General features: G+C 43.3%; 57 protein-coding genes and 3 pseudogenes. 44 read left to right on the forward strand and 16 right to left on the reverse strand.

Features of this window, described 5'->3' with window-relative positions:
- Positions 1 to 209 precede the first annotated feature (209 nt).
- From AC3WRW_RS16485 to AC3WRW_RS16515, 7 genes are all read left to right on the forward strand, one after another.
- Positions 210 to 338, forward strand: a complete 129-nt coding sequence (locus AC3WRW_RS16485) for a hypothetical protein (protein WP_492547393.1) — start codon at positions 210 to 212, stop codon at positions 336 to 338.
- A gap of 1,261 nt (positions 339 to 1,599) precedes the next feature.
- Positions 1,600 to 2,571, forward strand: coding sequence for a toll/interleukin-1 receptor domain-containing protein (locus AC3WRW_RS16490; protein ID WP_492547394.1), 972 nt, complete (start codon positions 1,600 to 1,602; stop codon positions 2,569 to 2,571).
- Positions 2,572 to 2,589: 18 nt separating this feature from the next.
- The gene (locus AC3WRW_RS16495; RefSeq protein WP_492547395.1) at positions 2,590 to 3,123 is read left to right on the forward strand and encodes a hypothetical protein; all 534 of its coding nucleotides are present in this window, start codon (positions 2,590 to 2,592) and stop codon (positions 3,121 to 3,123) included.
- Between the two features lie 745 nt (positions 3,124 to 3,868).
- Positions 3,869 to 4,177, forward strand: coding sequence for a hypothetical protein (locus tag AC3WRW_RS16500; RefSeq protein ID WP_492547396.1), 309 nt, complete (start codon positions 3,869 to 3,871; stop codon positions 4,175 to 4,177).
- Positions 4,178 to 4,481: 304 nt separating this feature from the next.
- Entirely contained in the window at positions 4,482 to 5,975 is a 1,494-nt protein-coding gene (locus AC3WRW_RS16505) for a TIR domain-containing protein (protein WP_492547397.1), read from the forward strand.
- Between the two features lie 358 nt (positions 5,976 to 6,333).
- Entirely contained in the window at positions 6,334 to 6,927 is a 594-nt protein-coding gene (locus AC3WRW_RS16510; RefSeq protein ID WP_492547398.1) for a TIR domain-containing protein, read from the forward strand.
- 2 nt (positions 6,928 to 6,929) lie between these two features.
- Positions 6,930 to 7,340: a hypothetical protein gene (locus tag AC3WRW_RS16515; protein ID WP_492547399.1), complete on the forward strand. Its 411-nt coding sequence runs from the start codon at positions 6,930 to 6,932 to the stop codon at positions 7,338 to 7,340.
- Positions 7,341 to 7,358: 18 nt separating this feature from the next.
- Here the strand turns inward: AC3WRW_RS16515 and AC3WRW_RS16520 are convergent, their stop codons facing one another.
- Positions 7,359 to 7,787, reverse strand: a complete 429-nt coding sequence (locus AC3WRW_RS16520; protein WP_492547474.1) for an IS3 family transposase — start codon at positions 7,785 to 7,787, stop codon at positions 7,359 to 7,361.
- A 270-nt stretch (positions 7,788 to 8,057) separates the two neighbouring features.
- Positions 8,058 to 8,315, reverse strand: a complete 258-nt coding sequence (locus AC3WRW_RS16525; RefSeq protein WP_492547400.1) for a helix-turn-helix domain-containing protein — start codon at positions 8,313 to 8,315, stop codon at positions 8,058 to 8,060.
- 331 nt (positions 8,316 to 8,646) lie between these two features.
- On the opposite strand from AC3WRW_RS16525, the gene AC3WRW_RS16530 reads away from it, so the two are divergent.
- Positions 8,647 to 8,907, forward strand: coding sequence for a hypothetical protein (locus AC3WRW_RS16530; RefSeq protein ID WP_492547401.1), 261 nt, complete (start codon positions 8,647 to 8,649; stop codon positions 8,905 to 8,907).
- A gap of 158 nt (positions 8,908 to 9,065) precedes the next feature.
- Here AC3WRW_RS16530 and AC3WRW_RS16535 read toward each other — a convergent pair whose 3' ends face one another.
- Positions 9,066 to 9,728 (reverse strand): TetR/AcrR family transcriptional regulator, encoded by a 663-nt coding sequence (locus AC3WRW_RS16535; RefSeq protein ID WP_492547402.1) that lies wholly within the window; start codon positions 9,726 to 9,728, stop codon positions 9,066 to 9,068.
- A 286-nt stretch (positions 9,729 to 10,014) separates the two neighbouring features.
- On the opposite strand from AC3WRW_RS16535, the gene AC3WRW_RS16540 reads away from it, so the two are divergent.
- The 8 genes from AC3WRW_RS16540 (at position 10,015) to AC3WRW_RS16575 (ending at position 19,292) form a co-directional block, all read left to right on the forward strand.
- Complete coding sequence (locus AC3WRW_RS16540) at positions 10,015 to 11,496, forward strand: MDR family MFS transporter (RefSeq protein ID WP_492547403.1); 1,482 nt, start codon at positions 10,015 to 10,017, stop codon at positions 11,494 to 11,496.
- Positions 11,497 to 12,143: 647 nt separating this feature from the next.
- Positions 12,144 to 12,821 (forward strand): N-acetylmuramoyl-L-alanine amidase family protein, encoded by a 678-nt coding sequence (locus tag AC3WRW_RS16545; protein WP_492547404.1) that lies wholly within the window; start codon positions 12,144 to 12,146, stop codon positions 12,819 to 12,821.
- A 102-nt stretch (positions 12,822 to 12,923) separates the two neighbouring features.
- Positions 12,924 to 13,598, forward strand: coding sequence for a response regulator transcription factor (locus AC3WRW_RS16550; RefSeq protein WP_492547405.1), 675 nt, complete (start codon positions 12,924 to 12,926; stop codon positions 13,596 to 13,598).
- Positions 13,595 to 15,415: a sensor histidine kinase gene (locus AC3WRW_RS16555; protein ID WP_492547406.1), complete on the forward strand. Its 1,821-nt coding sequence runs from the start codon at positions 13,595 to 13,597 to the stop codon at positions 15,413 to 15,415. The genes AC3WRW_RS16550 and AC3WRW_RS16555 overlap by 4 nt, the downstream gene beginning before the upstream one ends.
- A gap of 111 nt (positions 15,416 to 15,526) precedes the next feature.
- Positions 15,527 to 16,210 (forward strand): GDSL-type esterase/lipase family protein, encoded by a 684-nt coding sequence (locus tag AC3WRW_RS16560; RefSeq protein WP_492547407.1) that lies wholly within the window; start codon positions 15,527 to 15,529, stop codon positions 16,208 to 16,210.
- 37 nt (positions 16,211 to 16,247) lie between these two features.
- Complete coding sequence (locus AC3WRW_RS16565; protein ID WP_492547408.1) at positions 16,248 to 17,654, forward strand: MBOAT family O-acyltransferase; 1,407 nt, start codon at positions 16,248 to 16,250, stop codon at positions 17,652 to 17,654.
- Positions 17,655 to 17,670: 16 nt separating this feature from the next.
- Positions 17,671 to 18,810, forward strand: a complete 1,140-nt coding sequence (locus AC3WRW_RS16570) for a DHHW family protein (protein WP_492547409.1) — start codon at positions 17,671 to 17,673, stop codon at positions 18,808 to 18,810.
- A gap of 5 nt (positions 18,811 to 18,815) precedes the next feature.
- Complete coding sequence (locus AC3WRW_RS16575) at positions 18,816 to 19,292, forward strand: DUF4358 domain-containing protein (protein ID WP_492547410.1); 477 nt, start codon at positions 18,816 to 18,818, stop codon at positions 19,290 to 19,292.
- 398 nt (positions 19,293 to 19,690) lie between these two features.
- Here AC3WRW_RS16575 and AC3WRW_RS16580 read toward each other — a convergent pair whose 3' ends face one another.
- Positions 19,691 to 19,864, reverse strand: a complete 174-nt coding sequence (locus tag AC3WRW_RS16580; protein WP_492547411.1) for an Arc family DNA-binding protein — start codon at positions 19,862 to 19,864, stop codon at positions 19,691 to 19,693.
- Between the two features lie 195 nt (positions 19,865 to 20,059).
- Between AC3WRW_RS16580 and AC3WRW_RS16585 the strand changes: the two genes are divergently transcribed.
- Positions 20,060 to 20,320 carry a hypothetical protein gene (locus AC3WRW_RS16585; protein ID WP_492547412.1) on the forward strand — a complete coding sequence of 87 codons (261 nt, stop codon included), beginning with the start codon at positions 20,060 to 20,062 and terminating at the stop codon, positions 20,318 to 20,320.
- Between the two features lie 174 nt (positions 20,321 to 20,494).
- Here AC3WRW_RS16585 and AC3WRW_RS16590 read toward each other — a convergent pair whose 3' ends face one another.
- The 3 genes from AC3WRW_RS16590 to AC3WRW_RS16600 form a co-directional block, all read right to left on the reverse strand.
- Positions 20,495 to 23,587, reverse strand: coding sequence for a peptidase domain-containing ABC transporter (locus tag AC3WRW_RS16590; protein WP_492547413.1), 3,093 nt, complete (start codon positions 23,585 to 23,587; stop codon positions 20,495 to 20,497).
- A complete protein-coding gene (locus AC3WRW_RS16595; RefSeq protein ID WP_492547414.1) occupies positions 23,584 to 24,309 on the reverse strand; it encodes a peptidylprolyl isomerase in 726 nt (241 codons plus the stop codon). The genes AC3WRW_RS16590 and AC3WRW_RS16595 overlap by 4 nt, the downstream gene beginning before the upstream one ends.
- Positions 24,310 to 24,493: 184 nt before the next feature.
- Positions 24,494 to 24,817: a hypothetical protein gene (locus AC3WRW_RS16600; protein ID WP_492547415.1), complete on the reverse strand. Its 324-nt coding sequence runs from the start codon at positions 24,815 to 24,817 to the stop codon at positions 24,494 to 24,496.
- A gap of 299 nt (positions 24,818 to 25,116) precedes the next feature.
- Here AC3WRW_RS16600 and AC3WRW_RS16605 point away from each other — a divergent pair, with 299 nt between their 5' ends.
- Together AC3WRW_RS16605 and AC3WRW_RS16610 are read left to right on the forward strand one after the other, a co-directional pair.
- A complete protein-coding gene (locus AC3WRW_RS16605) occupies positions 25,117 to 25,704 on the forward strand; it encodes a sensor domain-containing protein (protein WP_492547475.1) in 588 nt (195 codons plus the stop codon).
- A 110-nt stretch (positions 25,705 to 25,814) separates the two neighbouring features.
- Positions 25,815 to 27,613, forward strand: a pseudogene (locus AC3WRW_RS16610) (response regulator).
- Positions 27,614 to 27,697: 84 nt separating this feature from the next.
- Here AC3WRW_RS16610 and AC3WRW_RS16615 read toward each other — a convergent pair.
- The gene (locus AC3WRW_RS16615) at positions 27,698 to 29,710 is read right to left on the reverse strand and encodes a serine hydrolase domain-containing protein (RefSeq protein WP_492547416.1); all 2,013 of its coding nucleotides are present in this window, start codon (positions 29,708 to 29,710) and stop codon (positions 27,698 to 27,700) included.
- A 236-nt stretch (positions 29,711 to 29,946) separates the two neighbouring features.
- Here AC3WRW_RS16615 and AC3WRW_RS16620 point away from each other — a divergent pair, with 236 nt between their 5' ends.
- The 4 genes and pseudogenes from AC3WRW_RS16620 to AC3WRW_RS16635 all read left to right on the forward strand — a co-directional run bounded on the left by AC3WRW_RS16620 (position 29,947) and on the right by AC3WRW_RS16635 (position 33,078).
- Entirely contained in the window at positions 29,947 to 30,477 is a 531-nt protein-coding gene (locus AC3WRW_RS16620) for a DedA family protein (protein WP_492547476.1), read from the forward strand.
- A 235-nt stretch (positions 30,478 to 30,712) separates the two neighbouring features.
- Positions 30,713 to 32,452, forward strand: a complete 1,740-nt coding sequence (locus AC3WRW_RS16625; protein WP_492547417.1) for an ABC-F family ATP-binding cassette domain-containing protein — start codon at positions 30,713 to 30,715, stop codon at positions 32,450 to 32,452.
- A 152-nt stretch (positions 32,453 to 32,604) separates the two neighbouring features.
- Positions 32,605 to 32,724: pseudogene (locus AC3WRW_RS16630) on the forward strand (DUF8821 family protein); the annotation flags it as partial.
- 129 nt (positions 32,725 to 32,853) lie between these two features.
- Complete coding sequence (locus AC3WRW_RS16635; RefSeq protein ID WP_492547418.1) at positions 32,854 to 33,078, forward strand: hypothetical protein; 225 nt, start codon at positions 32,854 to 32,856, stop codon at positions 33,076 to 33,078.
- A gap of 61 nt (positions 33,079 to 33,139) precedes the next feature.
- On the opposite strand, the gene AC3WRW_RS16640 is transcribed toward AC3WRW_RS16635, so the two are convergent.
- Entirely contained in the window at positions 33,140 to 34,150 is a 1,011-nt protein-coding gene (locus tag AC3WRW_RS16640; protein WP_492547419.1) for a ParB/RepB/Spo0J family partition protein, read from the reverse strand.
- Between the two features lie 12 nt (positions 34,151 to 34,162).
- On the reverse strand, positions 34,163 to 34,540 hold the full coding sequence (locus AC3WRW_RS16645) for a hypothetical protein (RefSeq protein ID WP_492547420.1): 378 nt from the start codon (positions 34,538 to 34,540) through the stop codon (positions 34,163 to 34,165).
- A 309-nt stretch (positions 34,541 to 34,849) separates the two neighbouring features.
- On the opposite strand from AC3WRW_RS16645, the gene AC3WRW_RS16650 reads away from it, so the two are divergent.
- The 4 genes and pseudogenes from AC3WRW_RS16650 (at position 34,850) to AC3WRW_RS16665 (ending at position 37,380) form a co-directional block, all read left to right on the forward strand.
- Positions 34,850 to 35,320 (forward strand): hypothetical protein, encoded by a 471-nt coding sequence (locus AC3WRW_RS16650; RefSeq protein ID WP_492547421.1) that lies wholly within the window; start codon positions 34,850 to 34,852, stop codon positions 35,318 to 35,320.
- A gap of 129 nt (positions 35,321 to 35,449) precedes the next feature.
- Positions 35,450 to 35,578: pseudogene (locus AC3WRW_RS16655) on the forward strand (GNAT family N-acetyltransferase); the annotation flags it as partial.
- Positions 35,579 to 36,135: 557 nt separating this feature from the next.
- Positions 36,136 to 36,705: a hypothetical protein gene (locus tag AC3WRW_RS16660; RefSeq protein WP_492547422.1), complete on the forward strand. Its 570-nt coding sequence runs from the start codon at positions 36,136 to 36,138 to the stop codon at positions 36,703 to 36,705.
- A 168-nt stretch (positions 36,706 to 36,873) separates the two neighbouring features.
- On the forward strand, positions 36,874 to 37,380 hold the full coding sequence (locus tag AC3WRW_RS16665) for a hypothetical protein (protein WP_492547423.1): 507 nt from the start codon (positions 36,874 to 36,876) through the stop codon (positions 37,378 to 37,380).
- Positions 37,381 to 37,727: 347 nt separating this feature from the next.
- On the opposite strand, the gene AC3WRW_RS16670 is transcribed toward AC3WRW_RS16665, so the two are convergent.
- Positions 37,728 to 37,901 carry an Arc family DNA-binding protein gene (locus AC3WRW_RS16670; RefSeq protein ID WP_492547424.1) on the reverse strand — a complete coding sequence of 58 codons (174 nt, stop codon included), beginning with the start codon at positions 37,899 to 37,901 and terminating at the stop codon, positions 37,728 to 37,730.
- A 194-nt stretch (positions 37,902 to 38,095) separates the two neighbouring features.
- Here AC3WRW_RS16670 and AC3WRW_RS16675 point away from each other — a divergent pair, with 194 nt between their 5' ends.
- From AC3WRW_RS16675 to AC3WRW_RS16710, 8 genes are all read left to right on the forward strand, one after another.
- The gene (locus AC3WRW_RS16675) at positions 38,096 to 38,356 is read left to right on the forward strand and encodes a hypothetical protein (RefSeq protein WP_492547425.1); all 261 of its coding nucleotides are present in this window, start codon (positions 38,096 to 38,098) and stop codon (positions 38,354 to 38,356) included.
- Between the two features lie 183 nt (positions 38,357 to 38,539).
- The gene (locus tag AC3WRW_RS16680; RefSeq protein ID WP_492547426.1) at positions 38,540 to 39,478 is read left to right on the forward strand and encodes a phosphatidylinositol-specific phospholipase C/glycerophosphodiester phosphodiesterase family protein; all 939 of its coding nucleotides are present in this window, start codon (positions 38,540 to 38,542) and stop codon (positions 39,476 to 39,478) included.
- Positions 39,479 to 39,492: 14 nt separating this feature from the next.
- The gene (locus tag AC3WRW_RS16685; protein WP_492547477.1) at positions 39,493 to 40,191 is read left to right on the forward strand and encodes a response regulator transcription factor; all 699 of its coding nucleotides are present in this window, start codon (positions 39,493 to 39,495) and stop codon (positions 40,189 to 40,191) included.
- The gene (locus AC3WRW_RS16690; RefSeq protein WP_492547427.1) at positions 40,166 to 41,458 is read left to right on the forward strand and encodes a HAMP domain-containing sensor histidine kinase; all 1,293 of its coding nucleotides are present in this window, start codon (positions 40,166 to 40,168) and stop codon (positions 41,456 to 41,458) included. Before AC3WRW_RS16685 ends, AC3WRW_RS16690 begins: the two co-directional genes overlap by 26 nt.
- A 59-nt stretch (positions 41,459 to 41,517) precedes the next feature.
- Entirely contained in the window at positions 41,518 to 42,954 is a 1,437-nt protein-coding gene (locus tag AC3WRW_RS16695; RefSeq protein ID WP_492547428.1) for an AcpB/EbpR/MafR family transcriptional regulator, read from the forward strand.
- A gap of 152 nt (positions 42,955 to 43,106) precedes the next feature.
- Positions 43,107 to 43,814 carry a purine-nucleoside phosphorylase gene (deoD, locus tag AC3WRW_RS16700; RefSeq protein WP_492547478.1) on the forward strand — a complete coding sequence of 236 codons (708 nt, stop codon included), beginning with the start codon at positions 43,107 to 43,109 and terminating at the stop codon, positions 43,812 to 43,814.
- Positions 43,815 to 43,835: 21 nt separating this feature from the next.
- Positions 43,836 to 45,017: a NupC/NupG family nucleoside CNT transporter gene (locus AC3WRW_RS16705; protein ID WP_492547429.1), complete on the forward strand. Its 1,182-nt coding sequence runs from the start codon at positions 43,836 to 43,838 to the stop codon at positions 45,015 to 45,017.
- A gap of 112 nt (positions 45,018 to 45,129) precedes the next feature.
- Positions 45,130 to 45,585: a VOC family protein gene (locus tag AC3WRW_RS16710; RefSeq protein ID WP_492547430.1), complete on the forward strand. Its 456-nt coding sequence runs from the start codon at positions 45,130 to 45,132 to the stop codon at positions 45,583 to 45,585.
- A gap of 144 nt (positions 45,586 to 45,729) precedes the next feature.
- On the opposite strand, the gene AC3WRW_RS16715 is transcribed toward AC3WRW_RS16710, so the two are convergent.
- A complete protein-coding gene (locus AC3WRW_RS16715; RefSeq protein ID WP_492547431.1) occupies positions 45,730 to 46,485 on the reverse strand; it encodes an SDR family NAD(P)-dependent oxidoreductase in 756 nt (251 codons plus the stop codon).
- Between the two features lie 151 nt (positions 46,486 to 46,636).
- Here AC3WRW_RS16715 and AC3WRW_RS16720 point away from each other — a divergent pair, with 151 nt between their 5' ends.
- Complete coding sequence (locus AC3WRW_RS16720) at positions 46,637 to 47,893, forward strand: helix-turn-helix domain-containing protein (protein WP_492547432.1); 1,257 nt, start codon at positions 46,637 to 46,639, stop codon at positions 47,891 to 47,893.
- Positions 47,894 to 48,002: 109 nt separating this feature from the next.
- A complete protein-coding gene (trpB, locus tag AC3WRW_RS16725) occupies positions 48,003 to 49,169 on the forward strand; it encodes a tryptophan synthase subunit beta (protein WP_492547433.1) in 1,167 nt (388 codons plus the stop codon).
- A gap of 67 nt (positions 49,170 to 49,236) precedes the next feature.
- Here trpB and AC3WRW_RS16730 read toward each other — a convergent pair whose 3' ends face one another.
- Positions 49,237 to 50,052: a glycoside hydrolase family 16 protein gene (locus AC3WRW_RS16730; protein WP_492547434.1), complete on the reverse strand. Its 816-nt coding sequence runs from the start codon at positions 50,050 to 50,052 to the stop codon at positions 49,237 to 49,239.
- 162 nt (positions 50,053 to 50,214) lie between these two features.
- Between AC3WRW_RS16730 and AC3WRW_RS16735 the strand changes: the two genes are divergently transcribed.
- The 7 genes from AC3WRW_RS16735 to AC3WRW_RS16765 all read left to right on the forward strand — a co-directional run bounded on the left by AC3WRW_RS16735 (position 50,215) and on the right by AC3WRW_RS16765 (position 55,491).
- Positions 50,215 to 50,589 (forward strand): helix-turn-helix domain-containing protein, encoded by a 375-nt coding sequence (locus AC3WRW_RS16735; protein ID WP_492547435.1) that lies wholly within the window; start codon positions 50,215 to 50,217, stop codon positions 50,587 to 50,589.
- A complete protein-coding gene (locus tag AC3WRW_RS16740; RefSeq protein WP_492547436.1) occupies positions 50,582 to 51,406 on the forward strand; it encodes an ImmA/IrrE family metallo-endopeptidase in 825 nt (274 codons plus the stop codon). The genes AC3WRW_RS16735 and AC3WRW_RS16740 overlap by 8 nt, the downstream gene beginning before the upstream one ends.
- Entirely contained in the window at positions 51,399 to 51,998 is a 600-nt protein-coding gene (locus AC3WRW_RS16745) for a hypothetical protein (protein ID WP_492547437.1), read from the forward strand. Before AC3WRW_RS16740 ends, AC3WRW_RS16745 begins: the two co-directional genes overlap by 8 nt.
- A gap of 143 nt (positions 51,999 to 52,141) precedes the next feature.
- Positions 52,142 to 52,603, forward strand: a complete 462-nt coding sequence (locus tag AC3WRW_RS16750) for a DUF8821 family protein (protein ID WP_492547438.1) — start codon at positions 52,142 to 52,144, stop codon at positions 52,601 to 52,603.
- A 100-nt stretch (positions 52,604 to 52,703) separates the two neighbouring features.
- A complete protein-coding gene (locus AC3WRW_RS16755; RefSeq protein ID WP_492547439.1) occupies positions 52,704 to 53,705 on the forward strand; it encodes a DUF1835 domain-containing protein in 1,002 nt (333 codons plus the stop codon).
- 202 nt (positions 53,706 to 53,907) lie between these two features.
- On the forward strand, positions 53,908 to 54,831 hold the full coding sequence (locus AC3WRW_RS16760; protein WP_492547440.1) for an esterase/lipase family protein: 924 nt from the start codon (positions 53,908 to 53,910) through the stop codon (positions 54,829 to 54,831).
- A 75-nt stretch (positions 54,832 to 54,906) separates the two neighbouring features.
- The gene (locus AC3WRW_RS16765; RefSeq protein WP_492547441.1) at positions 54,907 to 55,491 is read left to right on the forward strand and encodes a Crp/Fnr family transcriptional regulator; all 585 of its coding nucleotides are present in this window, start codon (positions 54,907 to 54,909) and stop codon (positions 55,489 to 55,491) included.
- A gap of 5 nt (positions 55,492 to 55,496) precedes the next feature.
- Here AC3WRW_RS16765 and AC3WRW_RS16770 read toward each other — a convergent pair whose 3' ends face one another.
- The 3 genes from AC3WRW_RS16770 to AC3WRW_RS16780 all read right to left on the reverse strand — a co-directional run bounded on the left by AC3WRW_RS16770 (position 55,497) and on the right by AC3WRW_RS16780 (position 57,587).
- Positions 55,497 to 56,219, reverse strand: a complete 723-nt coding sequence (locus AC3WRW_RS16770; protein WP_492547442.1) for a DUF4386 domain-containing protein — start codon at positions 56,217 to 56,219, stop codon at positions 55,497 to 55,499.
- A gap of 86 nt (positions 56,220 to 56,305) precedes the next feature.
- A complete protein-coding gene (locus AC3WRW_RS16775) occupies positions 56,306 to 56,902 on the reverse strand; it encodes a YdeI/OmpD-associated family protein (protein ID WP_492547479.1) in 597 nt (198 codons plus the stop codon).
- A gap of 43 nt (positions 56,903 to 56,945) precedes the next feature.
- Positions 56,946 to 57,587 carry a TetR/AcrR family transcriptional regulator gene (locus AC3WRW_RS16780; RefSeq protein ID WP_492547443.1) on the reverse strand — a complete coding sequence of 214 codons (642 nt, stop codon included), beginning with the start codon at positions 57,585 to 57,587 and terminating at the stop codon, positions 56,946 to 56,948.
- Between the last annotated feature and the right edge of the window lie 84 nt (positions 57,588 to 57,671).

The raw sequence follows: 57,671 nt of genomic DNA on the forward strand, positions 1-57,671 counted from the left end.
TCAATCAGTATATAAAGAGACCATTGAGGTCATTCAATCAGTATATAAAGAGACCGTTGAGGTCATTCAATTAGTATATAAAGAGACCCATTGAGGTCATTCAATTAGTATATAAAGAGACCGTTGAGGTCATTATTAAGTATTGAGAATCTTAGCCTGAGATATAAACCTTACCCTCTGCCATACCGACACTATGAGGAGGGTAAGATATGAAAAAACAGCTCGGTTTGTTTGTAGTAAGATGTGCCCGAAGATCTTTACGCATTATCGGTACAAAAGGATTTTGGGTTGCAGTGTTCGCAACTGTAATATTTAAAGTAATTGAAAGAATCATATAATAAATGCTGGACATTTGGAGCAAGGGAATCCCTTGCTCCTTTTCGTTGCCGAAGCAAATTCCTCTAGAGATGGATTCTAAGGGGATTTTTTTCTAGAGCAAAAACGACAATGTTTCCCAAATTAATGGTATGATTATGCTACATACGAATTCGAAATACTTACGAATATGGATTACCCTGAAAATTCACTCCCATTTTCATTTATCTGACGGTGGCCCCCCGAGCCATCTTTTACGGAATCCACAAATAAGAAGATAGCCAAAATGACTGAAGACTCCGATTCTCGAATACAAGAATATTGTGAAAAATGGAGAAAACATGCAAAAAATTAAATGGGAGGGGAAATTTAGTGTCATCTTCGTCTGATTTAGCAACATAGGTTGGATCAGTTGGTACTGTTATTGGATGCTTTGGCACAGTAGGAACGTTAGTAGTTGCATTAAAACAACTTTCTAATGAAAGGGCATATAAAAGAAATAAAGAGGAAAAGTTACAGGCAGAGAAAATTTCTGCATGGATTAAGCAAGAGACCACTCGGAAGACCAAACCATCTATTCTATATTAAATAGATCGGATGAGCCTGTATACCAAGTTGTAATTACTTTAGTGAGCATACAAGGTGCAGGTTTTCCAATTGATGGAGTTGAAGTGCATAAGAATTGTATATCTTATTACAGGTGTCTAAGCATATTGCCTCCGGGGAAATTTATAACATATACAGGGCACTTGATTATGCAATATCTATAAGATTCGGAATAGAAATAGCATTTACTGATGCAGGAGGACGTCATTGGGTCAGAAAATCTAATGGTGAACTTGCTAAAATTAATATATCACCGATAGAATACTATAACATTGATAGGCCTATTGATTGGAGCTTTCCAACTGTTGCAAGTTAATTTGTCTACATCATTCCGAAAAAGATTAGATTTCGAAATTATTCGTATTATGAATTCACGATTGTTATATAGTTACTCTACGAAGTTGCCACTTCACATAACAATATATTAACGCTTCTGAGCATTCGCTCCTTTGTCCAGTTGGAGTCCGATGAGGGTTCGAAGAGGAATTTTTAGTAGCAGGGAAGAAAATTCAGCCGGATACACCCGCACCCCTAACTGCTTCTCGGCCGCTCAGAGCCAGCTTCTCCTCGGGTTTTTTAATACTTTCAGGGGGTGGGGCGCCGGGAATGCAATAACGTTAGGCGCAACTAGGGCAATTAACAAAATATAAAAAAATTTGAAAGGATCGAAAACATTACATGACTGATTTAGCTATTACTAAGCAGGAGAATTTCAAGTATGATATTTGCCTTTCTTTTGCAGGGGAAGATAGAAAAATTGTAGACAGCATAGCAACCGATTTAAGAGAGCTAGGGATACGTGTTTTCTATGACTTATACGAAGAAGCTGACCTCTGGGGGAAAGATTTATATACTCATTTAGATTATGTTTACCAAAGAGCCGCGAAATACTGCATTCTTTTTATTTCAGAGCATTATGCCAGTAAGATGTGGACTAATCATGAAAGACGCAGTGCACAGGCACGAGCAATTCAAGCACATAAAGAATATATACTACCTGTCCGACTTGATGATACAGAAATACCAGGCATTCCTGTTACTATTGGTTTTATTGATTTACGACAAAAGAGCCCAGACCATTTAGTACAAATAATTAAACAGAAAATAGAAATTAAGGAAAGACAAAATTTTTTTCCTCCGGATCCTGATAAATTAATACACTATCTTACTAACCCGGATGGTGCGAACTTTGAAGCAGTTTTATATCAAGCAAGGCACTTTTGGGATGTATTACAACGCATGGAACCACATGAACGAACAGTTATTTACCAAATATTTCTCAATGGTTGCCCTGCCGAGCTTCCTGAAAATGTTCATATCAGCCTTGATTACTTAAGGCGAATTACAAAACATCCAGAAGCTGAACTAAAGGAGGTTTTAGGGGCACTTAAATCCCTTGGCTTCTTTTGTAGCTTGAGAGAAGACGATGAAAACCCAGAATTTTTTGGTAAGAGTAACATGTTAGTTCTAGAGTGGCATTGCTTTTTAATAAATGCTCCAGATAATGCAACAGACGTGGCAAATGCAATTATACAAGGGGCAATCGATGGGTATTGTGGGTTTCATGCTATGAAAGCACTTGAGAATTTGAATTTTGGGCAATTGTCTACCGTGACTACTGTTGAAGATGAAGATCTTGATGAAGAATAAATAGATTTAAGATTATTCTTGTATCTTGATCGTTCACATTCCCACATACTCCACCAAGCCAATACAAAGGGGAACGTCCATCACAGGCGTTCTCCCTTTACTGCTATTGATGTAAAAGAGCGAAGAACTTACGGAAAAGAGGAAATTATGCATAACAGTGGTGACAAGAGCAATGATACAAGAACCACTTATTTTATTGTAAATACGAATCGCGGGGGACGTGGAGAATCCCCGAATTTGACTTATGAACGAGCTATGCTGGCACAAAAGAAAGCGTCTGCGTATGGTGATAAGAAGACTGAAATTGAGCGTATAGAAATGGGAGCGAAAGTGTATTTATATGCAAGCGGCGTTGGTATAATTGCCCAAGGTATAGCAGGTGAGCAAGGCAAGGCTTCACGAAACGGCGTGAAAGATAATGAGTTTTACATAAAATTAGAAAAAATGATTAATTACGCTGATACACCAATAACATACGCTGAAACTAGTGGGGAACTTGAAAAGCACATGCCAGTGCTCAAAACCGTTAATAATTTGAAGGAAAAAAACTAGCTGAATGGTTATGGGAGGAAGGTGAGAAGAGAGGGAAGAACTGATTCACTTAGGTGGAGCCTTCCGCTGCTCTAAACGTCTGATCACATTGAATCACCAAACAAGTTGCCTTCCGTATTCACCACTGCCCAGCGATCATACAGCTTTACCAACTCAGTTTGATAATTATAATCGTCAATCGACTGCTCGCCTACACCAGCATTAGATGCTTGAGCGACATAGAGCCTATCGAAGCGGCTCCGCAATTCATCTCATTCCATTAGTCCATCCCCCCATATTGTACAAGTCCCGATTCGAGTAAAGCATAGAGGAGAAGCGGGATAGTATCAAACTTGAATTCGGTGAACAATCAAGAAGGGTTTATGGAGAACTTGCTCTGTTGCTTCCGATCTCGTGGTTTCCGGCAGTAGTTCGGTAAGCTCTGCGTTGCAGAGCTTACAAACTGCAAAAACGCAAGTCGCTTTGAAGCTCGGAAGGTCGGCGCGCGGCGGGAAGGCTTTTGTACGAACGGGCAGGATAGCGTAGGAAGGGATGGTTAGTACTCTCCGTGTGTCGGTAATGATGACAGTTGCTTCCTGCATCGAATTACTACTTCGGGGGCTACGGTACTGAGATTTCCACGTTCACCATCTAGCTGTGTGTGGACGACACAATAACGTAAATGTAGGCCGACTAGCTCCAGTTGTTCCGCCTATTACGTTTGATTTATAATGAATCCACATAGTAGTAAATTGGAGGGTAAAATATGTTTAAAGCGACCATTCTTTTAACGACGGATTCAACCGCCGTCATCAAAGTAATGGACTATAAGCCAGGCAAAGTTGTCCAGAAAGATGTGACGACTAAAAAGGGCGTTGTCAAAAAGGACATTAAGATAGAAGGAACCATACTTTTTATCACAAACATGGACATATCGTTCAAACGGAGCAAATACGATATCCAGATCGGCGGCGATAAAGTAATCACCGCTAAATTTATATCTAACACAATGAAATGGGACAATAATCCTGGACCAAGGCAGGTTATTTTCGCGTCTACTACTCCAGAGCGCTGATTCAGTAGTCCGAGCCGCCTTAACAGTTTTTATTATGATTAATTACAACCATCGTTAAGCTATCGGGAACTATAGTTGAATCATCAATAATAAGGCCGCCGATTACTTCGGCGGCTTTCTGTGTAGATTTATGAAAGCAAAATCGGATATTGAAAGGTTCGTAACTATGCGCCGCGATAGCTACTTTCGCATTTTTCGCCGATAGACTCGTTAAGCTGAGCCGTATCACAAATAATGGGATATTTTTGCTCCATTTATCTCTATGATATAATTATTTTAAACTAACATAGGAGGATGTGATTTGATGAGAGTAGAGGATGTATTTGTGACGGAAGGGGTGCCGGGTATCACTTTTATCCAACCACCTGGTTTTGCTAACATCGTTGTTGATTTGCGATCTCCAACAAGAGGGGTTGTGTTTGAAGGTGCGTCTGGTACAGGCAAAACAACTGCTATTTTAAAAGGCTTAGCTGCAGCCAATATTTCAGCTAGTCAGCTATTAATATTATCAGGAAGAATACAGACAGATATAGAAATAATAAGAGGAATGGTCCAGGAGGGAAAATTACCTGCTCCAATTGTTGTCGTTGATGATTATCACCGGCTTGATGAAAACCTGAGAAAAGGTGTTTCAGATATATTAAAAATTGGTGCAGATAACCCCTATATAATTAGTGGAAAGTTGATAATTGCCGGTATTAATGAGGCAGGAAGACAACTGATTCAGGCATCAGAAGATCTGATTAAGAGAATATCAATCAATAGGATAAGACCTGCTGCATTTGAGACTGCAATAGATGCATTAAAAGCAGGGGCAGAAGAGCTGAACGTTTATCTCAAAGATTTAGAAGAAATATATGATGAAGCAAATGGTGACTACTGGACAATGCAAAAGCTATGTCAACAGGCTTGTATTGATGCTGGAATTTATGATACCCAAGAAGAAGAGACCGAGATCAATATTAATATTCATACGCTAAGAGGAAGCATACTTACTCTTCTAGAAACTGCTTATAAGCCAATCCTAAGGGACTTTGCAAGAGGGAAAAGATTCAGACGAACAAATAAGCCATATATTACTTTGTTGGAGTGTTTTGCAAGAGTGGGTAAACCAACGGTTCTAATTAATGATTTGGGATTATTATTTCCGGAACATAAGCCACGACTGGATTCAATAAAGAAATCTAGGCTACCAATATTAATTGATTCGAAAGCATTAAATGCAAAGTTTTATTATGATCCCTTAACAACAATGTTCTCTGTCGAAGATCCCGCCTTAGCATATTACATTAAGAAAGCTGACTGGTCCAATTTGACCCAGGAATTTGGATTTATCTCAGACGATCAGTTTGCCTTCGACATTGCTGTTTCATTCAGTGGGACCGATAGAGAATTAGTTGAAAGGTTTGTTGAACGGATTAAAGAAGAGGATATTAGTGTATTTTATGATAAAGACTTCGATCCACAGCTTCTGGGAAGTGATCTGGAAGAAGAATTTCCAAAAATTTATGGAGTTCTTTCAAGATCAGTAGTAGTTTTTATTAGTGGGTCATATAAAGAAGGAGAATGGCCTTCTTTCGAAAGGAATGTATGGGGTAAAAGAGTTCAAACAAAAAGCGTTGTTCCAGTATTTATAGATTTTACTATAATAAAAGAAATTAAAGATTCGTTGGGGCGCATTGATTTCTATCAATGGTCTGCCTATAAGAAGGGGGAGATGCCAGAAGAGGTATTTGTAGAACATTTGGGGAACCTATGTTCCCGAATTGTTGCTTATTTAGAGGTGTTAGAGAATTAAAAAACTGGAATCTAATGATACTCAAACTGTCGACAAAGCCCATGTTTTCAGAGCCTTGTCAGAGATATTTAATTATCACGGGACTAACGGAAATAAAATTAAATAAGATCCCCCTACCCGGCTAATTTAGCCAGGTGGTTGGCGATCTTTTTGACGTTCTTGCAGATGGATGCTATCCATGCTTGTTCCAGAAACTTTTTTTCTTGTCACGAAACCGACGATAGCGAAGTCCAAAAAGCTTTTTGGCATTTGCGAAGTTTGCCACAGTAATTTCCATAGAAGTTGAGTTGATATATAATAGAGTAAAGGCTTTAACGAATTAAACTTCATATTTATAAAATTGTCAAGGGGGGATTGTATGGCTAGGTTATTTAACGAACAACAATTACGAGAAATTGCAAAAGCAAAGAAAACTTTGGTTTTTGATTCAAGCACGCAAATTCTTGAGTCCGCCTCTGCTAATTTCAACAAGTATAAGACGTATGACATTTTTCTTTCACATAGTTATCATGATGCCGAAGTTATCCATGGATTGAAAATTTTCTTGGAAGAAAAATTAAATCTATCTGTATATGTTGATTGGATCGAGGACCGCCAATTGGATCGTACGCAGGTGAATAGAGACACAGCCGATACGATTCGTCAAAGAATGAAAAATTGTAAAAGTCTTATCTTAGCCTCATCTGAAAATACTCCAGATTCTAAGTGGGTACCATGGGAAGTCGGTTACTTTGATGGTATAAAAAATAGGATCGCTATTCTCCCAATTTCAAAAACTTTAACCTATAATGAGGATTACAAAGGACAAGAATATTTAGGATTATATTCCTATGCAGTTTATGAAAGCAACAAAAATTTAGGAGAAACTATTTGGGTCCAAGATAACCCTAAAAAATACGTTTTGTTAACAGATTGGGTTAATGGAGCGGAACCAACAGAAAGGACAGCGTAATCATGGAGCAGAAATTAAAATATCTTGAATTTATACAACAAACCATTACTCGAATGGCTTCTAACTCCTTTATGCTTAAGGGATGGGGGGTTACTATCGTTTCAGCACTATTAGTTTTTTTACTTGGTAATGAAAAAATTGAAGCTAATCCACATTTCTTCTATATTACGTTGGTACCATTAATTGCTTTCTGGTATCTAGACAGCTATTTCCTTCGACAGGAAAAATTATTTAGACAACTTTTTGAAAAAGTTAGAGTAATAAATGGCAACAATGTTGATTTTTCTATGAAAACGACTGATTTTACTAAAGATGTAAGAAGTATAGTCATCACTATGTTTTCCAGAACTTTACTGGCATTTTATGGCACTGTTATTATAACAGTTGTTGTAATTATTCAATTCATTTTATAAATTCAAAGTCTCTCTTTCTTACCCTATGCGGCGGCCTCCGAAACGTCTCTTTTTCTTGTCCAGTTGCGTAATGGTACCCAGTACGAGCTGGAAATCGTTACATTCAGATAACTGCCAAGCAACAAACTCGTTGTTGAAAAGATCTTGAATAACGGACAAGTAATGAAAAATCGTTCCATTGGAAATATAGGTAATGTCCGTGACCATTTTTTGCTGCGGTACCGTAGCATGGAATTGTCGTTTTAAGCGATTTGGATAAACAACTGAAGGTGTGTAATTGGACTGTTTTCGTTTCCTCCATATGACCGATTGAATCGTTAAATCTTTCATAGTCCGACATACTTTCTTGTGATTTACATTGTAGCCTGCCTCCCACAAGGCGGTCGTCATACGAGGGTATTTGAAGTAGGGATGTGCAAAATGAATGGCTATCATGTGTTCCTTGATCTCATGATCCTTCTCTTGCCTTGCATTTCATTGAGGCTGTGTGGCTCACCATTTGTAATAACTGGCTGCGGTATTCCCGCAATAGCTGACAGGTCTGTAATGCTATGCAGGTGGCGTAACTCCTCCAGTATAAAATTGCTTAGAATGGATGATTACACCGGACTCAAAGACGTCATGCAAATGGCATGAATTTTTTATTGTTATTGAGCGTTAACAATAAGAGCGGGACGCAGGCTAACGCAGCCACATGTCCCGCTCTTATTGGCCTCATCAGCCCTGCTTTTGTTCTTCCTCGTACGCACTCTCTACCAGTTTGAAAAAGTCGGATGGTTTAACTTTCAGACCTCTGCAGAGGTCGAATATTTTCGTAACGGAAGGCTCATTTCTCCCAACCTCGATCATCGAAATATAGGATCGATCCACATTGCATTCATGTGCCAGATCCTCTTGGCTTAAACCTTGCTTGAGGCGTATAGCTTTCATGGTTTTCCCGATAATTTGTTTTATAATAATAGGCTGTTCGCTCAAGGAAAATTACTCCTTTTAAGTCTATTATCAATCTGCTATACTATTCACAACAGATAAAGTATTCAACAAATAGTAATAAATTTACAATTATTGCGGGCGTTCTATGATTTCAAGTTTTCTCATTGCAACAGGACTGCGGGGCTTTTTGTTGCTAGAAGTGTACTAAATTTTCTAGTTAACCTGTTAACCGCGTCAAATGTCTTTCACTGCATTCCGTTAATGTTTTGCAGTACTGAGGTTGAATAAGAACTCACTTTGATGTCACTTTTTTTGAGGGGAAGTGTTGAATTTGATAAAGAGTCTTAGAACTTATTTGTGTGATTTTATTGCTATGAGAACAGACGAAATTGGGAATAACGTTCTGAAGCAAGATGAGGGATATCAAGAATTATCTAAAGAACTTCAATCCTTATTAAAAGAGATTTTTAAGTATGTTCCAATAGACCGACACCCAACAATTTTTTCTTATGAAGAGAAAGAACAAGCTCAATTGGCACTAGCCATTGAAATTATGTACAGGCAAGGATTGATAGATGGAGTATTCTTAAATCGAAGACTGTCAGTAGTAATGGAAAATGAGGGTGAATTCTAAGCGTACATAAGAGAAGCTTGGAATCTATAAAAACCAAGCCGCGGTAGGGTCTTATCGCATTTTGGCCGATAGACCCGTTAAGCCGAACCTTATCACAACTCATACAGTAAAGAAGGTACTGACCCCTCAACAAGCCTGGGGTACAGTACCTTCTTTGTTTAAAGTCCGTCCTCTTCGTTTTGCATGTCTTGCAGAACTTCCTGCGGCCACAAATAACAGTGCAGCATATCAATTGTTTCTCCAATCAAGCGCTCCCGACTGACGTCCGTACTGGCAAATGCTATGGCCTCGACGACGCTATGTGCACCAAGAACTAAGATTGTTGCGGCCGCATCCAGATCCTTGATGCGGATCTCCGACTGCCAGGAGCGGAGAAGCTGAGCGACAAACGCATAAACAAGCTGCATTTGCTTGTCCGACATGTCTTTAATTTCTAGATAAGACAGCGCCATAATGTTCATTTCTCGATGGAAATCGACATCCACCTGGTGGGCCTTTATCATGGTCTCGATCATTTCACGAATGAAAGACAGTTTATTTTTTCTGGTGTCTAGTTGAAGGGCGCTGTGGCTCCGAAGGACCTCTATGAAGCGTTCATTGTAGAATAACAGTGCGTCCTTGAAAATCTCCATTTTATCCGTGTAATAGGAATAGACGCTGCCTATGGCCACCTTCGCTTCTTTTGCAATGTCCTTCGTATTCGTGTTGTGATAGCCATTCTTCGCGAACAATTTCGTGGCTGCTGCAACGATTTTTTGCTTGGTCTCCACACTTCGCTGCTGCTGAGGCATTCGCGTCTTATCCTGATCTTTCTCTGCCATCTTCATCACCTAACTCCCATTTTATTTTCTCTTCCCACTCCAAGTCAATAAATGATGTGAATTAAAGTTCGAATTTTCCCATTGACAAAAGTGAACTTTAGTTCATATAATTTAGTATATGAACTAAAGTTCATGTTAATGGTGTGCATCGATGTGGTTCAAGACTGAAGCTTTTTGGCAAAGGAGGCGTTAAACGTTCAACGTTCTAGGGTCTGGGAAACGATTGCGTCCCCTTTCCCAACTGACTCAAAAAAGTTTTAAAAATACGATACGAGGAGTTAGGGCTATGTCCACTAATTTTTCAAAACCCATCCCCACTTCGGCTACATCCATACGTGTGCTCATTGCACCGCTTATTGCGATTATTATTGGGATATTCATGGTTATTCTAGATACTACAGCAATGAATGTCGCTGTCCCTGCTATCGCAGATGATTTCAATAGCACGTTGAGCGTGATCCAATGGACGATTACCGGATATGCACTCGCACAAGCAGCAGTCATTCCATTGGCAGGATGGATGTCAGATCGGTTTGGCGCCAAGCGAATCTTCATTATCTCAATCATTGCATTTACGATTGGTTCGATATTGTGTGCATGTGCCATTACAGCTGAACAGCTCATCTTCTTTAGAATAATACAAGGCCTAGGCGGCGGCATGGTTATGCCAATCGCCTTTGCTATGACCTACCGTATCAGTCCTCCTGAGAAAGTAGGCGCGATTATGGGGATGATGGGTATTCCGGTTTTACTCGCGCCAGCATTGGGGCCGATTATAGCTGGTTATCTGGTTGACTATGCAAGTTGGGAATGGATTTTCTTTATTAATATTCCAATCGGGATCGCTGGTGTAGTCATGTGTATCAGGGCGCTTCCAAATCTTCCGAAAAAAGCATCAGCCTCACTAGATTCCTGGGGCATCCTGCTAGCACCACTCGCTTTTGGCAGCCTTTCTTACGGGTTAGGCGAAGGAAGTAGCAGTTGGTCCTCTACGAAAACAATCGTCGGTTTATCAGTTGGTGCGGTCGCTCTGATTTTGTTTATCATTGTTGAGCTCAAACGTAAAATAGAGCCCTTATTGGAACTAAGAGTTTTCCGTTCTCCTCTATTTACTCGAGGTATTCTGGTTCAGTGGGCGTTACAAATCACTATGTATAGCACTGCCTTCGCCATACCGTATTTCATGCAACTATTGATGGGTATGAGTGCTTTCAAAGCAGGCTTATGGTCGCTTCCTCATGCACTTTCCGCTGCAATTGCGATACCCATTGGGGGGCGTTTATACGACCGAATTGGTGCAAGACCTTTAGCAGTCGTTGGTTTAATATCCGTAGCCATAGGTACTTATCTCATTTCCTTCATCGATCCGGGCGATAGTCCTTGGAACTTTCTGATTCCTCGTGTGTTGATAGGCATGGGAATGGGCATTGCTTATCTTTCGTTAAATACTCATTTGTTGCAATCAGCGCCACGGGATCTAGTTGGTCGAGTGACCTCCCTAACGAACGCTACGCAGCAGGTGATTACTTCTTTCGCAGTAGCTGGATTTACAACCTTTCTCGTTAACCGTACAACTCATTATGTAAGCAAGGGTGAGATTGCGATCCCCAATGCAACGACGCACGCCTTTCATAATGCTTACCTTATTATATCAATACTTGTAGCAGCAGGGGTGCTACTAGCGGTTACACTCAAACGGCCCGTTGCCGCGGATGACGATGCTCCAATTCAGCCTGGCATTGTCGAAGAAGGCTCCATGATGGCATAGATTGCACCACGGCTGTCCTGCCAGGACGCAATGCGACGGTTAGCTAGAACGGACCAGATTTCGCGTTCCAAACCCAATACGATCAGCCGATTCTCATTCGTGCTTTCGCAGGGAACGGAAGTTTGTATGTTTCCGTCTATTCATCCGAGTTTATCAACTTTCATCCAATAAAACTATTCAAAGAAACAAAACCGTTCCGCCCAAAAAACGCTCCACCACGTATTGCCGTACCACCTTGATTGCGGCAAGAACGGCCTCCAGCGAAAGCGATAGCGTGTACCGTATGCACGCACAAAACCCAGCCAATCTAATCTTCGTTGGCAATCGGTCAATGTTCTTGTCACCCGACAGTATAAGGGTGATCGTTTTTATAGAACGATTGCATGAAATTGCAGAAAAGCTAAAATAGACTTAGACCTAAGGGGCCTAACAGGGCCCCTTAAATTTCGCTCTATAGATGTTACGCCGAACCGTACCATAAGTGACGGCGAAAAATCATTGGATGCTAATGTACTCACCTCTTTCGTGGGCTAGCCGTCCTTGCTTTAGTTCCAAATCTATGTCTGACGGTTTATCATGAAATGATCTTTATATGATCTTTATTCCGTCTCCATTTCATCTGTATCTATCTTTAATACGATGTGCCTATGAAAAATACGATAAGAATACTAATCCTAGCCATCTCCGGAGTCATATTCATTTCTTTTTTATTTTATATCCATTCCGAAGTCGCTTCGAAAACGAAAAAAGGAGACTTTGAGCAGAAGATTAACGAAAGAGAGTTGCCGTTGAAAGGAAAAACGATTGTGCTCGACCCTGGTCATGGCGGTAAAGACGTCGGTTCCATTGGAAATCAAGGAACATATGAGAAGGATGTAACGCTGCCCATGGCACTGAAAGTCGGCCAGAAGTTAGCCGAGCAAGGAGCAACCATCATCATGACACGGCAATCTGATACGACCGTTTCATGGGATGCGCGAACAAAAATGGCGGAAAGTAATGACGCCGATCTGTTCATAAGTATTCACTTCGATTCTTTCAAAAGTAGTAATGTTTCCGGAATGACGACTTACTATTACAAGACTCAAGATCAGTTGTTCGCACAAATTATTCATGATCAATTGGTTAAGGCAGACAATCAATCGATAGACAGGGGCGTAATGTTTGGCGATTATCACGTACTCCGTGAAAACGCCAAGCCTGCCGTTCTTCTCGAACTTGGGTTTATTTCGAACAAGAATGAAGAGACGCGCATGAAAACCGACGCATTTCAAGATGATGTAGCCACATCGATCACTAGAGGCGTTGTTAATTGCTTTAAATAAGGGGAGAAACATAGAACATGCTCGAGTAAACAGGCCCTTGTTTGAGGTACTTCTATGGATATGGTAAAATCTTACGAATAGGTTGGAATCGTGGAGGGCAACATGAAGAAAACGATCTTGATCGTGGAAGATCAGCAAGTGCTTCGGGAAATTATATCCGAATATTTGTCGGATGAAGGCTACCGTGTTCTTGAAGCAACCGATGGGAACGAGGCGCTGGCGTTGTTTCAAGAGCATGAAGTTGATTTAATCATTCTTGATATTATGCTTCCGAAATTGGACGGTTGGTCCGTCTGTCGACGGGTCCGAAAGACGTCGAACGTTCCGATTCTGATGCTGACGTCCCGGTCGGATGAGGACGACACGCTAATGGGCTTCGAATTGGGTGCTGACGATTATGTCGTCAAGCCGTGCAGCCCTCCTATCTTGCTGGCGCGTACGAAGCGGCTGCTTGAAAATCGGCAATTCCGTGAGACAGGAGACGCGCTAACCGGAGGTGGAATTACGATTCATCTTCCATCGCGCTCCGTTACGATAGACGGTCAGCCTTGCAGCCTGACGCATACGGAATTCGAGATTTTGGCCTATCTGTTGAAGAACAAAGGCATCATCATGAATAGGGAACAACTCATCATGAAAATATGGGGTTACGATTTCGATGGAGACGATCGCACGCTTAGCAGCCATATCCGTAATCTGCGTTTCAAGCTAGGTGAATATGCGAGTCGGATCGTCACCGTCGTTCGTTCGGGCTACAAGTTCGAGGAACGACCGTGAGGAATCGTATCGTCTTCAAGCTGTTTTTAGTGACAGCAGGGCTAAGCATTGTTGTCATTGCGGGGATATTTGTTGGACAAACGGTGTTTTTCAAGAAGTTTTATGAATATCAGAAGGTAAAGGATGTCCGGTCTGCCTTTGTATCTGCTCCATCGGAAGCTTTGACCAATGCCAGCGATGCACGAGATGCGTATCGAATCGAGCAGCAATTTTATCAAAAATACAACGCTTGGATTACCGCGATGGACGCTGTCGGCAACCTGCAAGATACGGACGACTTCGAGATTGAAGTGCACCTCGAGAAGGTTGACAACGCTTCAGCCTTATCCGGACAGTCGATCTCTGTTCCATTATACACAGTCATGAATGTCGAGGACCTAAGTACGGATAACCCGCTGAGATACGATTCGTTTATCAAGACGGGATCGCGTATTGCCATCGAAGGTGTCCTGATCAAGGGAAATCTGTATCCGCAGCGAATCGGAAGGAACGCCGCTAACTTGCGAGAGGAAAACCACCTGGAAAATGGGCCGCTTACTAACAAAGAATACGAGGTCGTCCCGAGGTTCGACAATCCAATTGAATACCACGAGCATTACCCGAGCGTTCTGGCTTACGGTACTGTGACGCAGCTTCGGATGCCTGCAGGGGCGGAAGAATCGAGGTATTCGAATCATTTGTTTTTGGAACGAGTGAAAGCGTTCCAGGCGGATCTGCTTTATGGAGATTATGACGGGCAAGCTGAAACGGTCCGCGATTACGAAGAAAACGGGGTCCCTTATAAGATCTTCGTCAAGCCGATCACGAACGCTAAGGGAGATGCCATGTACCTCTTCGCCATGACATCGCTTCAGCCGGTGAACGAAGCTGTGGGGGTAATGCGACATTATTACGGCTACATCATCGGGGGCACTCTGTTGCTGGTCCTGCTGGTCTCCTTTTACTTTTCCCGTCGAATCGCACGGCCGCTGCTCCAGATGAACAGGGTAACGCAGAAGATGGCGGATCTTGATTTTTCAGCACGAATTCCGGTATCGACCGAAGACGAGATCGGCAGTTTGTCCCGCAACATTAACGAGCTTTCAGGAATGCTGCATAACCACATCGTCCGACTTGAGCAAGATATTGAGAAGGAGAAGCGACTCGAGCATACACGAAAAGAGTTTATCGCTGGCGTATCTCACGAATTGAAAACCCCGCTTAGCGTTATCGAGAGCTGCCTTTACATTTTGAGAGACAAGCCAGACAGCCAGAAACGGAACTATTACTTCACATCAATGGAAGACGAAGTCAAAAAGATGAATTTACTGATTTCGGATATGCTGGAGCTTGCCAAATTTGAATCCGGCACCTATCAAATGGAAGTGACTGCGTTCCGTCTTGATATTCTTCTCGAGCGAGTCTGTGAGAAGCTCGATATGGAATTTGCCGGGAAGCGGTTGCAACTGTACCGCCGCTTCGTTCCGATCGAAGTCGTGGCCAACCAGCTGCGCATCGAACAGGTCGTCGTAAACTTTCTAACGAATGCGATTCGCTACACGCCGGAAGGCGAGAACGTCTTCGTGACGATCGTCGAGGAGCAATCCATCGTCAGAGTAGACATCGAGAACAAAGGCACCCATATCCCAATTGATCAGTTGGATAAAATATGGGAGCGCTTTTACCGCGTCGAGGGTTCCCGCCATCGGTTGACCGGCGGCACCGGGTTGGGCCTTGCAATATCCAAACAAATTTTGGAGCTGCATCGCGCGTCTTTCGGAGCGGAGAATACCGAGGATGGCGTCCTGTTCCATTTTATATTGAGCAAAAAAGCGTAGAACGATTCGTTCTGCGCTTTTTTATTCGATCTGCAACTCCTCTGCGCCCGATCTTTATATCCGACTAGTAATCTTACCTGGACCAAATCGAAAGGGAAAAGGGGAATTACGATGTTGAAAAAAATGCAGGGAATGTTGTTGATTGGGGCTGTCGCTTTGTCAGTCGCAGCGTGCGGAAATCAGAGTGAAGTAGGTCAATCCTCGGCTACCTCAACTCAAGCACAGGAGAGCACCGGGGCTAACGCGGCCACTTCGAAATCGTCTCCGTATAAAACGCTATATCGGACAAGCGTCTTTCTTGGGGATTCGATTACGGAAGGATTATCTTATCACGATGTGCTGAATAAGGAAAATGTGCTCGCTGGAGCAGGGAATACAGCAGAATTCGCTTTAAAGGACAACGTTAACGATCTGATCAGCCGAGCACCTGAGCATGTGTTCATCCAACTGGGGTCGGACGATATTCTGTGGCCGACGGACGATCCGCAGCAATACTCCATCGCGCACTACACCCAATTGATTGACGAAATCAAGGCGAAGCTGCCGAAGGCGAAAATTACGCTGCTATCAGTCACTCCTGTGACGCTCGAAGCTTATAAGGCGGAGCCTCGATACGGCAATCTCGGCACTTACAACGAGGCGCTTAAGTCACTCGCCGCCAAGGAGCACGTCGAATACGTGGATCTGACATCGCTCGTGAACGAGCATTACGATTTGTACGACACGGACGGTATTCATTTCCAAAAGGCGTTTTATCTGATATTGCTGGATTTCCTTAAGGACCAGTTGGACTAAACCATGGCGTATAATACTGCGTGGGAGGAGACTGGCATTGGTCTTTAGCAGCCTGCTCTTTCTGTTTCAATTTTTGCCTGCCGCATTGCTTCTGTACTATGTGTCACCGAAGAAGCTTCGGAACGTCGTTCTATTCGCCGTTAGCCTCTTCTTTTACGCCTGGGGTGAACCGTCGTACATTCTTGTCATGATTTTCTCAACGGTCTTCGATTACGCAAATGGGCTGCTAATCAACAGGTTCAGGCAGCGAAAGGCGGTCGCCCGGGCGATCTTCATCGGGGCGATCTCGGGCAATTTGAGCATTCTGTGCTTTTTTAAATATGCCGGCTTTGCCGTGGACAGTATAAACAGCTTGCTCGGCTTGCACTTGCACGCTGCCGATCTTCCGCTGCCGGTTGGCATTTCCTTCTACACCTTCCACTCGCTATCGTACGTGGTCGATGTCTACCTTGGCAAAATTGAGGCGCAGCGAAACTTCGTTGCCTTCGGCACCTATGTGGCCATGTTTCCGCAGCTAGTTGCAGGCCCAATCGTCAAATACAAAGATGTCGCCCGGCAGCTCGCTTCCCGAAAGGTGACGCTGGAGCGATTCGGCGAAGGCGCGGAATGGTTCATAAGAGGACTGGCCAAGAAGGTGCTGCTCGCCAACAATATCGGCATGCTGTGGACCAGTGTAAAGGTGGCGCAAGTGGGGGAAATGACTGTGCTGTCCGCTTGGCTCGGCATTGTGGCGTTCACGTTCCAAATTTATTTCGATTTTAGCGGTTATTCGGATATGGCGCGGGGACTCGGCAAAATGTTCGGGTTCGAGTTGCCGGAAAACTTCCGATACCCGTACACTTCCCGAAGCGTGACGGAGTTTTGGCGTAGATGGCACATTTCTCTCGGTTCCTGGTTCCGGGAATATGTCTACATTCCGCTCGGCGGCAATCGGAAGGGAATCGGTAAGCAACTTCGGAACCTGCTCGTCGTCTGGTTCCTCACAGGGCTGTGGCATGGAGCAAGTTGGAACTTTATTGTCTGGGGTCTGTATTTCGGGCTCTTCGTTACACTTGAGAAGCTGTTTCTGCTGAAATGGCTGGAGCGTTGGCCGCGACCGGCAGAGCATCTATATACGCTTCTCATCATTATGGTTGGATGGGTGCTGTTCGAATTCGATCATCTGGCTTCGGCTTGGACGTTTATTAAAGTGTTGTTCGGCTTGGACGCACACGGCTGGGCGGATCGTCAGGCGTTCTATGACCTGACATCGAACGGCGTCCTGCTCGTGCTATCGACACTCTTTGCGACGCCGCTTCCGCGTCAGATCGCTTTGTTGCTGAAGGGACGATGGCAAGCGGCCGGCGCGATTGCCTTCCCGGTCTTCTATATCGTCGCCCTGGCGTTGTCGTCAGCTTACCTGGTCGATGAGACGTATAATCCATTTTTGTATTTTCGATTTTGAAGGGAGATGATTCGTCGTGACCAATTACGATCGCGAGCGCAGATCCCTATCGGGCCTAATCCTGTTGCTTTTCGTCGGAGTATTAGCTATGGCGAACCTGCTGATGCCCGACAAACCGTTCTCCGAATCCGAGAACAGGGTTCTGGAGCAGTTCCCAAACTTCTCGCTGAATTCGCTATTGTCGAAAACGTTCGCTTCCGACTACGAGAGCTATATGTCCGACCAGTTCGTCTTCCGGGATGCTTGGGTAGGGGTGAAGACCGACACGGATCGGACTTTTGGCAAGAAGGAAAGTCATGGCGTTTACTTGAGCAAGAACGGGTATCTGATCGAGGACTATACTTCGCCGACTGCTGCGGAGCTGAAGGACAGAGTCCAGGCGATCAAAGCATTCGACGAAGCTACGCCCGAGCTTCGCAAGTATGTGCTCCTGGCACCGACCGCCGCCGCGTTACTTGCGGACAAGCTACCAGCATACGCTCCGGTCGGTGACGAGCGGGCCGACCTGGACCGCATTAGCGAATCCTTGCCGGAAGATATTCATTTCGTCGATGTTTATCCTGTACTTGATAAAGATCGGGGACAGTCCATTTTCTACAAAACCGACCATCATTGGACGACGAAAGGGGCATATGACGCGTATCTGGAGCTATGCCGGCAGATGGGACTATTCCCGCAAGCTGAGGATACGTTTGACATCCGCGAGGTAACCGACCAGTTTTACGGTTCGCTTTATTCTAAAAGCGGCTTTCGCCATATCGAACCGGATCAGATCGACCTTTATGTGCCTATGGAAGAAGGCAAGATTGCGGTTGAGTACGTGGACGAAGGCCACACGACGAATTCATTGTACGCGCCGGAGAACTTGAGCAAGAAGGACAAATACGCGGTATTTCTGAACGGCAATCATGCCCTGATTCGGATCACGACCGACGGTCCAGCGGACAAGAGGCTGCTCGTGGTCAAGGATTCGTACGCAAATAGCCTGATTCCCTTTCTGACGAAGCACTTTGGCGAGATCGATGTCGTCGATCTCCGGTACTACGACGAATCGCTCGCGAAGCTTGTCCAAGAGCGCCGAATCGGAGACATGCTCATCCTGTACAACATGAATACTTTTTTCGAAGATCCATCCATTCTTAACTTAACGAGGTGAATGCCATGAAACGGCGAGGGATCTTTCTACTGCTATCACTGTGGGCAACACTGGGCATATTGACCGGTTGTAACGACCGCAGCGAGCCTTCCGCTTCGCTGACTGCCACCGAAGTAGGAAGGCAAATTCAGCAAAAAGTGAACTTGAGCACGACGATGGAGCAAGGAGATATAGAGAAGTTCAACAAGTTATACCATATTGAGAAAGGGGATGTAGCGGATTTTGTGCTGTTCACAGCTTTGTCTAATGTCAAGGCGGATGAGCTGGTTGTCATTAAAACCAAGGATGGCGATACCAAAGGCATTATGGACAAAATACAGCAAAGGATACAGGCACAAATAGTCAAATTTCAGGATTATCGCCCTGAAGAGTATTATCTGGTCGAGAAGCATGTCTTGAAGCAGGAAGGACCTTTCATTCTCTTCGCGGTTTCGCAAGATGCGAACCGAATCGAACGCGCATTTAACGAGGCTTTGAAATAGCAATATTGTGCGCTTTAGAAGAACAATTAAAAATTTCGCCGATAGATCCGTTAAGCTGAACCGTATCATAAGTGACGGCAACAGTTTTTAGTAGCTAAAGAATAGGCCATCCCGTCGAAGGATGGCCTTAAAACTTGCATTTAAAGATAGCACGGAGGGTTAAGAGCACATAAATAAGTAGAACGCGCGATCTAATTTGATGGCGCGTTCTACGTTTAAAAGTACACTATGAAACTAAATTTCGCATTATTTGTTATTCTGAGAAAATACCACAAATGATTTCGCCTTGAGTATAATGCAGTCATGCATACAATACTCAAGGAGATTTTATTTCCAAGTCAACTAATTTAGCATCAGTGATCCTTCACTGCATCCCGTATTGTTTGCAGTACTTAATATTACTTTTCAATTTCAATAATCCCATTCTTGTGTTCAAATTCAGCGATGTGCTGCTCGATAAGATACTCAATTTGCATGGCAATGGAGCGTTTGTTTTTATCCGCAATCATTTTGATTTTCTCAAAATTTTCTTCTTCTAACCGTAAGGTAAAGACCCGTTTATTTGTGGCCATAATAATCAATACCCCTTCAAAGTGATGTCAATATTATACCAATATGAAAAGGGTGGATATACGTTCACATTGACACCTAAGTTATTTCACCTTACAATATTTATAATTAAGAATTCACTTTGATGTCACTTTTTTTGAGGGGAAGTGTTGAATTTGATAAAGAGTCTTAGAACTTATTTGTATGATTTTATCGCTATGAGAACAGACGAAATTGGGAATAACGTTCTGAAGCAAGATGAGGGATATCAGGAATTATCTAAAGAACTTCAATCCTTATTAAAAGAGATTTTTAAGTGTGTTCCAATAGACCGACACCCAACCATTTTTTCTTATGAAGAGAAAGAACAAGCTCAATTGGCACTAGCCATTGAAATTATGTACAGGCAAGGATTAATAGATGGAGTATTCTTAAATCGAAGACTGTCAGTAGTGATGGAAAATGAGGATGAATTCTAAACGTACAATAGAAAGGCTTGGTATCTATAAAAACCAAGCCGCGGTAGGTCTTATCGCATTTTTCGCCGATAGACCAGTTAAGCTGAACCTTACCATAAGTAGGACGAACCTTTTTGGTGTGAAGCCTTGAAGGGATTGGAAAATAGCCTGAAATGGTGAAGTCCATCGAGTCGACTATTCCAAAGGCTGACTAGCTAACATATGATAAATCCCCTTAGAAGCCAATAACTGCTCATGAGTGCCCGACTCCGCGATAACCCCTTGATCCAGCACAAGGATTCGGTCGGCATGTCGGATCGTACTCAGTCGGTGAGCGATAATGAGGGTTGTTCGGTCCTTCAATATCGTGCTCATATTCCGCTGAATCGTTTTCTCGGATTCGTTGTCCAGCGCGCTCGTCGCTTCGTCGAAAATCAAAATGCGCGGGTTGCTAATCAGAGCGCGCGCGATGGCGATACGCTGGCGCTGCCCGCCGGACATGCTTGCGCCGCGCTCCCCGACTTGCGTATCGTAACCGTTCGGCAGAGTCATAATGAATTCGTGAGCTCCCGCAAGCATGGAAGCGGACATTACCTCATCCATCGAAGCATCGGGAATTTGATAAGCGATATTCTCGCGAATGGTTCCACTGAACAGTCCTGCTTCTTGCTGAACGACTCCTATCTGTTTGCGGAGCGAGGCGGCATGTACGCGTTTCAGGTCGAAACCATCGACGCGAACCGATCCGCTGCTAGGGGCATATAGCTTAAGCAGCAGGTTCGCCAGTGTCGATTTCCCTGAACCGCTTCGACCGACGACCGCAATCGTCTGGCCCGGAGCAACGTCAAAGGAAATGTTCTGCAACACGTTTTTGCCTTCGGAATCATAACGAAACGAGACGCGTTCGAATTCGATCGTTCCTTGTAACTTCGGCAGAGTCGTCAAACGAGTCGGATCGACTTCCTCCACTTCTGATTCGAACACATCGTCAAGCCGTTCCAAGGCTATCCGCACGCCTTGAAACTCGTCCCACATGCCGATTAAGCCAAGCGCCGAGTTTGTAACAAGCGCATACACCGCGCTAAATGCCATCAGTTCCCCTACGGTAAGCTTATGTCCGATGATTAATTCCGCTCCCGCATACAGCACGGTTACGCTGCTTAACGTTTGCAGCACCGTAGCAACCGAGCCGGAATAGAGGCCAAGCTTCCATCCCTTCATTTGCACGAAAGTCGAATGACGGAAATTGCCCTCTACTTTTTTTCTTACCTCGTCTTCGGCGGCGAGAGCTTTCACGGTACGCATGGAGCTGATTGTTTCCACAAGCGCGTTCTGCAACTCTACATTGGCTTGGAACTGCTTTCTGCTGTTGCGTTTCATAAGCGGCGTAACAATCAGCGTAAGCGCGATGAAGCATGGAATGAAGGTCAGCGCAATCCATGCTAACGTAACGCTATAAGTGAACATAATGACCATGTACACGACAATCGTAATGACGTTCAACACCGCGCTCATGCTATTCGATACGAGAAAGTGACGGATGACTTGATTTTCTCCGGCGCGCGTCAAAATATCTCCTACTCTCCGCGTGGCGAAGTAGCGCATCGGCAAGCGAAACACATGTTGATAAAAGCTCATGATCATTTCAATATCTATTTTAACGAACGTATGGGCAATGACCCATTCCCTGATCGATTGAACGAGCATTGTAAGCAAGGAAACGCCTAGCATAACGATCAGCATGTCGTTCAGGTCATTATAATTTCCCCCGATAAGCACCTGGTCGATTACCCGTTGCGTGAAGAGCGGAAGCGACAAGTTGATAACCTGCAACAACAAGGTCATCCAGACAAGATGGATCAACGCCTGCTTGTGGCGGGCGAAGAACGTCCAATAGCGGCCGAACGAAGGCTTCGATTCCTCTTGGGCGAAGAACGCATCCGTCGGCTGCATGAATACCGCGTAAAACGTCCATCCCTTCAGAAAATCTTCGTGCGAATAAGTGAGCAGACCGATGCTCGGGTCGGCCACGGTCACGGAGCTGTCGTCGACTTTAACGACCACGACGTAATGGTTGCCCTTCCAGTGAGCAATCGCCGGCAGCGGCTGCTCCGCCAATCCTTTCAAGCTTGTTCGCACGGCCTTCGCTTGGAAACCGATTGCCTCCGCGGTTTTGTGGAGGTTGAACAGTGTACTTCCTTCCAAGCCGACTTGCGAAAGCTCCCGTAGCCTGTGAATGCTCAACCGCTTGCCATAGTGCCTGGAAATCATTGATAAGCAGGTGGGTCCACAGTCCAGCTCGCTTTGTTGAATAAGCACCGGGAACCGATTCCATAAGCGCCAAACCTTTTGTCCGCCGAATCGCGTTCGGCTGTCCTGCTCGTTTTTTTCTGCATGGCCTTCATCGGTGGATGAAGCGCTAGCCTCGCGAATCACGTTCTCTTCCTTATTCCTGGGATCACCCGTAGGGCGTAAATAAGCGGAAGCGATACCGATTATCGTTTCTCTGACTTTCGGAAAGCGTAAAATCAACTTATCGAAATCATCCTTGGTCAAACGGAATACGGTAAGCGCTTCGTCGGCGACGACACTGGCCTTGCGAGGATCACCGGTTAACAGCGCCAGTTCCCCGAAGAACTCTCCCGCCTTCATCGTGTTCAGCTTTCGGTTTCCTTCGCTTACCTTCCACACGGAAGCCGTGCCGGTACGAAGAATATAGAAAGCGTCGCCAACCTCCCCCTCGCTGACGATCGCTTGGCCGGACGAGTATTCCTTCATGACCATAATATCTAAAAGCGAGCGCAGTTCTTGATGATTGAGCGGAGCTAATAGCGCTGTCCGTTTCAAAAAAGTACGCATCGCATCGTCGGCTAATTGCTCGAGCAAATATACCCGCAATTCCGGGTGCGTGTCGATGACTTGCATGAAAGTTATTTTGGACAGCCGCAGTAATTCCAATTTCGTCGATGCCCTTAGCGTATGTTCTTGGACATCCTCTTTCAGCAGCGCTTCCTGACCGAAATGCTCGCCGGTTTCCATGATTCCGAAATTAAGATCCTTGCCGCCTTGATCCTTGCCAATTATCCGAACTTTGCCCGATAGGATAAGGTTGAACGAATCCCCCTGTTCCCCGGCCTGAATAATCGTATCTCCCATTTGGTAAGAAACCTGGTGAAAAGCCGCGAATACTTCTTCTTTTTCCTGTGGTGACAGCACATGAAAAATAGGGATAGAATCCATAGCGATCAGATGTAAATTGAGTATGCCCGCGCTCACCCGATCCGTCATCTTAACGGCTCACCTGCCAAACCGCGCCAGAGCCTAATATCGATGCTCGCTTCTTGTACTGCTGCGTTCAGCCATTCTTCGAATATCGCATCGGCAAGCTTTATCCGAACTTCTTCGTTTAAGACAGCCGGAGCTACTTCCCACACGTGCAACAGCCGGTAGAAAGAACCTACAGGAAAGGGGCCACCTGTCTGGCCGGCTTCCGCTCCGAAAACAAAAGCCTCTTCTTCCCCGCTCAATTCATGTCGGCCGGCCCAACCAACGTACCCGCCGTCGTATCTGCTGTTGCTCTGCAAACAATAAGTTTGCGCAAGCTTGTAGAATGATTCGCCCTCTTCCATCTGAAAAAGCAGCTCTTGTGCCTGTTCCTTGCTTCCGGTCACTAATTGGGAAACACACGCTCTATCGAAGGAAAGTTTGTTGGTTAGAAAATAAGCGTCAATACGATCTTCCGAGATGAAACGCTTCACCTTCTCCGTCAGAAGACGAGCTTTGGCCGTCTCGAATAAATCCGCCGTCACTAACCCGCGCGCACTAAGCCATGCCGAGGTTTCAGCTACGCTGTATAACCCCAATTGCTGCCGCATTTCATTGGCTGCGGCTTTCCATTCCTGTTCATTGATCGTTATATGGTTCCGTGCGGCATATTCCAGCGTGACGGTTCTTCGAATGCTTTTCTCGACGGCGGTAAACTCACTCTCCATAGAGGCTAGCTTTAACATGTCACGGAGACTCCATTCCGTTCCATTTACACTAAGCGCCCAATGTTCTAGAGCATCCATATCTTCATTCCCTTCTTTACGATGAAAAAGGAAAACCTAACAACGATTAGGTTTTCCTTTTTAACAAACAGCTTAGTTGTAATTATCTACTTGCAATGTTATCGGGATTGACTGAATAAACAAATCACGGCTTCTTTGGACCACCTGCAGGTGGTGTTGATGTGTTAAATGCAGGTGGCGGGGTGAATTGTATGCCTGGATTATTCGGGACGACTACGGGTGGTTGTTGAGTACTACCGATATAGCCGAACTGACCCGCTTGAAAGTTAGTTTGACCGCCTTGATTCGTTACTATAATTGTGCCTTGAGGGACATCTACGTAGAGACCGGTGGGTTGTTGAGTTGCGCTAGGCGTTCCACCCCCAGTCGTTTCTTTCATTTCCAGCTCGGTCAACGGCTTCTCTAACTCTTCAAGCTGAAAGTCTTTGGCTTCCTTGTCATTGGACATCGGGCATTCCTCCATTGAATAGGTTCTTTTGAGACCCAATAGCGATTATGTTGTAGAAATGATGTGCAGCATTTAATAATTATAACTATACCATGAAATCAGACTCATAAAGAGGAAAATGGAAATAAATCGGTGAGGCATCAGCTTTAATGACAATTCGGCGAATTCCAGTTGAGCAATCGAAAATATAACGGCTGCAGCTCCGCTGATTTTCTGTCACATGACATTATGACACTGGCGGAATTGACATCAAGATCCGTAGAATACATCTACTACTTGGAAAGGATGTGGGCTCTTTGATGGCCAGAACCGTCGTCAGCTTTGTTCAAAACGGCTATTTCCTGCTGCTTACTTTCGTCACTGGATTGTTTTACTTCAGCTTTTACCTGATCGCTCTTACATTGGGCTTGAGCCTTTCGTTCACCGTCGCGGGCGTTCCTCTCCTGACTCACGTTTTGCGGACGACGACCGCCTTCTTGCAATTTGAACGAGTACAGACCAAGATCTATACGGACGTTACCACCGAGCCTTGCGTAAAATCCGTCAACCCTGATGTGTCCAACTGGCTTCAAGCGAAAAAGGAACTGCTTAACCTAAGCAACTGGATCGCAATTGGCTGGCTGCTGTTGAAATTTCCGATAGGGATTTTAAGTCTGATTAGTGCGGCCTTGCTCTACGCGGCGCCGCTTGTATTGATTGTGGTCCCGTTCCTTTATCGGTTTATCAACCTTTCCATTATGGGTGCGTCGATAGATACGGTTGCCAAAGCCGTGATGGTGTCGGCCGCTGGGGTCGTATTGATGATGGTGAGCTACAGGCTTACGGGCCGCTTGGCGCGATTGATAGGCGGCTACACGCGTCTGATGATCAAGCACGTGAACCGGTAGACTCATGCCCGGCTTGGCCTCGTAGGTCGTTGGATGGAAGTTTACTCTAAAGCAGTTTACTCTATACTAGTTATGTAATGTCATACTGAAGGTCTTAGGGGTTGATGGTTTTGTTCGATATGGTCAAGCGATGGTACTGGTACGACTGGCTCATGTTCATAATCCGCCTGATATGCAGCATTTCTCTCGTGTTTACGAGCATAAAGCTGCAAGAATATTTCACGCTGCCGATTGTGATCCTTGTGCTGTGGCAGCTGATTGCTTTTTCTGTTCCATGGCTTTGCTTGCAGCTCGATTATAAATACTACCTGTTTGCCGAAATCGTGATCTCGGGTGGGTTGTGCTTGTATCTGGCTTCATTTTTTCCCCAAGCTTATTTCTCATTCCTGCTATATGCCTTTTTAATTGCTGCCCATAGCGCGCAAAGGTCCTATCTCTGGTCAGGGCCTGTATCCATATTGCTCCTGCCCGGCATAATCAAGCTGCTTGCAGAGCAGAGTGAATACTGGGTCATGGCCGTTCACATCGGGATGGCGTATGTCTTCGGATTTTCCTTCCATTTACTCGTGCTCAATCATCGTCAAGGCGAAATTATACGTGAGCAAAATGCGGTGCTGGAGCAGTACCTCTCCCAAATCGAGCGCATCACGCTTGCCGAAGAGCGGAGCCGACTGTCCAAAGAGCTTCATGATACCGTCGGTCTTGCCTACACTTCGCTCATTATGGGATTGGAAACGCTGCGTCCTGAGTTGGCAACGGATACAGGAACGGAAAGGCTCGACTCCCTATTGAACTTGGCCCGCCAAAATATGGAGGAGGTCAGAAGCTACGTGCATCAAATCGAATCGCCGCATGAGGCGCTCCCGCTTCTTCAGTCTTTGAGAAAGCTGGCGGAGGAGTTTCAGGAGCATGCCAAGGTGACGGTTCGTTTCCATGCCTACGGGGAGGAATACCCTGTAACGAAGCAAGCGAAGACAGCACTTTATCGGTGCCTGCAAGAGTCGTTGACGAATGCCGTGCGTCATGGAAACTCGACAGAGATTAAGGTTTCCGTGCAATTCGAGCCCCAGCAGACGAGACTGGAAATTCAAGATAACGGTCGCGGATGGAGCATGGGAGGGAGGGCTTCGGCTTGAGTGCCATGAAGGAGCGGGCGATGAATTTGCAAGGCCATGTGGCCGTCTATTCGGAGCCGGGAGAAGGAACTCTCGTTACCTGTACGCTGCCCAGACAAACAGAGCTTAAGGATGAAGTCATCCGTCTGTTGGTCGTCGATGACCAGCCCTTTATCCGTGAAAGCCTGCGGACTCTGCTGGAGGAGCAGCAGGATTTGCAGGTTGTCGGGACGGCAGAGGATGGCGAGCAAGCGATCGAGCTGTGCAGGCAGGTTCAGCCGCAGCTGGTACTTATGGATTTGGAAATGCCGAATGTGGATGGAATCTCCGCATCCCGTACGATAAAAGAAACGTGGCCCCACATCCGCATTCTGATTCTCACCACGTTCGAGGATACCAAACAGGCTCTGGAGGCGATGCGAAGCGGGGTGGATGGATACTTATTGAAGTCTATGCAGCCGTTAGAGCTGGCTGAAACGATACGCACCGTCTACCGCGGGGGCACGCTGATCGATCAGGGCATGTCGCACAAATTGTTTGCCCAGTTGGAAGCGGACAATAGCGGGGATGATCCTTCGCCAATCAAAGTGGCATCGGCCTATGAGTTAACACCGCGGGAGCTTGAAATTTTACAGTTTGTGTCGAAAGGGCTGCGATATAAAAGCATTGCTTCCAAATTGTATTTATCCGATGGTACGGTTCGAAACTATGCGTCATCGGCTTATATGAAGCTGGGGGTCCGCAACCGGGAGGAAGCGGTGCAAAAAGCCAGGGAGGCCGGGCTTCTGGAATAATACTCAAGTTATTTATCATGGTGGCGGATGCCGACCTACGAAGTGATTCAGCTTCGTATGATCGAGCACCCGCCATTTAGATTTTTAAAGATTACCGATTGGCAATGTGTAGTAATCAAATGCCAGATCCAATAAGGCACTCGCTTCCTGCCGCTTCAGCAGTTGCTTGGAACGGAAGTTGATGGAGCCGTCCGAATTGATCTTAGTATCCGGGTCCATGATGCCTTGGGATACAAGGGTTGTAATGGCTTCAACTGCCCAGGCATCCGTTTCGCCACGCAATGTAAGCTTGGCTCCAGGCTGAGCTTGCCTTAGGTTTTGGATCATAACTGCCGCCATTTGTCTGGTGACAGGAGAATCAGGCTGATAATTAGGTAATCCAGACAACATCTGCTTCTTGTTGGGTTCAATCGTATAAGGCATGGATTCCCAGCCATGGGCGTGCAGCAGCAACTCCGAGAACTCACCCTGAGTTAACGTTCCTTCCGGATCGAAGAGGGTGGCCGACTTTCCGTCCATGATCTTTAAAGCATGGAGATTGTGAATATAAGACGTATACTTGCTGTCCGCCGGTACATCAGTGAATGGCGCATCCATATTTACTTTTTGTGCATAACCCACGTAGTGCGGAAGCGTCATGTAATAGAAATAGGTGATTTGGCCTGCCCCATTTTTTTGAAAGGCTACTTTATTGCCGGATTCATCCTCAAAGAGTAAAGGGTGGATCATTTTCAACGTACTCTTGCCCAGATCTCCTGTCTCCATAACCAATTTTCCGTCTGAATAGGAAACGCGGGTCCTCATGGATCCAAGACGCGTGTTTTGGTACAATCCTGTGTAGTCCTTGGCCTGCTGCTCACTGATTGGCGAGTAGGATGGCTGTGGAGCCTCATTTTTTCTCGGATAATAATGATTCATAAATGCCTCATACACGTCGAGACTCATCATGGAGTCGTTATTGTAGGACATGTAGAATGCTGTATTTTTCTCCGGCAGAAGAACAATCAAAGAAGAATGACCGGTCACATTTCCCCCTTTGAGAACCACATGTTGACCATTCATCTTCTCTTTGAAGTAGCCTTCGAATCCGATGGTTGTGACAGGGAACTCTTTGTCAGGGAACACCTGATAGGTGTGCATTTGCTCGATGCTCTTGGGACTTAAAATTTCTTTGCCATCATACGTTCCATTGTTCAGATGCATCATAAGGTACTTCACCATGTCATCTGCGGTTGATACCATGCCGCCGCTAGGCCTATCGGTTGGTTTGAATCCCTCCAGGGGAATCAGCTCGCCTTTAGGCCCATAATGGGCAGCCATTCTGCTGAGCAATTCGGGTTTAAACCGCACATTCGTCGAGTTCATGCCTAACGGCTTGAAAATATTTTCCTCCATATACTGGGCGAATGACATGCCCGATACTTCCCCTACCGCGTACCCCGCCAGTGTGAATCCAAAATTATCGTAGGTGTACGCTTCCCCCGGAGGCCTGACAACAGTCGGCATATTCGATTCGAGAGATTCTTTCATCGGGAAGAATTGATTCACATAGTCCGGTTCCGATCCCGAGAGGATATCCGGTTTGTCAAAGCCGCTGGTATACGTAAGCAGATCGTACATCGTCAGTTTTTTTCCTGTTGTATTCGGTACCTTCATCCCTCCCAGGTATTCCTGGATATCGTGATGCAAATCAATCTTTCCCTTATCAACCAGCTGCATAGCTGCCAATGCCGTGAACTGCTTCGTCACAGAACCAATTTGGAATACGGTGCTGCTGTCTACCGGAATTTTATTTTCCCTGTCGGCATAACCGTAACCCTTGCTTAGCAGCACTTTTCCATTCGATACGACCGCAAAATTAGAACCAACCGTATTATACTTCTTCATCGTGTCCGCAAAAATGCCATCTGCAAAGGCCTCCAGTTCCTTGGCATCCCGCGGCCCCTCCAGGCCGGGCTTCACTGATGTAACTGGCGCGGAAGCCTGCGGGGTATTGGGTGCGTTCCCTGGTCCCGTACATGCGGTAATGACCGTAGCAGTTAATAGCAGTGCAGTTAATAGCTGAACCTTTCGATTTGTGCGAATCCATTTCTTCATAAATATTGTCTCCTTGACCATTAGATTTGCCTCTTAACAAGGCTGAGCCCAGTATGGCAAAGGAGTTGTCACACCAACAAGCTGCATTTCGTCATCCATGACATCCAGCCACTTTGAAGGCGTCATGTGACAATTCGACACTGGGTTTTTTGACAAGGGAGGCATTAAGATACTGAAAGGGCGAGCACATGACAGTCTTCCTTGCCCAAAATCATTAGAACTGGAGTGTGAACATTATCGCTTTCTTACAAGATATCGTTATCCAATACGGTTATATTGCCATCTTCCTATGTCTTACGCTTGGCATTATTGGTTTGCCTGTGCCTGATGAGATTCTCATGATGATTGTTGGCTATTTTTGTTCAATTGGGCTGCTTTACTTCCCGGCATCCCTTGTGATCAGCGTCCTCGGGGCTATGAGTGGCATGCTGTGCAGCTACGCCCTTGGGCGGAAGTTCGGCAAGCCGCTGCTGTCGAAGTATGGAAAATGGGTCAAGCTCACGACCAAAAGGATAGAGAAAACAGAGAACTGGTTCGAGCGTTACGGCCCCTGGGCGATATGCGTCGGCTACTATATTCCAGGACTCCGCCATCTGACTTGTTATCTGGCAGGGATGAGCGCCATGAACCCACGGAAATATATACTCTACTCGGGCTTGGGAGCCCTGGTCTGGTGTGCGATTTTTATTTCAATTGGGTATTTTCTAGGGGGACATATTAATTTTTCGGATTATCATGGTTCTATTTGGGGGTTGTTTTCCTCTTGAGAATAGAGGGCTCACGGCGCTAATTTCAAACAATTGCTCCGGGATCGCAAGAAGAATATGGGTGGTAGTCTGTGTAGTCAAACTCTATTTGAATATTCGTCGTTAGAGGGATGGGATACAAAGGGATTGAAGTTGGTTGTAAACAGTGTTACTCTAACAACGGTAAACTCAAAGTCAATGTTTTGCAATACATCTAATAATAGTCACTACTTTAGTTATAAAGAAAGGTAATACTATGATAAAAGTTGAAAACTTATCCTTCTCATTTCCGCAAAAAGAACTATATAAAAACATTTCATTTACGCTTGAAGAGGCACAACATTGCGCTTTTATAGGAACAAGTGGCAGTGGGAAAAGTACACTGATCGATATACTGAAGGATCCAGAAAGATATTTGTTTGAGGGCATGTTAGAAATAGACCCGACTTGCAAAATTGGGCATGTAAGTCAATTCTCACAACTAGATAAAACGAAAGAAACAACAGTTTTTGAATATTTAGGGGAAGAATTTATTAAGATACAAAATGAAATAACAGCTATTTGTACGGAGATGGAAACATCATCGGATATTGATTCGTTATTAGAAAAGTATCAATTAGCTTTAGACGCATTTGATTCAATCGGTGGGGAAGATTTTGAAAGCAAAATTAATAAGAAACTAAATCTAGCAAACCTCATGAAGCTAAAAGATCTTAGGGTATCCGACTTGAGTGGCGGGGAATTCAAGCTTATTCAAGTGATGAAGGAAATGCTGAGTAGTCCAGATTTAATCATTATGGACGAACCAGATGTATTTTTAGACTTTGAAAACCTAAATGCGCTTAAAAATCTTATTAATTCTCACAAAGGAATGCTGCTAGTCGTTACGCACAACCGATATCTCTTGAATCATTGTTTCAACAAAATTATACACCTTGAAAACATGGAGATCCAAGAGTTTGATGGGCGGTATATTGAGTATAATTTCTCATTACTTCAGACAAAAATTGAGTTGCAAGAAATCGCAGTCGCTGAACAAGAAGAAATTGAGAGATACGATAACATTATTGATAATCTTAGAGCTATCGCAACGTATAATTCAGAAGCATCTAGAGGTAGAGCGTTAAAAGCTAGAGTTAGGTTTCAAGAGAGATTGGAAGCGCGTAGAATTAAGGCACCATTTGTTGAAATTAAGCAACCGAATATCAGTTTCGGTATTGAGAATGAAATCGAAGACAGCATTGTTGTCAATGTCACAAATTATCGTGTTACGTTTGATGAGTTGCTTTTAGACAATGTTAATTTTGAGATAAAATCTACGGATAAAGTAGCCATTATTGGTCCAAACGGTACCGGGAAAACGACGTTACTCCGGGATATTTTTAAAAATAATCATGCTTCAATTGAAATAAATGCTGATGTTAAAGTGGCTTATCTATCGCAGAATCAAGGAGAGGTGCTAAAGGATTCTAATACAATACTAGAAGAATTCATCGATGCTGGGTTTAAAACGTATGATGAAGTTAGATCGTATATTTCAAACTATGGCTTTGAAGGAGAAATCGTTAATCAAAAGATAGAATCTTTATCTGGTGGAGAAAAAAATATGCTTCAATTGGCTAAAGTTTCTGCCAGTAAAGCAAACGTATTGCTTCTTGATGAGCCGACAAGCCATTTAGACACCTATACACAAATAGCACTGGAGAAAGCGATTGAAGACTATAAAGGTGCGATTCTCATGATTTCTCATGATTTCTATTCGGTTGTAAATGGTATGGATTATGTTTTAATCATTGACGATAAGACGATTAGAAAAATGAGTATGCGAAAATTTAGACAGATGATTTATGCTAGTCATTTTGATAAAGACTATTTAGAAACTGAGCAAAATAAAAAATCGGTCGAAATGAAAATAGAATTGGCTTTAAAAGATACTAATTTTGAACTTGCAAAAGTATTGGTTGATGAGCTAGAAGGGCTGATTAAGTTGCTTTAAAATATATTGCTAAAGTGAATTAGTCCGATTCAACGATGAAACATGATGCTGGTGGAAAAGTATCAATATAAAAGACACTGATGGATAGAATCTCAGTGTCTTTTTACTGCATTGATTTCTTGATAGCTCTTTCCGTGGTCAGGGGTTCACTTAAGCTTTCTGAGGAGATGGAGATCCTACAGGAATTAGAAGAGAAGTTTAAGTTTGCCCGGCAGAAGTCTAAACTAGCGGGAACCATTAGGGGTTCGTTTTTGTGTTCGTTGAAATATTAAAAATCGTTGGCGAGGGCTGTACAACGGAAACTTTCTACGATAAGACAGAGGAACTATACCAGTGGGTGTTAAAGAACTTTATAGATAAAAAAGGGTTGGTACATATTATGGATGATGTACAAAGAATAGATGCTAACTTATGTTAAGGGATTAAAGTACTCATTTGCAGAAATGTGTATTTCTTATGTGGATGGATTGGCAGATAAAAATGATTTTCAAACTCTTATGGATTTATCGATTGAATTTTTGCAAGATAGATGGGACAGTAGATTTGACGATTTATACTCAAATTATTACTATAAAGTAAGAGCAGTTATAGCGTATAAGGTGAACAGTATTACAATCACCGTTTAGGACGACGATTGGTTTATCGAAAAAAAATAGTAGGCTCTGTTTAATTCAGAACCTACTATCTTTATTTTATTACTTTGAGTGATGATTTCTTGGCTAAATCCCTAATCTTTCTCCATTCAACTAAATGCTTCTCCATATTATTTATGAGTGAATCAATACCTCGGAGAAAATCTTCCTTATTCTCAATGTTTATTTGCTCAAATGAAAAAATAGCGTTATTAGCAATTGGTCTATGTGCAGGAATACGTGAGATTAAATCTTGTAATTTTGATTCAATTAAAGTTATTTGGAAAGTTTGCATTTCCTCAGAGGTATTAAAATTATCATTAACTATGGTAGGCTTTTCTATAGTTTTTGTAGGAGCCTTTTTCTCTTCATCGTATATTGACCAAGTCCGAAGCAATTCATCGCTAGTTTTGGTAATTAAGTTTTTCTTTGTTTCTTGTTTAATCTCACTATCTTTAAACAAAGTAGCAATTCTTTTAACATCTTTTGGTGGAATTTGGTCTTTTGCTATGACTAAAGCAAGTGAGTCACGAAACTCAAAGGAGATATCTTTTAGAGGGAGCAGTTGTTCATCCGTAAGTTTATTTGGAGCAGTTTCTTTACCACTTTTAATTAGCTCTCGAACTTGTTCACCAAATATAAGTAAATCAATTTTAGTTCTTATATAGTTTTCGCTTTTTCCAAGTTTATTCGACAAAAATTTGGAAGATACTCGGAATGTGCCGTTCATGAGTTTATTAAATGCTTCTGCTTCTTCAATAGGAGTGAAATTTTCCCTTTGGATATTTTCAGCAAGTTGTTCAAGGTAAATCTCAACTTCATCCACCATTTCAGAAATAATACAAGGGATCTCTTCCTTATCCAGTTGTTTAAAGGCTTTGTATCGCCGATTCCCAAATATTATTTTAAATCTACCATTTTCAAGTTTGCGAACTTTAATAGGATTGAGAAGCCCAATTTCAATAATGCTATTTGCTAGTTCATTTAAGCCTTCGTCATCAAAAGTATATCTTGGCTGATCAATATCTTCATCAATAAGAGATAGAGGTATATTTTCTACAATCATAGTTTGGCCCCTTTATTTTTCACTAACATCATCGAAATCAATAGTAATTTGTTCATTCTCTCGCTTAGACTTCTTAGCTTTATAGATACCTTCTTTATATCTATTAGCAGTCTCAGCTAAGCCATTAGCACGATTTTTGAAAGAAGTATAAACATCCTCAAATTCATAATCATACTCGCATACAAAGTAACCTTTCCCTGTGTTAGCTAGATACTCAAGTTCAGGTTGTTTTCTCAGTTTTTTAATCTGGTAACGTAGTGCATTTTTCTGTTTAATAGTTTTAACAGGATAATCAATTTTAAGCCCTACCCGTTGTAGGGGTAACGGATCATTACCTCTAGCAGATTTAAGAATTTCAAATAGATTAATTTTTTGGTCAGTACTTAACATGGTTACCCTCCTAAATTAAAGTACACCCACCCCGTATGGATGTTCAAAGGTGAGTGTATCGAAGGGGTGTCTATATATATTTTATTATATCTGAAGCCATTGTTTCAATATTATTTATATTCAGAAAACTAATTAAATTTATAATTAACCTCAAGGAGGATATGAATCGAATCCGTGTGTATCTCTTTAAAGATTGCCTCAGCTTTAGTGGTCGTGGTAACCTCTGAAGGGTGCGCATATATCCCTTTACGAAATATCTGACTAAGTATATTTTGAATTAAACTTTAATTTACGAAAGGAACTATTAATTTGACGACAGAAGATATTTTAATGAATTTGCTGCTTGGGGTGGTATCAGGCAGTATCTCGGGTGCTATTACGGGAGTTATAATAACAAAATACTATCGCAAAAAAGACAAGAACGAACAATGGTGGAGACAATTATCCAATGATAAACAAAATATGTCTCAATTCATCACAGAAATATCAAATGAATTGGAGTTTTTATCAAAAAACTTAGATTGGGATACAAAGCATATTATTAGATTGTTAGCAAAAGCCCCTCGCTTTATTAGTTTTGAGCAAATAGAAAAGATCTTCAAAGAACATCGCAACGTGACAAGTGAAGTATATAGTTTATTTGATGAAATTGAGATATACCTTAATACTGGAGTCTTATCTGAATACGATCTAATGCTATTTAGGTCAAGGGTTGTAAAAGCCCGTTTCGATATACTAACTATAAATACGGTGGCTGTTGAATGTAACATTGAAATTTGAATTCATACGACGGCAAAAATAGAAATAAGAACCAGGCTCAAATGATACGAGCCTGGTTCTTATTTTTATTCAAGTGTACTGAATATCTCAGCAAGTATATTTTGCGCATGCGGATGTGGCTCTTACCTCTCAAGTTGGCTTGAAATGGGCATCGCAATATATAACCCTGTATTTTGGAGCGGTGGTTATGGCAAAAAAGCTTTTCGTCTATGGATCAGTCATTTATTTAATACCCTTCCTTTAGTTCGAGTTGGCTTTGCGAATAGTGGACTTTTGGAGCCTCTGAGACTGTTGGTATCAGGGGATTATTGGTTCTTTGTGGCTAGAAACTTGTCCACTATTTTCCATGAATTTGGTATGATTAGTAAAGGATATTGAGTTCAGTCACAAGGCATCTTAGGAGTATCTCCAAAGTCTGTGAATAAGACATTAAACGAAATACTCCAAAACCAAAGGAGATTTAAGAGAAATGTTTATTGAATTCGAAACATCTGAAAATGGATTAATAAAAATTGATATTTCGCCTCTTGATTGCTAAGCCAATGCAGTCAATACTTTCAAAAACTCAAATAGACTTCAACAGTTCAAGTAGACTATCAAAATATTATAGACGTTGCGGTTTTAAAAGAGTATCAAAAGAAAGAAGTAAATCAATTTTGATGGAAGTGCAAGTGCATAAGATAAAAATTTAAAAGTAAATCAAGAAATTAAGTGAGTCGTTTAACACCGTAATTCCCACTGCCTGCCGCCGCTTGGTTCAGTAAGTCATTAAACGATAGTAATGAGAGATTACTAAAACAAAGGGAGCTATTTTCATGGGCATGTTTGAGGATTTTGAGGCAAAGAAGTCTGCAGGAAAAGTACTTTCTTTAGATGATCTTACTAAAGAACATCTAAAAACGATGTTTATAAATGAGCAGAGATCAGATTATATGATTTCTCAACTTTTTGAAGTAAAAGAATCAAAAATTACGTACAGACGTAAGAAATATGGAATTATTGGAAATTCAATACTTGATGATTATTTACTTGCTAAAACTGACCATGCAAAAGAAATCAATAACAAAGTAAAGACTGAACTTTTAGTTGAAGGAAACGTAACAATGATTGCAAAAGCTATTACTCATTTTGCGTTTAGAAATGGTCCGGTTGAAGACATGCATGCACATCCAAATAATCAACTTTCTGAAATAGACATGGAGACTCTAAATAAATTCATGGTGAATAGAATAGCGTACATTTTTAAGTTAATAATTGAAGAACGATGGATCGAACTTGATTTTTTGATAAGGAATACTGATCGGTGGTACGGGCATGGATGGAATGAAGCTATTCCTGATGATGGGGATACAAGGAAAATAATGGAGTTAATGTTAAAGAAATAGTATAACGCTTATGCTCCCACTGAGGTAATTGCCGCTTGGTTTAGTAATGCGGTGGCGGGTGGACATATCCGCGCCGACTAGCTGCATCACGGTGGACTCCTGACAGGGTTCTTGATTTGTCGGGACATCGTGAATACAGTCACTGAAAATTTAATTTGAGGTGATGATATGAGCACGTTAATTCAACGCAGAATAAAGAGTGCAGTTGATCGCTTATTTTACTTCGATAGAGATTTATTCATTTATAACTCAAGCGAGAGGTCAATTACTCATAAATTTGCATTGTATCTAGGATATATGTTTTATCAGTGGGATATTGATGTCGAATATAATCGAGTTGGGGATGATCCTAAAACAATCGACAGAATCAATCAGAGCTTAAAAGAAAATATTATCAACACAGATGATATTTTTTCAGGTCGTATGACAGTCTATCCAGACATAATAGTACATAAGCGCGGTAAACCGAAGAATCATTTGGTAATTGAAGTAAAGAAAATAAATTCAACAAATGATGTTCTGGACCAGTATGATTTAAAAAAATTACAAAAATACATTTTGGAACCAACACTTAAATACAAGTATGGTGCCTTTGTTAAACTTGGTTTGATCAACCAAGAGCCAATCCACGAAATTAAAATCTTTACAAAAGAAGATTTTAGCGATGCGAGTTGAGCTGCATCTAAGACCTGTTCTCACATCTTATATTCGTCCCTCGGAATGCGAGAAAAGCTCGTTCAATCTGCTCCGATGATGTATTCGACTGGGAAGTGTCGAAATACCAGTAGCCTCAATCCGTGAGATTGAGGCTTTTCTGTATTACTATATTGTGATTTCGAGTCGCAAATCATGGCTATGTTTATAGACTATGACTGTCTTCTCTAGCCGCAAGCAGCAGTTCGATCTGCAAATCCTTCTGTATGAGATGGACGGACATATGGACTTCTTCTACAGTTAAGGTGCAGCGATTGGGCTTTTTGATACATCAAGCTGAGAATAATTGCTGTTTGCAATACTTAATATTACTTCTCAATCTCAATAATCCCATTCTTTAGTTCAAATTCAGCGATGTGTTGCTCGATAAGATACTCAATTTGCATGGCAATGGAGCGTTTGTTTTTATCCGCAATCATTTTGATTTTCTCAAAATTCTCTTCTTCTAATCGCAAGGTAAAGACCCGTTTATTTGTGGCCATATAAACCAATACCCCTTCAAAGTGATGTCAATATTATACCAACATGAATAGGGTGAATATACGATCACATTGACATCTAAGTGATGTCATCTTATAATATTTATAATTATGAACTCACTTTGATGTCACTCTTTCGAAGGGAAGTGTTGAATTTGATAAAGAGTCTTAGAACGTATTTGCATGATTTTATTGCTATGAGAACAGACGAAATTGGGAATAACGTTCTGAAGCAAGATGAGGGATATCAAGAATTATCTAAAGAACTTCAATCCTTATTAAAAGAGATTGTTAAGTGTGTTCCCATAGACCGACACCCAACAATTTTTTCTTATGAAGAGAAAGAACAGGCTCAATTGGCACTAGCCATTGAAATTATGTACAGGCAAGGATTGATAGATGGAGTATTCCTAAACCGAAGACTGTCAGTAGTGATGGAAAATGAGGATAAATTCTAGACGTACATAATGAACCATATCATAAGCGCTAACCCACAAATCTAGATTTACGAAAAGCCCATGCAATCACGCATGGGTCTATTCTATTTTTATAAACTTCATACTTTTTTTCGTTTTTTCGCAAGTCCTCCTTAAAAACAGTCCTGTAACATGGCTTACAGATAATATTAAGGAGGAGAACAAATGGCTAAGAAAACAGTATTCTTAAGCTTATTGATAACACTTACTCTTATTTGGTGCGGATGGGGAGTTGTTTGGTCCGGGAAGGAGAGTCAGGCTTCTACCAGTCATAGTAACAGTAGGGAAGGAACTCAATTTATTGCACATGCATTAGGCGGAGTCGATGGTTCCAGCTATACGAACTCTTATGAGGCGTTCCTATCAAACTATAACAAAGGGTTTCGGTTATTCGAAGTAGATCTTTTGCAAACGAAAGATGGGGGACTTATTGCAAGACATGATTGGTCGCAAAAGTTACAGCGCGGTCTCCTAGATCTGCCAGGTCCTGTGTTAACGATGTCGCAATTCGAGAGCTCACTTGTACTGGGCAGATATCATCCTCTTGCCTTGCATGACATTTTACGATTGATGCAGAAATATCCTGATTTTAATTTGATAATTGATATGAAAGCAAATAGCAATGAAGAAATCCAGCAACAATTTGAGTCTTTAGTAAATGAGACGCGTAGGACAGATCCTTCTTTACTGGAACGAATGATTCCTGAAATTTTTAGCCCTGAAATGTATAATATTGTAATGGGAATCTACCCCTTTCCCAATAAAATTTACTCACTATACCAATCTGCTGCCTCGGCAGCAAGTATAGTAAAATTTGTGAAGGATCATCAGATTTCGGTCGTAGCTATGCCCACATACCGGGTATTCATCAACCCTAATCTGGTTCACTCTCTAAATGAGCTAGGGGTAAAAAGTTATGTTCACACAGTGAATAGCACACAGACCATGACGTTATTGAGCAGCATGGGGGTACATGGATTCTACACGGATCAAGGAGTTTCCCCGGATAGACTAGCGCAAGCAACCGCTAAACCAAGCAATGTAAGTATTAAGGCATATATTAACGCTGGTCTGGCGAAAATAAGCCGTATAAATATATTTTAATGGAGGTGAAAAAAATCGTTAAAAATAATATTCTTATTGTGGATGATGAATTGGAAATTAGAGAAGCGCTCGTGATTTACTTAAAAAGCGACAGTGTTGGGGTTTTTACAGCCTCTAACGGTCTAGAAGCTCTTGAAATATTAGAAAAAGAAACCATTCATCTAATCATCATGGATATAATGATGCCGCAATTGGACGGGATTAAGACGACATTTAGAATTCGCGAAAGTAAAAATATACCGATTATTATGCTCTCTGCCAAGTCGGAAGATGATGACAAGATTCTTGGACTTAACGTAGGAGCCGATGATTATATTACAAAACCGTTTAATCCTTTAGAGCTAGTCGCGAGAGTTCGATCCCAGCTTCGAAGATTCACGAATTTAGGTGCATTTCAGACGACTGGGGACGAGATCATACAGGTAAGAGGTTTGGTCCTAAATAAAAGCTCGAAGACCGTTGAGGTGGATGGCGAAGATGTCAGGCTAACCTCCAAAGAATACAAAATTTTAGAGCTGCTGATGGAGAACAAGGGCAGGGTCTTTTCGATTGAACAGATTTATGAAAGAGTATGGAATGAGGCCGTCTTTGCCTCGGATAATACGGTCGCTGTGCATGTCAGAAATATCCGGGAGAAAATTGAGATTAATCCCAAGGATCCGAAATACTTGAAGGTGGTATGGGGGATTGGCTACAAAATTGAAAAAAAATAAATTAAAACGACGAGTCTCTATTGATCTTATAACAATATCTGTTGCGACCGTATTGTCGATTTGTGCTCTGTTTCAGAATGCCTATTACGTGATTCCAGGTTTTGTTGTCTTTATACAAAGCTTTTTAGTGTCTACTGTTGTCTGCTTCATAGTGGGAAAGGCGCTTTTTCATTCGAAATATACACCTAAACAACGTGAACTTTGGCGGGGAAGTGCGCTGGTGTACTATATACATTTATGGAAAGGTGCGGTTAAAGACACAAGTATTACGCTTGCCATTATGATTATTTTTGTTTTAACAGCAATAGCAGGTATTTGTGGTTGGAGAGCAGCAACTTATTCTAGTGCGAATGAGATGGCGTGGCTAATCCTCTACGAGGTCTTATATATTCTGCTTGTTATCCCTTATACAATTAGCAAATTCAGGCGATTCATTGAGATTGTCAACGGGACCAAAGAAATTGCCGAGGGGAATATTCAATATACGATTCAGGAAACCGGTAGAGGCGCTCTTTCCAAGCTTGCGGGTTCCATTAATAATATGAAGCGCGGATATCAGAATGCACTAGATAGTCAAATTAAAGGCGAACGTTTAAAGACTGAGCTGATCACAAATGTATCGCATGATTTGAAGACCCCGCTTACTTCTATTATCAATTACGTAGATTTATTAAAAAAGGAAGAGCTGCATTCAGAAAAAGCCCAGTCTTACGTACAAATTCTAGATCGTAAAGCTTTAAGGCTCAAGTTGTTAATTGAGGACCTGTTTGAAGTGTCTAAAATGTCCAGTGGCGCGGTGGAATTGGATATTGAAACCATTGATGTGGCAACATTGCTGACGCAGGCCATTGCAGAATTCAGCTCTAATGTTGGCGATGCTTCGCTTGAGGTTCGTGTAAAAATAGCCAAATCGCCTATGTATGCGAATTTAGACGGAAATAAAATTTGGCGTGTATTTGAAAATTTAATTGGCAACGCTAAGAAGTATTCTCTTCCTGGCACCAGAATATTTATTTATTTGGACGAATCTGCAGATAACATTGTATTCAAAATCCAAAACACAGCTGTCTATGAAATTGATTTTGCTGCGGAGGAGTTATTTGAACGGTTCAAAAGAGCAGATGAGTCCCGTCACACAGAAGGCTCTGGATTAGGCCTAGCCATTGTTAAAAGTATCGTCGAGCTGCACAAAGGTGATATCAAAATCGAGATTCATGGCGATCAATTCAATGTAATTTTGAATCTGCCCAAGAACAGTTTGATATAAACTGCAGTAAGACTTAAGCGTCACCTAACTTATAATTTGAATTGAAACAGGGTGGGAAAATGGATAAGGATTTTAAATTAGCGAGCCAGCTATTAACGCTGCTTGATACGGAACAAAGATGGTTTACTTTAGCCGAAGTTGAAAAAAGCTTTGGTATCTCCGATAAAACAATCCGTAAGATGGTTGAGGAAATCAGCAAGCAATTACCGCCTAGTGTTACCATTGAAGTCTCTAGAGGAAAGGGAATATTTCTTCGACGTGATGGGCGAAGTGAGCCGATTAGTGAAGTGATTTCTTCGATGTTCAGACAAACCACCTTCTATAGGCTGATGAATGTATTATTTACGAATGTGGGCCGACTGTCCGTGGAGGAGCTTGCCGGAGCCATGTTTATGAGTACCTCGTCTTTGAAGAAGCTGATTGTCCACTTAAATAATCATGATCTCAAAGCGTATAAGATAAGCATTACTTATTCTACACCTATGATCAAAGGGAATGAAATGAACGTTCGATATTTCTATTGGAAGCTATATTGTGATGCGTATGAGTTCACAGGATGGCCCTTTGAGAATGTCGATTTTGCTTATACAAATCAGCTAATCACGAACATAGAGAAACAGAAGAACATTGTTTATTTTATCAATTCCAAAAGGAAATTATCCTTTTTGCTGGCCATTGTTGTCGAAAGAGTTGCGAAAGGAAAACATGTAAAAATCGACAAGAATAGCTACCCTTGGGGAAAGGGTTTTTTTTATTTACCGGTGAAAACCGTTGCGAGGAGTCTTGAAGAAAAGCACGCCATTGAATTTCCCGAAAGTGAAGTATTCTTTATGCAATCGCTGGTGAGTCTCAGTCAATATCATTATTATGAAGGATCAGAAATCACGCCGATTCAAGAAATCGAATTATACAAAACTAAAGAAGAATATCAAATGGGCAATCTGCTCCTAACGCTGTTAGCAAAGGCATACCCCAACTTAGATAAGGAAGAACGATTTATTTTGGAGATCTACGAATTCTTTGACAAGCTATTAATCGATAATGCCATTCCTGAATGGATGATGATTTCAAAAAGTAATTTAGCTGCATATGTTCAAAAAGAGTGCCAGCAGATTTATCAAGAATTGCAATCCTGCATGCAAACGTGGAACAAAGCTTACCCTTCCATCTTGTATAATGATTTTCATTTAACCAAGTTAACCTTAATTGTTCGTTCTAGTTTGCGTTATAAAAGGAAGACGGCCTTCCTAGTGATCGGGGAAGAATTTTCAATTCGTCATTACATAGCGGATTTGATAAAAAAGGAAATCGGGGATCAGTTGATCATCAATACTTCCATCATGAAAGGGCTAACCGACGAAATGATGCAGCAGCATAACATTGATCTTGTTATCAGTAATATCCCGGTTGCATTAAAGACAGTGCCTGTTGTTATGATCTCTACAATCCCATCGAAAAGGGATATCGACAATATTCGTCAAGAACTGCTCATCTGATTTAACCAATTATTTTCCGTATCCTACGTAAGATTTTGGTCTAGTTTGCTAGGATGGAAAACCGTTATGCTCAAGGTAGTTCCGGAGCTGATTTTCTTGATGGAAGCGATTTCGGTCAACCAGAGTTTAACATGAAAAGTTGGAGGAAAATTATGAGTAGACATTTAGGCGCAAAAAAAGGAGAAATATCGGACCGTGTGCTGCTTCCAGGAGATCCTTTACGTGCAAAATTTGTAGCAGAACACTTTTTAGATGAAGCCTATTGTTATAACGAAGTAAGAGGCATGTATGGATATACGGGATTATACAAGGGTGTGCCGGTGTCGGTTCAGGGGACAGGGATGGGAAATCCATCGATGAGTATCTATACAACGGAATTGATTGTCGATTATGGAGTTAAGACATTGATTCGCATCGGTACTTGCGGAGCAATGCAGAAAGAAATTAATATCCGCGATATTGTATTAGCCCAAGCAGTGTCTTCAGATAGTAATTTTACGGAGAAAATCTTTCATGGATGTAATTATGCACCTACGGCGGATTTTTCATTGTTAATGAAAGCCTATCAACAAACACAAGGTAAAAATTTAAATGTTTTTGTTGGCAACATCTATAATTCGGATGAATTCTACCGTGAAACCTTAGATCGACTTCACAAGTTCATGGATTTCGGCATATTAGCAGTAGAAATGGAAAGTACAGCCCTATATACTTTAGCCGCCAAATATGATGTAAAAGCACTATCGATTTTGACAGTAGGCAGTCAATTGTTAACACAGGAACACTTAACTCATAAAGAGAGTGAACAATCCTTTCATGAAATGGTCGAAATAGCTCTTAACACAGTCATAGATGGCTAATTTTAAATTGGAGGGATAGAGATGCACTATTTAGTTTCTGTTGCCGGTCTGATTGTTGTTCTATTACTGGCGTGGGTTGCGAGCAGCAATAAGAGCAAGATTAAATATCGTCCAATCATTGTCATGATTGCGATTCAGGTTGCTTTGGGACTGATTATACTAAAAACAAGCATAGGCGAATTCTTAATAAAAGGTTTTGCTGATAGTTTTGCGAAATTGCTTCAATATGCCAATGAAGGTACTAACTTTGTTTTTGGTGGGATGGCCAATGAAGGTGCCTACACATTTTTCCTTTTTGTTTTGATGCCAATTGTGTTTATGTCAGCATTAATAGGGATTTTGCAGCATTACAAAATATTGCCGTTCATTATAAAGTATATTGGTCTCGTCCTAAGTAAAATTAATGGCATGGGGAAATTGGAATCTTATAATGCGGTTGCGGCCGCGATTGTAGGACAAAATGAAGTATTTATTTCTGTGAAAAACCAACTTGGCTCATTGCCAAAGCACCGCTTGTATACATTATGTGCGTCTGCAATGTCGACGGTATCCATGTCAATTGTTGGTTCATATATGACGATGCTAGAACCTAGGTATGTAGTGGCTGCGTTAATTTTAAACCTATTTGGCGGGTTTATCGTTTCGTCTATCATTAATCCGTATGAAGTTACATCAGAAGAAGATATTATTGAAGTTCAGGAAGAAGAAAAACAAACGTTTTTTGAAATGCTGGGCGAATATATTATGGACGGCTTTAAAGTAGCCATCGTCGTTGGGGTCATGTTAGTTGGTTTTGTTGGGATCATTGCTTTAATTAACGGGATTTTCAGCGGCATATTCGGTATCTCGTTTCAAGGAATTTTAGGGTATGTCTTTGCACCCATTGCCTTTCTGATCGGTGTGCCATGGCATGAAGCCGTTAGCGCGGGTAGTATTATGGCGACAAAGCTTGTTTCGAATGAATTTGTTGCTATGCTTGATTTTGTTAAAATCAAAGACGGTTTAAGCGGGCGTACGACAGCGATTGTCTCTGTTTTTCTAATCTCATTTGCGAACTTCGGGTCCATTGGTACCATCGTGGGTGCAGTGAAAGGGTTGAATGAAAAACAAGGAAATATTGTTGCCCGATTTGGATTAAAGCTGTTATACGGCGCCACACTTGTAAGCGTTTTATCTGCTATCATTATCGGAATTATATTCTAGTTTAATGTTGATAGAGCGGCTACGGCAATGAATCTACGAGGTAAAGATTCCCATTGTATAACTATACTGGTATAATAAAGTCGGATCATTGATATTACTAGGAGGTATTATAATGGAATTGCAAGGATTTTATCATGTAGGCATTGTAGTCTCTAGTTTGGAGAAAGCCGTCCCTTTCTACCGTGATATTTTGGGACTGGAGATGATCGTTGGACCGACCGACGCTTTTGAAGGAGAGGAAATTTCTCAAGGACTCGGTGTTCCCGACACTCGGCTTCGGGTGGCGTACTTAAAGTCGGAAGAGAATGTCATCCAATTAATGGAGTTCGAATCGCCGAAGTCTCCTGTAGATGCGCCGCTTCCGCTGCATTCTTTTACAACGACGCACTTCGGCTTCTATGTAAAGGATCTGGAACAAACCAAGCAAGAACTGGAGTCGAAAGGGATCGAATTCTTCTCTCCGATCAATATTGTACCAGACTCCCTCGTTAATGTGATTAACGCTCGCAAATGGGTCATTTTCCGGGATCCGGACGGAGTCATTATCGAATTGGTTGAAAGAGTATAAACGTAGGTACGAGAATTACCCGGCTTTTTGGGGCTCGTATGAAATCATATAACTTTTGATGAAAAACAGAAATGCCCGTTCAAAGCCACCTCGGTGGCTTGAGACGGGCATTTTCATTTGTTAAACAGACGACCTTTTAACAATTTAGAGCGTCAACCCGCCGTCAACCAGTACGATGGAACCTGTCATGTAGCTGGCGCGATCGGAAGCAAGGAATGCGACGACTTCCGCCAACTCTTCTGGCTGCGCATAGCGGCCCATACGCATATTTGGGATTTCCTCCGGTACGTAGCTGCCCGACATGAAAGACTGCTCTACGCCTTTCGTTAGAGCCGTCTCGACGCCGCCCGGGCAAATGCCGTTGACGCGAATGCCTTTCTTCACATACTCAATCGCCGCGCCTTTCGTTAGGCCGACAACCGCATGCTTGCTAGCCGAATAGACGGAAGCGCTGTGCTCGCTTTTCACGCCCGCCGTCGAAGCGGTGTTAATGATCGTTCCGCTTTCTTGCTCCTCCATCACCTTCAAAACATATTTCATGCCGAGGAAGACACCCCGGACGTTTACGTTCATAATCCGGTCGAACTCGTTCTCATCAATGTCCGCGAACTTCGAGAACTTCTGTACAACACCGGCATTGTTGAAGAAAATATCGATGCGGCCGTAGGTATCAACCGCGGCTTTCACATAACGCTGAACATCCTCGCTTTTCGATACGTCAGCCTGTACGAAGATCGCTTCGCCGCCCTGCTCCTGAATAAGCCGAACTGTCTCCTCGCCGGAGGCCTGGTTGAAATCGACGGCGACGATTTTCGAGCCGTAGCCTGCCATTTTTAAGCTGCTTGCACGGCCGATGCCGCTTCCTGCGCCAGTGACGATAGCGATTTTATTATTCAACATAGTGGTTCATCCCTTTCCATAATTGTAGCAGAACATTCTCTGCATCTTCAGTGTAATACGCTTTCACATCAGTTAATTGTATTCATCAACGATTTGTAGTACTTTTTTAACATCATATTGTTAACCCTAATGGAGTCCTATGGAGGTACGCATGAATAAGCTCCCGGAGCTGGCTTTCTTTGGCCGGCTTCTCAATGATGCTCTTCAACTGCCAGTCTTTGTCATACACCCTGGTCGGAAGATTGAATCGGAATACGCGAATCGTGCGCTTCACGCGAGCCCGTACTTTGCTTCGATACGCGATCAGCTTGCCGGTTACGCGTATGTGCTCTATGATGCGGAGCAGCCGGTCCATTTCACCCGTTCCCGGCTTCAATATTTCTTTGTGAACGCGCTCGATGAAGACCGGCTTGCCGGCACGCTCGTTGTCGGCCCCTACTTGCATGAGACGCCGCGTGATAGCGAGGCGATGCATCAGCTTCATGCAAGCAACAGGAAGCAGCTTCTCGATTTGTACGAAGCTGTCCCTTTGGTAGCCCCGGAGCGTGCCCGGGCGCTGAGCCTGATGATCTACTATGCGATTCGCGGGAAGATTGTCGACCCGTCAGCGAATCTTCGGGCTGACGGCGTGCTGCTGCAGGAACCGGTTGTGAAGAAGCAGGAACCGGATGCCGCACTGTCCCGAAGCCGCCGCAGCGGGATGCTTCACGCTAACTTGTCGCATGAGCGTGTTATGCTGCACTATGTGCGCACAGGAGATAAGGAACGGATTAAGACATTTGTTATGGAATCCATCATCGGCGAAGACGAGCTCGGCGTGTTGGCCAAGCGGAGCCGGCTTCGCAGCGAGAAGAATTTGATGATTACGGGAATCGCGCTCATTTGTCGCGCGGCGATTGAAGGAGGGATGCACGAGGAAGATGCTTTTACGCTGAGTGATTTCTATATCCAACAGTTGGAGGAGAAGGATACGCCGCAGGCGGTCAACGCTGTCATCATGGAGGCGCTGTTTGACTTTGTTAACCGGGTGGCGGAGGTCCGCCGTGGTCATTACTCGCCTGCAGTGCAGGATTGTTTGCACGAGATCGCCAACCAGATGTACGGAGACATTACGCTCGATCAGCTCGCAGAGCGCACCAATCTCAGCCCGAATTACTTGTCGAGCCTGTTCAAGAAGGAAGTTGGTATGACAATTTCCGAGCATATCCAACGCGAACGGATTGAGGAAGCGAAGAGGCTGCTCACGCTTACCGACTATCCGATCACCGACATCGCCGCATGGCTGAACTTTAACGACCAGAGTTATTTCAACAAGGTATTCAAGAAATGGATAGGGATAACGCCGAAAGCATACCGGCAGTCCGAGCGGCGCCCGGTGCAAAGCCATTCGGAACCAGGCCGTACCTGAAGAGTGTTAACTTCATTTGAAGAAATAGGGATGGGGTCCTCTGTCATTTATGTTAAGATGGTAAGGTGTGGATAAAGATTCCTATTTTGAGTAATGGAGGCGCTTACTTATGGTCCAACAATTGCAGCAAGAGGGATACTTTGGAGAGTTTGGCGGCAGCTTCGTTCCGCCGGAATTGCAGGAAGTGTTGCGTTATTTGAGTGAACAATTTTACAAGTTTAGAGATGACCCGGAGTTTAAGGAGGAGCTGCGTTACTACCAGCGCGAATATGTCGGCCGCGAGAATCCGCTGACATATGCGGAGCGGCTGACCAAAGCTTGGGGAGGACCGAAGATATACTTAAAGCGCGAGGATCTGAATCATACCGGGGCGCATAAGATCAATAATGCGATTGGCCAGATTCTGCTAGCTAAGCGGATGGGTGCCAAGCGGATCATCGCTGAGACCGGTGCCGGACAGCACGGTGTTGCTACGGCAACGGCCTGTGCCATGTTTAATATGGAATGCGTCATCTACATGGGAGCGGAAGATACGCGCCGGCAGGCGCTGAATGTGTTCCGAATGGAGCTGCTAGGCGCGACGGTTGTGCCGGTTCATAAAGGCCAAGGACGATTGAAGGACGCGGTAGATGAGGCGCTGGACGATCTGGTTCGCAATTATCAAAATACATTCTATTTGCTAGGCTCTGCGGTTGGTCCGCATCCGTTTCCGACGATGGTCAAGCACTTTCAGGCCATTATTAGCGAAGAGTCGAAGCTGCAGATTATGGAGAAAGAAGGCCGTTTGCCGGATGCGGTAGTAGCCTGCGCAGGCGGTGGCAGCAATGCCATTGGTGCATTCGCTCACTACATCGACGAGCCGACCGTTCGTTTGATTGGCGTCGAGCCCGATCAAGCGCCGTCCTTAACGCAAGGCGTCCCGAGCATCATTCACGGCTTCAAGTGTTTAGTGCTGCTGGATGAAGAAGGCCAGCCGAAGAAGACCTACTCGATCGCCGCGGGACTTGACTATCCGGGTATTGGACCGGAGCATAGTCACCTGAAGGTGACGGGCCGGGCTGAATATGCAACAGTCACTAATGAGGAAGTGCTGGAATCTTTCCAGGAGCTGTCCCGCACGGAGGGTATTATCCCTGCCCTAGAGAGCGCGCATGCAGTTGCATACGCGAAGAAGCTGGCGCCAACGATGAGCCAGGATCAAATTATTATTGTTAATCTGTCTGGCCGCGGGGATAAGGATGTCGAACAAGTGTATCAAATGCTCAAAAAGGAATAACGGATGCATCACCCGGAAGGGCGTCCAATTGGGCGCCCTTTGGTTTTGCCTTATCCTTTGACCGCGCTCAATCCTTTTCGGGCTGATAGCATCGCACGTAATCGATTGCAAACTCGCTCGGATACGCGGGCTGTTCAACGTTCCCGCTCTCTTGTGGCGGGATTTCATAGATGTTGAGCATCAGCTGCATGGGATAGCTTGGCGATTGTTGCGAGCGATGGACAAGTTCATTGTCGATATAAAAATCGACGCCTTCGGGAGTCCAATCGACCGCGTACACATGATAGAGCGTCGGGTCTATCGTAAACTCCCGTTCAAAAAATTCCTCTGCTATCGCAGGGTCACCGAACGGATGAATGCCAAAGCCGAGCGTGCACGACCCGTCCTTCACGTTCCATCCTTTCAGCTCGAACGGGCAAATTTCCGCCGAACGTTCAGGCTCATCCTCGAAGCCGATCATCCAGAACGCGCAGACATTCTGCGGTGTGCCCAGTCCTTTGGCTCGAATTTCAAAATAGCCGTATTGCTGGACGAATAACCGTTCCTCAGGCTGTTCCTCGCGAACGAGACAATCATGTGAGAACCGGTGCTGTCCAAGAGCACTGTCGAGCGGTCCGGAGAACACTCCCGTTTGCAGATTGCTCACTTTCACGTCGCCATTGAATTCCGTGCTCCAAGGTTGTTGCTGCTCGGTAATACGCAAGAGGAGTTGACTGTCCTCGAACCGGTAATTCGCCGCGGCTTTCCGGCGGCTGCTCCATTGCGGCAAGTAATAAGGAAGCCATTTCGTACGATCCAACTCGCTTGTCTCGAAGTCGTCGTGGAATACGAGGGTGTACCCAGCTTTTTCTAAAGGGTTCCTTGGATAAGTTAGGCTATTCATTGCGGTGCTCACTTCCTTTCCTATATCCTTCAATTATCGTTCCAATCCTCGATTTTTGACAAGAGGGGGATCTCCCATATTATTTGTGTATTAAATACACGAAACTGTATTATTTTGTGTAGATTAGTATATAATATTCCTTAGAACTAGGAGGTGATTCCAGTGGCAAGAGTTAAGGATGTCGTCATTGGGAAGCGAATTCGACAAGCGAGGCAGGAATTATCTTTTACACAAGAAGAAGTTGCTGCTGCAGTAGGCATGTCGAGAGATAAGTACGCAAATATTGAATCTGGCCGTACTACATGTTCACTGCCAGACGCCAAAGAAATTTGTGATTTTCTAGGGTTGGATATACAGGAATTGCTTAGGGATGACGAAAGCTCATTGGAGAGTATGATTTTGTTTCGTGAAGGGAACGAATATGTAAACGGAGATGACGATCAACTTCTCGATTTTTCCGATACGATTTATCGAGAGTTGATGAGCCAAGTTCAGTTATACCGTGATAAAGTACAGAAGGTGTCTCGACATGTTTAATCGATCAGATGGCAAGATTAAGATTAATGACCCGGAGAAATCGCTGTTAGACCTAGATGCAATGGCTTTCGCGGTACAGACGAGAGATCGATTAGGGATATCTATGAAAGACCCGATAGATATTATCACCGTTGTCGAGAATGAAGGGATATACGTTTTCCAAATTAAAGATTTAGGATGTTCCGGATTCGTACGTGTTTTCGGCGAACAAAGAGCCATTTTTGTGAATGCAAGCGAATCCCTAGGGCGTCAGCATTACACTATCGCACATGAGTATTGCCATATCCTGCGCGATCTTAGAAGCTATATTAGTCTTAAGGAACTTCCGTTAGATCAGTATGAGTATCAGTTGAATCGGATAGAATACTTTGCATTCAAATTCGCGGATTCGTTCCTTCTGCCACAATCAGCAGTTATTTGCGCTTTGCAGATGTTCGACATAAGTGATTACGAAAAAATTTCGGTTCAAGATATCTTACGGGTTCAGCATTACTTTGGAGTTAGTTATCTACAAATGCTTCGAATGCTAAGAAAATTACATATCATATCCGAATCGCAACATTCGGAGTTTAAGATGTTAAGTTCAAAAGAAGATCCTCAACTCCTCGTTAAGTTAACTTCAAAGCATGGTTTTTCTCCAGCATTAGTCAGTCCCATGGAACATTCGAGAATTCCTTCAGAATTCCTGCAGGCTTTAGTCGACAATACTCAAAACCGGCGGCTTACCCATAAAAAGGCCAAATACTTGGAGGGTTTACTAGGTATACCTCTGCTGCATCTCATTCCTGAAATGGGACAGGGGGAGGGGGATGAATAGCAGGTCGGTCGTTGTCTCGGATACGGACATAGTTGGGCATATAATCAACGGTGGAATATTCGATGTGCTTGTACCCCACGTAATTGAGGAAATTTATATTACCCCTAAGGTGGAACAAGAACTAAAAACGAAAGGTTATTATCATCAATTATTTCACCAGCAGCGCGGGCAATATATAAAGCTAACCAAAGATAGTTGGGCATCGCTCTCCGTTGAGTCCAGACAAGAGGTTAATAAAGTGAAAACCCGCATGCGAGCTGTACTCGACCCAGGTGAACTTGATTGCTATGCTTATTCGGTAGGAATGGGCATAGATGCAATTATAAGCGATGATTCAGACGCTATGGAAAAAATCACGGATGATTCCGATCAAAAAAAACTGGTAATGAACTTTGCTCAACTTCTGTTACTTGGAGCAAAGATGGATAAGTTCGATTTTGAGACAGCTGAAGCATATTTCTACCAGGTAATCGAGCGAAATAAATTATCGCGTTTCTCATCTTTTCGTGAACAGATACAATGTTTCGACAAAATAACCGTACCCCATCCATGGGTGGAAAAGTTGCTGTCGGATCAGTTTAGGCAATCATAAAAATAATCATAAACACAGAGCAGAGTGGCTTATCATATCCAAATGTGAACGTTTATATTGAATCATTTTTGGTATAATATTTGGTAGATGGAGAAAAATAACTTTCTATTTTTGAAAATAATGAGAGAAAACGAGGGATGGAAATGTCTTATATCGTTGATTTTAAAAATGTGTCTACGGTAGGTTTAGAGTCTTCGCCTGTAGCAGAAGCACTTGCTGGTTTACGTGCCAATGAGGCCCGTTATTTTATGACCAAATACAAACATGAATTCACGGTTGTTCCAGCCAGCGAAAGCCAGGAGAACCTTGATTATGTGAACCGCGTTTTGAAAGAACGGGACATTGCGTTTGCGGCCAAACCTTTAGAGACGTCGCGTTTTCAAGTGGAAAATATCCTATTTACCTACGTCTTCTATGAGGATGGTCTTGGGATCAATGTTATGTATACGATTGATGACCCTAAGAAGCGGGCCGTTGGTTTTAAGCTTTCTGAGGGGATGGAAGTACCCAAGGAGTTAGAAGGGAAGTTCAAGTTTGCCAGGCAGAAGTCTAAATTAGCCGGGACCATTCGGGGTTCGTTTTTCGTGATCAAAGGAGAGTATTAAGATAAGCAAGCGCCTCTATTCCGATCGGTGGAATAGAGGCTTTGTTGGTTTGCTCGAACTGTAAGCCTTGTTCAACGATCTATACGAAGGAGGAGTATCCATGCTCCACATAGTAAACGGAGATCATGTCGGCGATAAGTTGAGGGAGGCGAATATCCCCGGAGATATCCTGGTCTGGAGAGAAGTGTATCCGGTAGGTCCGGTATTCGTTGATATGAGCGGGCCTGACCAGAGGTTGACAAGAGCGGAGTATTTGGAGAGAACCATGGGCATTCCGGCAGATGACTATGTGACAAAGTGTAAGTCGCAAGAACGGATTCTGGAGAACTTCCACAACTACGATGAGGTTGTGCTATGGTTTGAGCATGATTTGTTTGACCAGCTTATGCTAAGTTATTTGCTGCATTGGTTTTCAAAACAGACGCTGGGACATACAAAACTGAATTTGCTGTGTATCGGCGACTATCCGGGAATTGATCTATTTCGAGGGCTGGGTCAGCTGACAACCAAGCAGCTGGAAGCATTGTCGGGTACATGGCAGAGGATCGGACAGAAGGAGCTTGAGGCGGGCAGCAGCATTTGGGAGGCATATACCTCATCGGATATAGAACGTCATGTTGAGATTTTGCACCAGGACATATCGGCGCTGCCCTTCGCTCACGCGGCATTTGACATGCATCTATCCCGCCTGCCTTCCGCAACGAATGGGCTGGGAATCGTGGAGCAGACAATTTTGGAGCTTATCCGGTATGGGGTGAATACCCCGCGCGAGCTGTTTCAAGAGATCGGGAACCGCTTAAGTGTGCTAGGCATGGGTGATTTGGAATTTTGGTATCGCTTAAGGGAGATGTCGGAACAACCGCATGCCCTAGTAGAGATACGGGGTCCTCATACTTTTCCTGATTATCGCAAGCAGACTACCCCATCCTTTGAAAACTGCGAAATTTCGTTAACAGAGCTAGGGCTGGATGTAGCCGCGGGAGTAAAGGACTGGATTAAGGTGAAGGGAATGAATGAGCGGTATGGAGGTCTGCGGCTGCAGGGTGACTTAACATGGCGCTGGGATCCCGGGAGAAAGCAGTTGGTTCATCAAACAAGGTGACACTGATGGAGTAGCGCTGTCAGCTTAACAGCTTGATCTTTACTTTTATTTAAAATCTTTATTATCCAGCATAATTAATTGCGAACTTGAGGTTTTTGCGGCGTGCTTGGTATAGTGAACGAGATGATTGAAAAAACCAACTCCAGCTGCATATAAATAACATAGTGACCACGTAAGAGTACGGACAATCGGCGGTGAATCTATGGTAAGCTATCGTACGCGCAAACGGCCCCTCATTTTTATTCCGGGGTTGTTCGGTTCCATGAGCGATCTTATTATTCCCGGGACAGGGAACTGGAGCTTTGGCATGGCCGGGGCATTCTATGAACCGTTTGTTCGACAGTTAGAGGAGATGGGTTATCAGCGAAATATTTCGTTATTCGTGGCATTTTATGATTGGAGACAGCCAATTCCGTATTCTGCACACACGTATCTTTACCGAACCATTCAAGAAGTCAAACAGAAGACGGGTTCGAGCCACGTGAATCTACTTGGGCACAGCTTGGGCGGCCTCGTAAGCAGAGCGTATGTGCAGAGTGCCTATTATCAAGACGATGTAGACCAGCTCATTTCAATCTGTTCTCCGAATGCCGGTTCGCCAGTCAACTATTGCTATTGGACAGGGGAGACGTTCGAGCCTAGTCCAGAAGCTCAATTCAATGTTGTATCGTTTTATATGAACAAATATCTCGATTATCTGACCCAGACGAGCCAAATGGGTAGAGTGGAAGCGATTCATACGTATTTTCCAAGCTTGTTGAATGTTGTGCCATCTCAAGATTATGGAGATTATTTGATCGTGCAGGAGCCGGATGCGATGAGATTGATTCCTTATCAGAGAATAAAGGTCCAAAATTTGTTCCTGGATGAATTGAATAGGTGTCAAAATCTCATAAAGACGAGAAATATTGAGGTGACCCTAATTGCCGGGATGGAGAAAAGCACGATTCAGTTTCTAAAAAGGGACATCAACAACACAATGAGCTCAATAAATAGTCACGCGGGTGATGGCAATGTGATGGTGAGCAGTGTTTTTGCCTTGGAGGGAGATCGCTATTTGGTCAAAGGGGGACATATGGAAGCGCTGTTCAGCAGCTATTCTTTACTAAAGAGGAAGCTAACGTGACATCGGATATGCTTTAGAATATGATGATAGCAGTTCTTTCGATTTGGAAAAGGGTAAGGCTGGAAGGAGAGAACAATGAAAAGCATATTGTTCAAATACATGACGAAATATACATCTCTTAACGCTGAGGAACAAGAGGCTATCGCGGGAGATATCCTGACTGAGGCCTATAAAAAGGGAACCGTGCTGCTGAGGCAAGGGGATGTTCCGACAAAATGTTATTTTGTGCTAAAGGGATGCGTAAGGCAGTACTCGGTAGATGAAACGGGGAAAGAAGTCACCTCCAATTTCTTCACGGAAGAGCAAGCGGTCTCGATTTACAATCGTCATCAACAAAATAAGCCGTCTGCGTACACCTTAGCTTGTCTGGAAGACTGCCTATTGGTCGTTGGTGATTTTGAGGCCGAGAGGGACATGTTTCACAAACACGCTCAATTGGAAACCATGATACGCAAGATGGTAGAAGAAAACCTGGGCGAGGTACAGGATGAATGGACTTCATTTATCGCTTCAGCACCTGAAGAACGCTACAAAGCACTATTACGAAAAAGACCTTCCCTCATCGATCGTGTACCTCAACATCAATTGGCGAGTTATCTCGGCATAACGCCAGAGTCACTAAGCAGAATTAAGAAGCGGGTTAATACCAGCGATCTTTAGCGCAGCTATCTTGCGCTTTTTGGTTTTTTTCCACCTTTAAGCAGCAGCCATATACCAAATCCCAGTTCTCCTGCAATCATAGGTATAGTAAATACGAGATTAAGCATCGCAATGACCCCGTCATATTGTGGGAGAAACGTTTTGCTTAGGTGAATGACCATATAGCCTATGGAGGCAAGCAGCAGTGCAATGCTGATAACCTTAGGAATGCTGTCGGATTTTAAAGCTACATAGCCCACAATCAACAGATGTCCGCCAAAAACGACCAAACCGATAGACCAAATAGATTCGAACGCATCGAGAAATAGCATCATAAGGGATTGAGTTTGTTCCATTTTAAGAAGGGGCCAATCGTTGGTATGTCTAGAGAGAAGCAGTACTAGGATCAAGTTTAATATGGCGATTCCCAGTATAGCCGAGTAGGTAAGACGAAGCCATGCCGCGAGCAATGAAAGGCTCTTATGAATCGGCTCTAAGAACACATAGAAAGCCCAGGCGACCAGAATGTCAGTCATCATGATGATGACCCATCCGAAGATTTCACCCTTGAAGAGGTTATTCGATGATACGATGTTGTTGAACGTGGCGCCGGCATCGCCATGCACAACAAGGCTTCCATGGACAAAGCCATAGGAGAAAAAGGCAGCAAGTGTCATGACGATAAGTGAAATGCCGGCAGTTAAAGCAGCTGTGCGCTGAGTGGATGGTTCTTTGAATGAAATAGCCATCAGATAGCCTCCTGTAGGACATTTTTAAGTCCATTGTAATCAGGAGGAGCATGACGGGTCATTGACTTAAATCAAGGGATGACGCATTATTCATCGTTTAATCCTTTACCAACCAGAATGTGTGGTATGTACTTTTCAACTCTGGACGCTCGGGTTTTGGATTGTTTGGGCCCAGAGAAATGAAGAAGGTAGGCTCTTTGCCGTCCTGGCGTCAACGCTTCGAAAGCCGTTTTCAAGGCGGGGATTTCATCCAATTTAGTTTGAAATTCTTCGGCAACTGCGAATTCCGTATTCTTCTTGAAATTTACTTCCAAACCGGCTTTTTCAACTTCAATAGCTTCATAAATATAGGCTTTCAAGATGCTTTCCATTGCCGCTATTTCATCAACATGGGTGAACCGGATCTGGCGCGCCGCTTGTACATTCTCCGTTTGTTGGATTAGAATGCCATGGGCATCATGCAGCAAGGCACCTTTGTGAAACAGAAGCGCGCAGTACTCTTTAAATCCATGTATTATCACGATATTTTTATTCTCAAACGTATAACAAGGATGCATCCACTTAAAATCCTCGGTCAGCTCACAGTCAAGAACGATACTTCTCAGCTTCTCATATTCTTCCTTCCACGTTTTGGCCTTTCTCAAAAATCCATCAACCTTAGGATTCATTCTACTATCTGTCATCAAGGAGTACCCCAATTCATCGATCTTCTTTTTATTTTGTCCATCAGGCTTTCAGGTAATCAATCAAGATTTTCTTTAGGATGGCCAGCTGACGCTCGTTCTCCAGATCCGATTCGAGCAGGAGAATATTTTTCTGCAGCGATAATTTTTTGGAAAAGAGGCCAAACGTGTTGATGACCGTGGTTAGTGTCTCTTGGACGTGAAGGTCGGAACGAATCGATCCGTCCTCAATGCCATTTTGAATAATTCGGGCATATTCGCGTGAAATTTTACGATTCAAAGAGTTAAAGTTGAGAATATCCTCCAATGGCTCCGAAGAATGAGACGCATAGCTTTCAAAATCGACCATAAATTTTATGCTCACATTATGATGATCTTCGATAAAGAAATCGAACAAGCTTTCAAGCTTTTCGAGACAGGTTAGAGGCAAATCCGCGACATATTGAAAACGATCGAGCATCGGTTCCAGCAGCTTGGTAGCAACCGCGACGATGAGTTTTTCTTTTTTGGGAAAGTACCGAAACAGAGTGGCGATGCCGATATTCGCGTCACTGGCAATATCCTGCATCGTCGTTTTCTCGATTCCCTTTAAAGTAAAAACGCGCTCCGCCGCTTCGAGAATAATGCTCAGCCGCTGCTGCTTTCCGTCAGATCGTTCTTTCTCGTATCTAGTTTTGGGATCCATGAGAGGTTCGTGCCTTTCAAATTACGTATTTCAATTATTTGTATTATATCGATTGGGTACCTTTTAAGCAAGGAGAGTTGAGTT

This window comes from Paenibacillus sp. FW126-R14 (genome assembly GCF_058789495.1).

Excerpts from the sequence above, each read along its gene's own strand:
- AC3WRW_RS16730 (WP_492547434.1), bottom strand. The coding sequence starts at position 50,052 with ATGAATAGCCTAACTTATCCAAGGAACCCTTTAGAAAAAGCTGGGTAC.
- deoD (WP_492547478.1), top strand. The coding sequence starts at position 43,107 with ATGAGTAGACATTTAGGCGCAAAAAAAGGAGAAATATCGGACCGTGTG.
- AC3WRW_RS16605 (WP_492547475.1), top strand. The coding sequence starts at position 25,117 with ATGGCCAGAACCGTCGTCAGCTTTGTTCAAAACGGCTATTTCCTGCTG.
- AC3WRW_RS16500 (WP_492547396.1), top strand. The coding sequence starts at position 3,869 with ATGTTTAAAGCGACCATTCTTTTAACGACGGATTCAACCGCCGTCATC.
- AC3WRW_RS16625 (WP_492547417.1), top strand. The coding sequence starts at position 30,713 with ATGATAAAAGTTGAAAACTTATCCTTCTCATTTCCGCAAAAAGAACTA.
- AC3WRW_RS16510 (WP_492547398.1), top strand. The coding sequence starts at position 6,334 with ATGGCTAGGTTATTTAACGAACAACAATTACGAGAAATTGCAAAAGCA.
- AC3WRW_RS16560 (WP_492547407.1), top strand. The coding sequence starts at position 15,527 with ATGTTGAAAAAAATGCAGGGAATGTTGTTGATTGGGGCTGTCGCTTTG.
- AC3WRW_RS16640 (WP_492547419.1), bottom strand. The coding sequence starts at position 34,150 with ATGATTGTAGAAAATATACCTCTATCTCTTATTGATGAAGATATTGAT.
- AC3WRW_RS16780 (WP_492547443.1), bottom strand. The coding sequence starts at position 57,587 with ATGGATCCCAAAACTAGATACGAGAAAGAACGATCTGACGGAAAGCAG.
- AC3WRW_RS16485 (WP_492547393.1), top strand. The coding sequence starts at position 210 with ATGAAAAAACAGCTCGGTTTGTTTGTAGTAAGATGTGCCCGAAGATCT.
- AC3WRW_RS16760 (WP_492547440.1), top strand. The coding sequence starts at position 53,908 with ATGGTAAGCTATCGTACGCGCAAACGGCCCCTCATTTTTATTCCGGGG.
- AC3WRW_RS16545 (WP_492547404.1), top strand. The coding sequence starts at position 12,144 with ATGAAAAATACGATAAGAATACTAATCCTAGCCATCTCCGGAGTCATA.
- AC3WRW_RS16720 (WP_492547432.1), top strand. The coding sequence starts at position 46,637 with ATGAATAAGCTCCCGGAGCTGGCTTTCTTTGGCCGGCTTCTCAATGAT.
- AC3WRW_RS16670 (WP_492547424.1), bottom strand. The coding sequence starts at position 37,901 with ATGGCCACAAATAAACGGGTCTTTACCTTGCGATTAGAAGAAGAGAAT.
- AC3WRW_RS16745 (WP_492547437.1), top strand. The coding sequence starts at position 51,399 with ATGAATAGCAGGTCGGTCGTTGTCTCGGATACGGACATAGTTGGGCAT.
- AC3WRW_RS16505 (WP_492547397.1), top strand. The coding sequence starts at position 4,482 with ATGAGAGTAGAGGATGTATTTGTGACGGAAGGGGTGCCGGGTATCACT.
- AC3WRW_RS16490 (WP_492547394.1), top strand. The coding sequence starts at position 1,600 with ATGACTGATTTAGCTATTACTAAGCAGGAGAATTTCAAGTATGATATT.
- AC3WRW_RS16595 (WP_492547414.1), bottom strand. The coding sequence starts at position 24,309 with ATGTTAAAGCTAGCCTCTATGGAGAGTGAGTTTACCGCCGTCGAGAAA.
- AC3WRW_RS16615 (WP_492547416.1), bottom strand. The coding sequence starts at position 29,710 with ATGAAGAAATGGATTCGCACAAATCGAAAGGTTCAGCTATTAACTGCA.
- AC3WRW_RS16675 (WP_492547425.1), top strand. The coding sequence starts at position 38,096 with ATGAGAACAGACGAAATTGGGAATAACGTTCTGAAGCAAGATGAGGGA.
- AC3WRW_RS16550 (WP_492547405.1), top strand. The coding sequence starts at position 12,924 with ATGAAGAAAACGATCTTGATCGTGGAAGATCAGCAAGTGCTTCGGGAA.
- AC3WRW_RS16580 (WP_492547411.1), bottom strand. The coding sequence starts at position 19,864 with ATGGCCACAAATAAACGGGTCTTTACCTTACGGTTAGAAGAAGAAAAT.
- AC3WRW_RS16680 (WP_492547426.1), top strand. The coding sequence starts at position 38,540 with ATGGCTAAGAAAACAGTATTCTTAAGCTTATTGATAACACTTACTCTT.
- AC3WRW_RS16645 (WP_492547420.1), bottom strand. The coding sequence starts at position 34,540 with ATGTTAAGTACTGACCAAAAAATTAATCTATTTGAAATTCTTAAATCT.
- AC3WRW_RS16705 (WP_492547429.1), top strand. The coding sequence starts at position 43,836 with ATGCACTATTTAGTTTCTGTTGCCGGTCTGATTGTTGTTCTATTACTG.
- AC3WRW_RS16590 (WP_492547413.1), bottom strand. The coding sequence starts at position 23,587 with ATGACGGATCGGGTGAGCGCGGGCATACTCAATTTACATCTGATCGCT.
- AC3WRW_RS16740 (WP_492547436.1), top strand. The coding sequence starts at position 50,582 with ATGTTTAATCGATCAGATGGCAAGATTAAGATTAATGACCCGGAGAAA.
- trpB (WP_492547433.1), top strand. The coding sequence starts at position 48,003 with ATGGTCCAACAATTGCAGCAAGAGGGATACTTTGGAGAGTTTGGCGGC.
- AC3WRW_RS16635 (WP_492547418.1), top strand. The coding sequence starts at position 32,854 with ATGCTAACTTATGTTAAGGGATTAAAGTACTCATTTGCAGAAATGTGT.
- AC3WRW_RS16770 (WP_492547442.1), bottom strand. The coding sequence starts at position 56,219 with ATGGCTATTTCATTCAAAGAACCATCCACTCAGCGCACAGCTGCTTTA.
- AC3WRW_RS16540 (WP_492547403.1), top strand. The coding sequence starts at position 10,015 with ATGTCCACTAATTTTTCAAAACCCATCCCCACTTCGGCTACATCCATA.
- AC3WRW_RS16775 (WP_492547479.1), bottom strand. The coding sequence starts at position 56,902 with ATGACAGATAGTAGAATGAATCCTAAGGTTGATGGATTTTTGAGAAAG.
- AC3WRW_RS16665 (WP_492547423.1), top strand. The coding sequence starts at position 36,874 with ATGAGCACGTTAATTCAACGCAGAATAAAGAGTGCAGTTGATCGCTTA.
- AC3WRW_RS16515 (WP_492547399.1), top strand. The coding sequence starts at position 6,930 with ATGGAGCAGAAATTAAAATATCTTGAATTTATACAACAAACCATTACT.
- AC3WRW_RS16660 (WP_492547422.1), top strand. The coding sequence starts at position 36,136 with ATGGGCATGTTTGAGGATTTTGAGGCAAAGAAGTCTGCAGGAAAAGTA.
- AC3WRW_RS16600 (WP_492547415.1), bottom strand. The coding sequence starts at position 24,817 with ATGTCCAATGACAAGGAAGCCAAAGACTTTCAGCTTGAAGAGTTAGAG.
- AC3WRW_RS16715 (WP_492547431.1), bottom strand. The coding sequence starts at position 46,485 with ATGTTGAATAATAAAATCGCTATCGTCACTGGCGCAGGAAGCGGCATC.
- AC3WRW_RS16710 (WP_492547430.1), top strand. The coding sequence starts at position 45,130 with ATGGAATTGCAAGGATTTTATCATGTAGGCATTGTAGTCTCTAGTTTG.
- AC3WRW_RS16765 (WP_492547441.1), top strand. The coding sequence starts at position 54,907 with ATGAAAAGCATATTGTTCAAATACATGACGAAATATACATCTCTTAAC.
- AC3WRW_RS16585 (WP_492547412.1), top strand. The coding sequence starts at position 20,060 with ATGAGAACAGACGAAATTGGGAATAACGTTCTGAAGCAAGATGAGGGA.
- AC3WRW_RS16750 (WP_492547438.1), top strand. The coding sequence starts at position 52,142 with ATGTCTTATATCGTTGATTTTAAAAATGTGTCTACGGTAGGTTTAGAG.
- AC3WRW_RS16530 (WP_492547401.1), top strand. The coding sequence starts at position 8,647 with ATGAGAACAGACGAAATTGGGAATAACGTTCTGAAGCAAGATGAGGGA.
- AC3WRW_RS16575 (WP_492547410.1), top strand. The coding sequence starts at position 18,816 with ATGAAACGGCGAGGGATCTTTCTACTGCTATCACTGTGGGCAACACTG.
- AC3WRW_RS16535 (WP_492547402.1), bottom strand. The coding sequence starts at position 9,728 with ATGGCAGAGAAAGATCAGGATAAGACGCGAATGCCTCAGCAGCAGCGA.
- AC3WRW_RS16755 (WP_492547439.1), top strand. The coding sequence starts at position 52,704 with ATGCTCCACATAGTAAACGGAGATCATGTCGGCGATAAGTTGAGGGAG.
- AC3WRW_RS16695 (WP_492547428.1), top strand. The coding sequence starts at position 41,518 with ATGGATAAGGATTTTAAATTAGCGAGCCAGCTATTAACGCTGCTTGAT.